Below are 57,671 nucleotides of genomic sequence, written 5' to 3' on the forward strand. Positions count from 1 at the left end.
CCAAATTTTTTTCTTCTATTTGTTTTTTTCAAAAACACCTCAATAAAATATTTTTTGTATAGGTTTTTATATTAATTTAATATTTTAGATAAAAAAAAAAAAAAAAAAGAAAGAGGCTCAAAATTAGGAAATTTTTAAATATTACAAGCTAAAATGGGCTTAAAAAAATAATATTAAATATAATTAATAATATCTGCCTAAAATTTGTTTATGTTTAAGGAGTAAAAATGGAAAAAGACAACAAAATTTATTTATTTTCATATGGAACTATTCAAGATGAATTGTTCTATAAAAATTTATTGTCGCCTGATTGCGTAAGAAGACCCGCTTTATTAAATGGCTATGCTAAGTGTGTTGATGAAACTGCATATTTTTTATTAAAAAAAGATATTGCCCATCAAGTTAAAGGCACTCTTTTTGAAATAACAAAGGATGAATTATTTATGATTGATAGATGAGAAATGTTTCCGCAATATCAAAGATTTCAGGCCAATGTTATTGCCACTGATACAAACGAAATTATCGAAAACGTATATGTGTATACTAAATTAGAATTTGGTAAATATTATCTAGCAACCGATGACATGGGATTTTCGACTTCGCCTAATGAAAATGAGCAAAATTTAAAAGCTTTTATCACGTTAGAACAACAAACAGAATTATTTCCGTTGGTTGATAATGCTATTTTGTATGAAATTTCCGATGAAGAATTTGAAAAAATAATTCATCTTTCGCATCCGTATGTTGCATTGATATTGGATGACCAAAAATTTAAGAATTATTTGGTTGACCCTTATGCAGTTTTAGGTATTAAAATTCATGATAAAAAATATGCTTTGTTAATTTCGTTTGGTAGAAAAAATTCATTAAATAGTATTTTTTATTATCATGCTATAGAAAATAAAATTGAAGGGGTAGAAATTATTAAAGATATTAAACCACTTTATAAATTTAATATTGATTTCTTATTAGATAAAAAGCCAATTAAGTACATTAATTTAAAGTTAGATAAAACAATCGAAAAACCTAAGTTTGGTGTATTTGAAGATATTGCCTATGAAATAACCCTTAATGATTTTGATATCGATCCATTTAGAAGATTAGATATTATTATTCATACTCTTGAAGAAAATATGAAATAACTAATGATTGATAAAGAATTAATTAAAGACGTTTCAACAAAACCTGGTGTTTATTTTTGAAAAGATAAAGATGGCAATGTTATTTATGTGGGCAAAGCCAAAAACCTAAAATCACGGATGTCACAATATTTTGACAAAAATGTTCATAATTCATTTAAAACTAGTGCAATGTTAAAACATATTGCTTCTTTTGATACAACCGTTTTTGATAAGGAATCGGAGGCCTTGATGTTTGAACGAGCTAGTATTAATAGATATAAACCTAAATATAATGTAATGCTCCCCTCTCATAATAATTATCCTTATATTTGTATTATAAAAAAAACCAATAGTATTGATATACAACTTAAAAATGAATATAAAAAACGTGATGATATTATTTATTATGGTCCGGTTGTAGATGGTGAAAAAACACGTCTATTAATTAAATATTTAGTCCATTTATTAAAAACGCAAGAAGGATTAATTATTAAAAAAATGACTCCGGTAGAGGTAGATAAGAGATTCGCAAAAGCAAAGGAAATAATAAAATTTAATAAAGAATTTAAACAAGAATTAATTAGTAAAATTAGAAGTGCCTCCTTACAACTTGATTTTAGAAGGGCGGAAGAACTTAAAAAAATTCTTGATTTTATAAACGAAAAGAATAATATCCAAAACATTAGATTAAAGACAAAAAAATCTATTGATGTATGGGGCGTATATTTATATGATAATATTTTGTTTGCTTCTATTTTACAATATCGTTATTCATTGTTAAATAATCGCCAAGACTTTCAATTTTGTTTTGAAAAAAATGAAGAAGAATTGGTATTTGAATTTATAGAAAATTTTTATAAAAACAATCTTATTCCTGATCAAATAATTATTGATGATAAATATAAAAATCAGCCTTTTAATAAAGAAATTAGAAATTCGATTATTAAAAAGAATTATAGTATAAATTCTAAATTACTTGATTTAGCTAATGCTAATGCTAAGAATGATTTAAGCAATAAAATAAAGAAAATAAAAGATAAAACAAAAACCAATGATATTCTCCAATCTTTAAAAAATATATTAAATATTGATTGTTCAAGGTTTGCAATATTCGATAATTCGTTTCAATCAGCAACTAAAGAAGTCGTTGGCAGAGGCATGATTTTTGTTGATGGAATTAATGTTAAGAAATTTAATCGTTCTTATATACTTTGCAAAAATGAAGATGCTAATTCTGATTACCATTATATGTATCAAAATATTAGTAAGTTTTTTTGTGACCATTCTATTGATGAAGATATTAATTTGATTTTTGTTGATGGCGGCGAGATTCAAATTAATGCCGCAATTAAGGCCTTGAAAAAATTTCATAAAAATGTGCCTATTTTCGGACTTGTAAAAAATAATCACCACGAGTTTGCAAGATTAATTAATGATAGTGGCGTAGAAATTAAAATTTCAGATGCTAAGGTGTTTAATTTTTTATCGCAAATTCAATATGATGTCGATAAGAGTGCTAAGGCCGTTTATAATAAAAGACACAATAAAATAATTACAGATAGTCTCTTAACAAAAATAAAAGGTGTTGGGCCTAAGATAGAACAAAAATTATTGGAAAAGTTTGGCTCATATCAGGCAATAATTGACGCAGATATTTTAGAATTATCTAAAATTATTAATACAAAAATCGCTAGTGAAATTAAGAAAATAAAAATCTAAAAGTAGGAATTTTAAATTCCTACTTTATTGTTTAAAGAAAAAAAATTCAATTTAAATTTAGATTTATTTAGGCAAAATTTTAGTTAGATAGTCTATATCATAAAAGTTGTTATATGGAATTTCAATGTCTGGTTTTACACCATCTTCTAGATTTATTTCTGATCCGTGATGTTTATATAAATAATTTAATGGTGAACTAGTTGATATTGATGTTCCATCATTTAAAACCAAGGGCAATACAGGCGCGGTCCCTCCTCCAGATTTTTGACCTATAATTTTGGCTACTTTTAGTTCCTTTATGATTCCTGAAAATGTGTTAGCAGCACTAAAAGTATTTTTGCTAGTTAATATATAGTAATTAAAGTTTTCAAATGCATCATTATCATAATAATTGCCGTCCTTGTTAGCATCGATTTTATATTTTTGTGTTTCTATAATACCAGAAAGTAGTGATTTACTATGCACAACAATGTCCTTATTTGTTAATAAACCAACAGCACGATACATTGCTCCAATATTTCCACCACCATTTCTAGAAATATCAATCACAACATTTTTAATATTTTTTTGTTTTAATATTTTTTGTAATGTATTTCTTAAAAATTCAAATGTGTCACTTTTGATATTTTTTGCATAAATTTCATTATTAGATGCTGTTTCAAAATTGTCGATAATAATATATGCTAAGTTACCATTTATAATAAAGCCATCTTGTTTAATTTTTTGCTCAAGGTATTCATTAACTTTGGCATATTCACTTCGTTCAGTTCCATATAATTTAGATGCATAATCATTGATTTTTTTACTATTGTTTGTGAATATATTTAACATATTAATTCTAGTATGCAAGTCATTTAATTTGTTAAAGAATAATTTTGCATATGCCTTGTTATATATATCGGGATTATTGTTTAATAATTCTTTTTTTATATCGCTTATATACTGTTGAAAGTTTGATATATTTTTATATGATTTAAGTCCATAAAAATTATCAAGGGTAAATAAGAGATTATCAAGATTATAAATTCGATCCTGTGTTGTTTCTTTATCCGCCGACCATGAACCTTGTTGATATGAGTAAGCGTCATTTTCATCTTCCATTAGTGAAAAAAATTTACCATAAACCGCATCGCCATTATAGTAGAGATTGTAATAGTTTTGACTACAAAATAAGGTATTAAAAATACTTAAAGGAATAAAAGTTCTTCTCCCCTCTTTAAAAATATCGATGTGATAACTTCTTAGATCAAATTTGATAGGTCCGTTTAAGTCGTCAATATTTTCAATTTTTGAGCCTTCATAACTTATGAAGCGTGAGTAATTAGTTGAATTGCTTTGCTTAACAAAATTAAAAAATGCTTCGTTGCTAACACTAATAATATCACGATCTGCGTCAATATACATTAATTGATTATTTGAAACTAGTTGTGTTGCATTGATGTCATAAGTCGGTATTTTTCTAATTAGGGAAGTATCAACGAAGCCATTTAAAACACCTAACATTTCCTCAATAGCAACATATGGTTGATGAATTTTATTGTCAAGAAAATATAAGTTTAGATTTTTATTTTTTATTGAATAATCTTTTGATGATAAATTTATAAATTTTGTTTTCTTGATATTAAAAATTTTAGAAGGACCATTGTCTAAATAATCAAAATCACTATAACATGAAACAGCACTCAATGATATTAGTGGTAATGGTGTACCTAATATAAATAAGAACTTTTTCTTCATATTTTAATTCCCTCTTAATTCCCTATAATATTGAAATTTTACGCTTTTATTAAGGTTCATTATCAAAATTATTGATTTACTTATACAAAGATGTGAAATAGATTAATTTAATTAGTTTCTTTATAAAAACTTATTGATTTTGAAAAATTTATAAGTTTGTGTTGCTCTATACAAGAACAAAATTTTTTGATATTTGAAATTAAATATTTATTTTCCCAATTTTATGATTTAAAAATAAAAACTCAACTTAAATTAAGATAGATTTATGATTTTATTTAATTGTTTAACTACAATTTTATCAAAATTTTGCATCTTTTATTATAGGATAATAGCCTATATAAAAAGCTCATATTTTGATATCAAAATTCATTTTATATGTATTGTGATAATTAATGCAAAAATAAATTTTATAAAAAGCGTTCTTAAATTTATTTTAGTGCTAAAATATTATATGCAACGGTCGTGTAGCTCAGGGGATAGAGTACGTGCCTTCTAAGCATGTGGTCGCAGGTTCGAATCCTGCTACGATCGCCATTTTTTTTATTCTTTTTTTATACTAAATTATTAATAAAACTTAATTTAATTGTTTTTAATACAAAATAAGAAAAGACCCAAATCTTTTTATTTAAATTTGAGTCTGATGTTTTTTTGATATTTTTATTTTTTAGTTATTAGTATAGGTTTGAGGTTTATTGATTAGTTGTTCAAGTTTCTTTGATTTTTCAACTAATTCTTGACTTGTTTTTTCTAATTCTTTTTTAGCATTTGTATTTGCTAAATTTGCTTCTTCTTTTTCCTTTGTTTTACTTACTAAAGTTTGGTTTAGGTTTGTAATATCTTTATTTATAGTTTCTAGTTTTTCTTCTTGTTCACTTATATCTTGTGTTGTTTCCTTTAAGACACTTTGAGATTCGCTAAGTTGTTGTTTGGTTTTTTGCAACTCGTTATCTTTATTTTTTAATTGCTCAATTGTGTTATCTAGATTTTGTTGTGCAATATCCAATAATGATATTGTATTATCTTTATTATTTTGAATTTTTTGTTGCTCTAATCTTGTGAATTCGAGATTTTTGTTTATTTTATTTATTTCTGCAATTTTTTTATCCTTTGATTGTGTCAGAGTTTTTAACTCAGCTTCCTTTTCTTCTTTTTTGTTTAAAAACATTTGAATATCACTATTTATTTTTTCTAATTTTGAATCATCATTAGCTTTAGTATCTTTGATTTTTTTAATTTCTTTATTTGCTGCTTGTAATTTTAAGTTTATATTTTCTATATTTTGAGCTTTATTTGCTACCTTCTTATTTGCTTCTTCTAAATCCTTTTGTGCTTGTGCATTTGTGTTTTCAGTTATGGTTTTTGATTGATTTGAGTTATTGATAGCATGTTCTATATTTTTAATATTTTCATTAACAATGCTAATTTGATTTGCTAATTTGTCAGCTTCTTGTTGTGTATTTTGTTTTGTAGTTTTAGAATCTTGCAATGCTTGTTGTTCATCATTTAATTGCTTTGATATGTTGTTTAATTCTTGATTTTTATTATTTAGTTTTTGGGTTGCTAATTTATGTTCAAAATCTGCTTTTTCCTTATTAGCTCGGGCTTTTTGTTCTTCTAGTTTTGCTATTTCATGTGCATTATTTTTTTTGTTTACTTCTTTTTGTTTTTCATCTATTGTTTGTATCGTGGTTTGAAGTTGGGTTTCGAGATCACTTTTATTTTTTAGAGTTTCCTTTAAATTATTATCGGCTTCTAGTTTGGCTAAGGTTGATTCTTCTTTATTTTTCTTAATTTCCTGAATTCTAGCGTTTGTTTCTTTTAATTTAGCGTTCGCTAATTCAAGAGCACTGGTTTTTTGTGTTACATTTTTATTAGTTTGACTCAATTCGCTTTCAGCTCCGTTATTTTCTGTTTGCAATGTTTTGCTTGAATTAGTTAATGGAGCTAATGAAAGGTTGATTTTAGCAATTTCATTATCTATTTGATTTATTTTTGTTTCAGTTTCTTGTATTTTTTGTTGTAATAAATTTTTATTTGTTTCTACATTATTTAAGGTATCTATAGCTTTTTGTTCTTCTGCAATTTTTGTATTTAAGTTTTTTATATTACTTTCATATTCTTTTTTAGCTTCTTGTAATTCTGCTATATTTGATTGTTTTGTAGCATTAGCATTCTGAAGTTCTTGCTTCGCAGCATTTAACTCTCTTTTTATCCTATCTATCTCATTATTTTTTGCTTGAATAGAAGATTTTGTTTGCTCAAGTTCACGCGTTGCGTTATTTTTTTCACGTTCAGCATTGTTGTATTCTTGTTGAACATTATCTTTTTCTTTAGTTTTTTCGGCAAGTATTTTTGTTTTTTCTTCTAATACCTTTTGGGCATCGTTATATTTTTGCTCATAGGATTCTAACTTAGAATTAAGGCGCAATATGTCATCATTATAATAATCGTTTTTCTCCTCTTCTAATTCTCTTATTTCTTTTTCTATTTTTTTTATAATTGACGCACCACCATATGTTATTGGCTCATCATGTTTGCGTTCAGATTCTAAATTTCCTTCTGTTTCTTTCGTTAGCGCCTCAAATATTTGGGCATATTGTTTTTCTATTTCTTTTTCAAGTTTTTTTATTTCATTATCAAAGTCTATCTGGTATTTTTTATTTTGTTCTATTAACTTATCATATTCATTTTTTACATTTTCGTAATTATTATTTTCTACTTTTGCGGTTTCAAATGCTGATTTTTTTCTTTTTTCCGCTTTTCTAAATTCATTAGTTGCCTGAGCTAAAATTTGACTAATTCCGTCTAATTCGGTGTTTTTTTCTTGCAACACTTGCATATTATATTGTTCTAAACGTTGTAGATTTGATAAATTAGTTTCTTCTATTTCTAATTCTTTTTCTTTTTTAGATACAGCAACTGATTTATCTTTAATTGAGTTGTTAGTTTCATCTAATTTATTTTCAGTTTCTGTGACTTTTTGTTTACTTGTATCTAATGCACTTGAAGCTTTGCTTTTTTCTTGTGATTTGGTAGTTTTGGAAGCGGTTTTTTGTTTTATTTCTTCCGTGTATTTTTGTAGGTCTTGTTCTAGTTTTGCTTTTTCTTGTTGTAGTGAACTCTTTAGATTATTTTGTTGTTGCAATTCTTTATTTTTTAGAGCAATATCATTTTGATTTTGCGAAAGTTTTTGCTTAGCTTGTTTTGCTTTTTCTATTGCACTCTTTTGAGACTCATTTGCCTTTTTTAATGCATCAATCGCACTTTGTAAATCATTTGCTAATTGCAAAATTTTGATTGATTCCTCTTGTAAATTATTGTTGATATTTAAAAGGTTTGTATCAGCCTCTTCTTTTTTAGTTTCTAGTTCTTTTATTTGTCTGTTTGTGTTTTCTAGGCTTTGCTTTGTTGCTTTTTGTGCTTCCTGAGCTTGTACTAGTTCTTTATTTGCCTCTATTAATTCATTATTTTTAGTTGAAATTTCACTTGCTTTTTGATTTAGTGATTGTGTTGCTTGTGTTAGCTTTTCATTTGCTTTTGTAACTTCTTGTTGTGCTTTATTTTGTTCAACCATTAATTGTTTTTTTACATCGGTTTTATCTAGAATTTCTTTTTCTTTTTTGCCTATATCTAAACTAATTTTATCAAGAAGTTGTTGCACACTTTGTTTCTGAGTTTCGAGAGTTTCTTTTTGTTTTTGTGTAAGTTCTAATTCCTTGTTTTTTAGTGAAATTTCGCCTTGCTTTTCTAGCAGGTTTTGCTTTGCTTGTTCAGCTTTTTCTACTTTATTTTTTTGATTCTCATTCTCTTTTTTTAATTCATCAATAGCAGAGTGCAGTTGCATTGTTATTTGATCGATTTTGTTGGTTTGTTCTTGAAAACTGTTGTTATTTTGTGATAAATTTGCTTCAAGATTTTTTCTTTGTTTTTCGAGGTCTATGATTGTTTGATTAATATTATCTAAATTTTGCATTGAATTATTTAGGGTTTCCTGAGCTTGTGCTAGTTCTTTATTTGCCTCTATTAATTCATTGTTTTTAGTTGAAATTTCACTTTGTTTTTGTGCTAAAAGATGATCGGTTTGTTTGATCTTTTCTTGTAGTTTATTTATTTTCTCTTGATTGTCATTTTTTTGTGCTTCTAGTTGATTTCTAACATTAGTTTGTGCCTGAATTTCAGATTCTTTTTGGCTAATTATGTTGTTAATTCTTTCTAGATTTTTATCGGCATTTTGTTTTTGGTTATTTATTAGTTCTTTTTTATTTTTTGCTTCTTCAAGCTCTTTGTTTATTAAAGAAATTTCGTTTTGTTTTTGGACTAAATTTTGGTTAGCCTCATATGATTTTTGTGTTGCATTTTTTTGGTTATGGTCAGCTTGCTTTAATTCAATAATTGCCATTTGAAGTTCTTTGATTATTGCACTTAGTTTTTTTGAATCAATAGAAGGATTTGTTTTTGGCGAGTCTTTATCTTTTTTTAGATTTTCATTCTGTTTTTTTAATTCCTGGTTTCTTGTAAGTGAATCTAAGAGTTTTCTTTCTAAATCTTCTTTAATTTTTTGTGCTTCTTTTAATAGTTTATTTGTTTTTTCTTGTTCTATTGCTTTCTTATTAAGTTCAGTTATATTGTTTAATGTCTTGAATTTATGGCTTAAAATAGGTTTATTTTTAAAAATTATTTGAAATTCATAATCAGTGCTAGATTCTAAAGGAGCTTCGTTTCTTTTCTCACCCCAAGAAATGGTTTCATTATTTTTGTTTATAATGTATTTCTTTTCAAGAAAAGCTTTTGGATTATTTTCGGGAAAGATTCTTGCTGTAAATTCGGTGTTTTCATAATTTTTATAGTTTTTTAGTATAAATGAAGCTGAGTTACTAGTTATTTTTTGTTTGTTTATTTCTAACTTATTTTGGTTATTGCTAACTAGGTATGCTGTTATTATGGCACCAGTTGCTAATGTTGCTGCTATTGCTAGTTCTGCTCCTAGTAAAACTCTAGGTGTTTTTTTCTTTTTTGTTTTAATTTCATGTTTGTTTTCAGTCATATTTAAACCTTTTCTTATGTTTTGGTATTTAATTTTTTTACTAATATAATAATGTTTTTTTTTTTTTTTTGAATTTCGGGTTATGAACATTGGGCAGGGTTATAAATTGGGCATCAAATTTGAATTTATTTTGCTATTGAAATGTGAAATTTACTAGCTTTTTTAAAATTTAGCCTGGTTAATTTTGCTTTTTTTTTTTAAAAAAAAAAAAAAAAAAATAGAGTTTTAATAATTGCGTAACAATTTATTATTAAAAACTCTATTTTGAATTAGATTATTGACATTACAATAGAAAGAACAAGAACAAACAAGATTATGCCGATTACTGAAATTGAAAGTTTTTTTAATTTTATAGTACCGAGTTTTTTGCTTTTTATAGCAATAAAGGTAATTGCAATTATTGTTAATAATGCACTAATTGCAAATATTGCATAACCAGCTTGGTTTAAAGCTTTTTTTCCTTCTAGATTATTATCTTTAATTTGAATTTCTGCTTTTAGATATGAATTTGTAAATTTTTCTTTGTCTTCTTTTTTATCTGGTTTTTTATTATCGATTAAAGCAGCAAGAATATCAAATCTTTCAATAATGTTTTTGACTTGTTTAGTGTAATTATCATATCAGCTAAAAATATTAATAGTTCTTGAACCAGTTGAAGAAATTAAACGAGATATTTGTTTATTTATAAGGTCATAATATTGATTTATTAAATTTAAATCAAATCCATTTTGAGCAAAGTTTTTCTTAATAATGTCTTTATTTATCTTAATTATTTCTTCAAATTGTATTAAAACAGCTTTAAGAGAGTTAGCAAGACTACTAAAATAATCTACACCATTGATTGTTGAAGAAAATAAACTAGTTAATAATAGATAATTTGAGTTTTTAATGTCGGCTTCGATAACAGATTTGTTATTTTCGTTTTTTAAGAGATTTTCAGCAGCTTTTGTGATTATATCGTTAGCAGCATTTACATACGATTCTTTATTAGTGATTAAAACCCCTGTACCAACCATATTATATAAAACGCTACGTAGCGTATCATTTCTTAAATCATTATAGTTTATTTTGTCATCAATTCCCAAAGCGGTAAATATTTTGCTAAATAGTTGTTTATTTTCTTTAATTATTTCTTCATATGCGTAATTGAGTGATTCTTGTTCCGGAGAAGTATCAATATTTATTTTAATTACATAATCACGACTCTTTTTAGGATCTACTCTATCACTAATTCTCACTGTTGCTGATAATGAATTTCCACCTTCACTTTTTAGATTAATTACGCTATATTTAAATCTAGTGTTAATGGCATTATCAAAAAAGAATATCTTTTCTTTTTCTTCTGCTTTTGAACTATCAAAAAACGTTTTTAGATTGTTTGCTGTTTTAGATGTGTAAATTGAAGAAACATTAGGTATTAGCGAAGGAAGAGCTTGAATTTGCTCTTGGGTATCAATTTCTTTTTGTTGTTTATCCCCAGGAATTATTGGCGGTTTTCTTATTGGTTCATCTTCTTTTTTATTTTTTTGTTCATCAAGAATGAATTTTTTATTCTGTTCAAGATCAAATTTAACAAATTTCTTATGCAATTTCGAAACAATGTAATCTTCTCATGATGCAAAGTCTTTGGGCTGAGTAAAACTAAAACCATTAATTGTATTTTCTTTTTCTTTGAAGGTGCCGAATTTAATATTAATTTGTTCTCCTATTTTAGGAATGTCTACCTTGTCAAAAAGCATGTTTGGAAGTTGCTTTTGCAACGCACCAAAGTAATCCTTTATTAATTTATCAAGTCTTTGTTTGGTAATTGTATTAAGTTGTTCTTTATCTTTTGTAATTTTTCCATTTGGCTTAATTTGTTCTTCATAGTTAGTTTCTTTAGTTTTTCCGACCTTTATGTTATCAAATTTTTGCCCTTCGTATTCAACTACAGATGGAATGTAATTTTTATTAGTTGACATTACATATGGAAAAACAATTGTGAAACCAAGGTTATTCATATGCTTAGTTTTTAATGCATCTTTGTTTTTTTCAAGATACTGTTGTAGGACTTGGATGTAGATGAGTTTTTCTAAATTAGGTTTAAAATCCTTGTCTAAATCTTTCAACAATTTTCCTTTTTCATTATCAAGATATTTAATGGTAAAGTCAATTATTTTTTCAACATTTTTTTCCACATTATCTTTTGTAAATTTGGCAAAGGTATCAAAGTCGAGAGCTAGGCTAGGTTTTTCTGGAGCTTTTGGTTTTTGCTTGTTTGGATCAGCGGGTTTTTGAGGCGCATCTTGTTTGAGTTCTTTTGTTTCGTCTTGACGATTGTAGGCAGAAATAAGAGCTAACGAGGGAAGCGGGATCACACTGATTAAACTTAAAGAGAATAATTTATTTTTTAATTTCATAATTTTCCTCCTTGACTAATTTTAGTTTTTGCTCCATTTTTAGCATATATAGCCTTTGTTTTAAATGCTTTTCTTCAAGAAATTGGTCAAGACTTAGTCCAATTTTTTGCAATGATTCATAGTAATTAATTTTAGTTGTTATTTCTTTGATTTGCAAATTATCAAATTTTATCTTATTGTTTTGTTTGTATAATTCTAACTTACTAAATGAATTAATGTTAATTTCGTTTTCTTTGATGATTATATTTGCGTTAATTAAAAATAAAAATAATTCTTTTTCTTGATCAAGGTCTCTAATTTTAATAACTGTGTTTTCAAATGCCATCATTGAATTCGAATTAGCAAGACCCCACTCATCCTCTTCATCAATATTGATAAATAATATGGCATTTCTGATTGATAGATGTTTATTACCAATGAAGTGAATATTAATTTTAAATGAATTATTATTAATCATTATTTAATACCCCCAAAACCTTCGTTTGCTTTTGTTAATAAAACAATTTCTTCAATTTCCTTTTCGCGTTTAGTACGAATTATTTTTTTCTTAACCTTTGCAATATCTTCTTCAATTTGATTAATAATTTTATTGGTTGTAACAAGGTCATTTTTGGCATTGTAGAAAAATGACTCAATTAACAATGAATATATAGCATTTTCTAAAATGATGTTTATTTCATTTTCAACAAAATCCTCAATACCGGGATAAATTTTATAACCAGAAATATCACCAACTGAATTTTGTTTATCAACTTCATTTACTAGTTTATTAATGTTGAATTCATCGATAGGAAGAACTGTAAAGTGCCCGTTATAATTTTTGTTGGTATTAAGAACAAAATTAACTTTTGAATAGTTATTATCTATATATAAGGTCTTAACTAATTGACTAACTCTTCAAGCAAGATTGGTAGCCTGTTTTTCTTCTTCACCAAAGGATTTTATTACGTTAAACTTGTTTTGATTGCAAAATTCACTAGCTCTTTGGCCAATTGTTATAAAATCATCGTGTTTAGGATTTACATTTGTAAGTAGCTTTTTTTCATATCTACTATATGAATCTGTTGAGTATTTTTGGTTCTCGGTCAAATAAATCCAAAGTACTGATCGTTTTTTAAATATATTACGTAATTTTTGAATAGTTTTATTATTATTTTCAGAATCATTAATTAACTTATTTTTTATTGTGTATTTTTCCTTAATAGCATTGATTAAGTTGATATTTAGCAATGCATTAGAAATATTGAATTTTAGCTTTCTCGTAAGCTTCATTATCTCAATCAAAAGAATATTTTTGGAATTATTTACCTTTGTCAATATTCCTTCAAGGTTTTGTAATTTTTCTTCTCATTTTTTTAAATGCATACTATCATCCTATAATACTTTTTTCGTTGTAAAATATGTTTAATAAATTAGATTCATTATCTGTTTTAACAATAATATTTTCAATAATTTCAACAAAGAAATTCTTATTTAATAATTGCTTTATCTCTTCATTGAAGTAAAGTGCTATTTTTGATTTAAATAGGTTAGTTTCAGTTCTTAGATTAATTGATTCAATATTTGTTGATGGAAATTGCTTTATAAATGGTACTAGGTAGTAATTATTCAATCTTTCGTCCAATTTATAGGATAAAACAAATTCATCCAAAATAATTTCATATTTTTTATTTTGAGCCTGTTTTAGATAATTAAACAATTTTTTAACATCTATATCCTTTGATTTTGTTTGAGCTTTTAATTGAATTGTTGACATTAATTTATCAAAGGAGATAAAGTTAGGTTGTTTCTTTAGTTGCATGAAATCATAATTAAATACTTCTAAATCATTTTGTACAGCTTTTAAAATATTTTGTTCTTTCCTACTTAACTTCATTTGAAACTCCTTGGTTTATGACATTATTTTTCTTTGTAATTACTGTTAGAGTTCAAATTAGATTTATAACAGTTGATATGTTAAATAAAACAGCAAAACTTAAAGTAGTGATTACAAAAATTTGGTCCAGCGAAAGTTTTGAAGGAATATTATAGAATGATTGGTTATTATTTGAAAGTAGTAATGCATTTAAACCGTTAATTATTAGGGTAAATATTACTAATAAAACTAAGCTCTTCAATATTATTGAAACATATATAGGTTCATTTGAAGTTTTGTATTTATAAAGCATTAATATTATAATGCTGAATATTGAAGAAAATAAAAGAGTAATATTTGTGACAATAATTTCTTGATTTTTTAAACTTACAATTGCGGTTATTATTCAAATTAGTGTAAAAATAAAGCCGGTAAAAATTGTATTTAATAAAACTCCTTTAATTTTTAGTGGTTTTAGAAAACTTACTAGGACATAACTAATAAAAAATAGGACAATAAATATTAAGCCAATAAGATAAATATAATTTCTTGATGGTTTTTCAGCATCAATGACATTTGAACTTGTTTTATAAAATAGTGCACGAATAAATCAAATTACAGTAGTAAAGGCAAAACCAATATAAAGAAGTAGTCTTTCTCTAGATTCATTATTTTTTTGTTGTTTTGATGCAGTTCATAAAATTCTTTCGATATTAATCCCAAATATTAGCACTCCTAATGTGACAAAAATTAGAATTAAGTAAAATAGATTAATTCCACTTTTTTGTGAAAATAAACTTATAAAGAATTGATGTACAGGGTTATTATCTAGAAAATCAAATTTTTGCTCATCTTTTTCGATGGTGAATATTCATGCTGATATCGTAGCCATAAATCCTATGACTAAAATTGATCGAGAAATAATTGAAATAATAAGAGTTTTTTTGTTTTTATAAAATAAAGGATTTGTTTTTTTCTTTAATTTGTATGTATAAATTGCATAGGCAACATCGACAATTAATAATATAACTGATAAGAATGATAAATAGTAGTAACTTAGTGTTTTTTCATTAAACATCGTAAATAACAATATTACAGAAATAATTGATAGGGTTGAATATATGACAAATCAAGGTATATATTTTTTAGCCGATTCTTTATGGGTGAAGATATTAGAAAAGTTTTTGCTAATTGTGTATAAAAAGATACTAATTAATAGTGAAATTCTGAATATAGCGAGGTAATTAATACGTTCCAATGATAAACTTGAAAAGTTTAGGAAGTATTCAGGGGTATTTGTAAAAGGAGCGAAAAGTTTTGTTGAAAAAATTGTTATGGGGGCAAAAAATAAGATTAATCCTGATAAAAAAATAAACAAGGAAATGATAGTAATTTTCAAGATTGATACTAACAGATTTTTTCGTTTATTATTGAATAATGACTCAAAGTCATCATATATGCGATTTTCTTTGACTGTGGAATTTTGCATTATCTTGTGGTTCCTTTCTTAAATTTAAATTGCTCTGGAATATTCTCATCACCTAATCCGTTTGCAAATAGGTTAGTTTTTTGTAGATTTGGATAAAGATTTTTTAGAGCTTGTCTATATGATTTTGTTTGATCCTTGCCACCACCATAAATTAAGTCATATTCTGGAAGATTATATGTCCCGAATAAACCTTGATAATTAAAACCTTCTGATCTAAACGCAAGAGCAAGCCCAGTTCTTGCGAATTGATTGGTTGTATGGTGAATAGCAACTAATTCATTATTTTGGTTTCTAATTGATGAACCAGATGATCCGCCAGCTGGTGCTCATCTTCTTGGTAGATAGTTAAGGCTCATGCTGATATATTTCTTATTTTCATATTCAAATAATTTATCACCATTGATTGGCGCACTAATAAAAGAATCTAGAACCCCAGGTTTGTCAGCGAATGAACGATAACCAATTTGATATGATAAATAATTTCCTCTATTTAGCACATCGCTAGGGAATGAAGATGGCCCGTTTTCAGAATTGGTTAATTTTGCATCATAAAAGTCATAATTAGCATTAAATCATAAACTAAATGAATAACCAAACTTTGCCCTTTCTCTTTGATCATCATCGATGTATGCTTTTAAATAGAAATCTTCACGGGCGCTTGGCCATCCAACGGCAAATAAATGATCAAGACTAGGTGGAATCTTTCCACTTAACGGATAATCTATTGCTTGATAATCCACAAGATATGATTTGCTTCTAAATTTGATATGAGATTTTTTATCATTGGCATAATCATTTGTAACTTCTTTAGCTAGATTGAAATCTTTTTTAGCCTTTAAAACTTCAGTTAAGGTTGTTGAATTAGAGGATGCTGAAAAATCTTTAATTTTTTCAAAGTCAATTTCAATAACAGCAAAATCAGCAAATTCTTCAACACCTTCATAAATTTTCTTTTGACGTTCTGATAAAAAATCAGTTGGATGAGTGCTTAGGTAGTCAGTTGCATTAAAAATGGTTCTAATTGCATCTTTATTTTGAGTTCCAAAAGTTGTGATATTGTCATCCATATCTGATATTCTTAGTTTTGCTCCGCTATGAATGTCTTTATTAATTCTTGTTAATGAAAATCCACTTAAATCCTTAGTTATAGCCCTTGCAACGTGGGCATTTGTTCCAAAATATCATTTAGTTGGATATTTTCCTGTGTTATCTGGTTGAAAGTCTAGAATTCACATAGTACCAGATTCAACATTATTTTCCTTCTTTGATTCAGCACGTTTTTTATATTCATTAATTTTTTGCTCTAATTCCTTAATTTCTGCCGGTCTTGTATGTTTTTCAAAATGAGTTATTCTATCATCATATTCTTTAAGACTTTGTGTTTTTTGCTTGTTAAGACTTTCCACAAGATGTTCATCAGTATTTTCTTTTATTTTTTTATCTCAATCTGCTTCAACTTGTTTTTTATCTTCTTTTAGCTGAGCAATTTTTTCTTGAATTTTTTTCTTGAAGGTTTCTTCATTTTTTTCATCTTTTCAGAATTTAATTAAATCATTAGATTCAGAAATTTCTTTTTCATAAGTTTTGTAATTACTTATTGAAATCGAAAATGTTTGTTTAGCTATTTTTAGATACTGTTCGTTAATGATTGTTCTTGCGACACCGATGGTTTTAAAGATATCTGGTTTTCCTAATGAATCAATTAAACTAGGTTGCTTACCAACCTCAACACCATTTAATTCCAATCCATCTAATGTGCCATCTTGTTTGTATGTAGGGACACTGAAACCTTTGTAGGCGGAATTTTCATAGGTATCTAATTTTAATTCTTGCGCTTTTTGATCAAATTCTTTTTTCTTTGCATCGCTTATATTTAGGAAAGCTCTGAAATCTTTTAAATTATTAATACCGTTTTTCTTATAATTATCTTTCAGTCTTTCTACATATTCATTGTTATCTTTTTTATAACGATCATATTGACTTAATTTTTGATATTTTTGAATTTCACTTTCTTCAATTTTTTCATCAGAAACTCTTCCATTAGGTCTATTACCTTCACTATCAACATTGAAATTATTTTTGTTTAAACCTGATAGTTTAAATTTGTAATTTTTTTGCGTGTTAGTTGCTTTGTTTCTAAATACAAGTCTAATTTCAGCTTCGCCAGTGGTGTTGGCCTTATCTGCCAAATCAATATTAAAGACACTAAATTCAATTTTTTTGTTTATCGCATCATCTTTGGCTTTTATAACCAGTGATGCATATTGTTTTTGAAGTTGACTAGGAAAGATTTGTTTTTTTTCATGATAAGGGAAGAGATTTTCAAAAGATAAAACAAAATTAGTCTCAATATCTTGGGAACTAGTTAATCTATTAAAATCAGCTAAAAATTGTTCATCAGAATATTTAAGAGTGCTATCAATTTTTGGTTTACCATCGTTTTCTTCGTTAATTTTGCGAATATTTTCTAGTTCACTAGAAATTTGATTGTTTAGTTGAGATAATTTAGTTTTTGCTTTTTTTAGTTCAATGTTACTAATGTTATTATCTTCAAGCAATTCATTAATTTTTTTAATTTCATTTTTTGATTCGATATAGGCCTTGCTTTTGAAATTTGTTTTATTTTCATTTTCAACATTTTTTAATAAACCTTCTAATTTAGTAAGGGCTTCTTTAACTAAACGCTTTTCTTTATCTTGCTCATTTTCACATGAAATTAAGCCTAGAGTAGGCAGAAAACTTAATACCGATGATGATATTAAAATATTTAGCAAAGTGCGTTTTTTCTTTGTATTCATAATCTTTACTTTCAAATGCTATATTTTTATAATTTATAGTTTAAGGTTTTAATTTATAAATTAAACTTGTATTCAATTATTAGGAATTATATACTACTTTTATTTAAAAAACGAGTTTTTTACTCGTTGTTTAAACCTAATTATTTTTTTAGTAATGAGTCGAATTTTTTTTGGGTTTCATTATCTATAGAAACTATCGAAACTGCTACGGCCCCAATTCCTGTATGAATAGAAACATCGGCTGGTAACTTGTATGTATAAATTGGAATCTGATCATTTATGATGTTTTTAAATTTTGTCAAAAGCTCCTCAATCATTTCATTATCTGAGTGAAGAACAAAAAGCACTTTTCCATCAGGAGTGTCTTTGTTTTTATTTCACATATCTGTAACAGTTTTTTCAAGTGATTTAGTAAATACGCGCCCAATTGAATCCTTTTCTAATACACCATTGTCAAAAGCGATTAGTGGAACTATTTTTAATAATTTAGCTATTGCAGCAGCACCTTTTGAAAGCCTTCCACCTTTGACAAGAGCGTCGTTAAATTGTGGAATTAAGATTAATCTTTCATTATTTATTTCAAAATGTTTTATAGCATCTTTAAAAGAAACACCTGAATTAATTTGAGATTCAAATTTAAATAAATCTTTTAGAATCAAGAAGGAAATTCTTTTTGATTCAACAATATATACTTTGTTGTTATCTTGAAATTGTGTTTTAAGAAATGATGTTTGTGATGATAAAAATTTAGAGATAGGATAAACTAAAATTAAATCATACTCATTTAAGTATTTGTTTATCTCGATATCATTAATCGCTGGCGAAGAAGCTGCAGTGGTGGCATTAATTTTTTTATTTTCTCTTCACATTTTAGCATAATCATCAACAACAATGTCTCTTCCAATTTGATATGTTTTACCGTCTATTTCGCATTGCAATGGTATAAATCCTCAACCAAGCTCATTGGCCTGCTTTTCCGTTAATCCAGATGAAGAATCAACAATAATTTTTATTTTCATACATTCCTCCTAAAAAATGGTTGTAGCAAAATAATTTAGTATTATATATAAATAATTTAAAAAAAAATTATAAAAACCCACAAAATAAGTTGATTTATTAAATTTTTTATATTTATATTTATGTTTGCCATTAGTACTTTTTCGTTTTTTAATTAGTATAAAAAGTTTTAAAAATTAAAAGTTAGCTATAATTTTAAAAATATTAAACAATAGAGTTTTAAAATAATCATAACCAAACTAGTTGGTCTTAACTTAAGGAGTTATTTACATTATGAATTTTTTAGAAGAGCTTAAAAACAGAAAAATACTAAATAATATTTCTAACGAAGAAAAGTTTTCTCAAATTTCTCATGATTCAGGAATTTATATTGGTTTTGACCCCACCGCCAAAAGTCTTCATTTAGGAAATTATTTGCAAATTGCTACCTTATTAAGATTTAAGAAACAAGGCTATAAGGCTTATGCAATTCTAGGGGGGATTACTGGGATGATCGGTGATCCAAGTTTTAGAAAGAGTGAAAGAAGCTTCCTTGATCAAAAAACCCTTATCAACAATAAGGAATCAATAAAAAAACAACTAGAAAATTTTGGTTTATCAGTGATTGATAATATCGAATTTTATAAAAATATGACGTTATTTGATTTTCTTTCACAAATAGGAAAAATGATAAATGTAAATTATTTATTAGAAAAAGAAAGTATTGCAACTCGATTGGATAATGGATTAACATTTACTGAATTTAGTTATCAGCTTATTCAAGGTTGAGACTTTAAGAACATGTTCGAAAAGTATGATGTGAAGATTCAGGCTGGCGGTTCAGATCAATGGGGTAATATTACAACTGGTCTTGAGTTTATTAGAAAAATTTATGGAGAAGCTGCTTGTGCGATTGCTTTAACAATTAATTTATTAACTGATGAAAATGGAAATAAATTTGGTAAGTCAACTGGCGGCGGCTCCTTGTGGTTAGATAAAAATATGACAACTCCTTATTCTCTATATCAATTTTTATTAAATCAATCAGATTCCAAAGTGGATGAATATTTAAAGACATTAACTTTTCTTAAATTAGATGAAATTCAAAATATTATGAGAGAGCATGAGCAAGCTAAATTTAAAAGAGTAGCGCAAAGAATTTTAGCATTTGAAGTGGTTAAGGATATTCATGGAATACAATATGCAAATCAGGCAAAAAAAATAAGTGAAATTTTATTTGCAAATAGTAAAGAGGAATTATTAATTAGCGATATTGAAATAATTAAAGAATCCCTTAAAACTTTTAGTGTTAAACACGGTACTAAATTTATTGATTTTATAAAGGAAAATAAAATCACTTCTTCAAATAGGGAAACTCGAGAATTTATAGCTAAAAAATCCTTTATGCTTGATAACGAGATTGTTGAAAATGAAAATATTGTAATTAATTTTGATAGATATGATAATAAGTATGCAGTCCTTAAAAAAGGAAAAAAAGAGTTTTTTATTTTAATAAATGCAAATTAGAAGAAAAAATATTCTACCCTTAAATTTAATTAATGAAATAAAATAGAGGATGATTATAACATAAGATATTTTGGAGATAAAAGACTAGATAATTTTGAAAAATACAAAGAAATCTCGAACCTTAATTTTTTTGTTGTTAACAAAGCCAAGAGTGTATGCTGATTTTAGCTGTGAATAATTTTTTATAATTTAAATATGAAGATAACTGATGTATGCTAGGCAGTAATTTTCCAAACTTATATTATGGTTTGCAAAAAATAGAATGCCTAGCAAAAATTTAGTAATTGCTTTTGTAATAATTTTTATATTAAGAATATGTATTGCACAAGTTAAATAGCAATCCTTAGAAGCAAAATAGAAGTATTGATACTTATTTTAAATTGCTACTTTTTTAATACTTTTGGTAATAAAGCTCCTTATTTTGAAAATATTGATATTAAGAAAATTATTTTAGCTATTGAAAAACTGTGGATACGATGTTTTGCAACTAATTTACTAAGACAGCAAGATTAATTATTTTAAGGGTGATTGTTGAAAAAAATTATTTTTTGTTATAAAAAAGCATGTTAGGTGAAACATGCTTTTTTAAGATACAAGAATAACTATTTTTTAATTTCTTTCAATCTTGCGCTTTTTCCTTTAAGACCTCTCATGTAGTAAAGTTTAGCTCTTCTAACCTTATTTTTTCTAGTTACTTGAATAGCAGAAATTAAAGGAGAGTTAATTTTAAATACACGTTCAACGCCAATACCATATGAATCTTTTCTAACAGTGATAGATTTATTGATACCTTCACCATATGCAGCAATAACTAGCCCTTCAAATACTTGAATTCTTTCTTTATCGCCTTCTTTAATTCTAACGTGAACTCTAACTATGTACCCTTCTCTTATTTCGGGAAGATCTGTTCTAATTTGGTCTTTTTCTACAAGTTCTAATAAGCTACTTCTCATTTTTTATCCTTTCGATAATATCTTTACGATTTTTTAGTGTTTTTAAATAAGCATGTTTCTCACGTCATTCTTTTATTAGTTTATGATTACCAGAAAGTAATATTTCAGGAACCTTTAGTCCTTTATATTCTGCCGGTCTAGTGTATTGGGGATAGTCAAGTAGCCCTTCGTTTTCAAAACTTTCGTTTTGATGGCTCCCCTTGCGCAAAACTCCGGGAACTAATCTAGCAACAGCTTCGCAAACAACCATAGCTGCAGTTTCTCCGCCTGTTAGAATATAATCTCCAATTGATAATTCTTCATCCACAAAATTTAAAACGCGTTCATCAAAACCTTCATAATGGCCACACACGAGTGTTATTTCATTATGCTTAGCAAGTTCGTGTGCTTTCATTTGGTTGAATTTTTGTCCTTGTGGACTAATTAGGATTTTATAACTATTGGGTAGTGTTTCAAGAGCGAGATCGATAGGCTCGACTTGTAGAAGCATTCCATCACCCCCGCCGTATATAGAATCATCAACCTTATTTCTTTTTTCTTTTGAAAATTTTCTAAAATCAATAATATTTAATTCTAGGTGCCCAAGACGTATTGCTTTGCCTATAACACTATAGGTTTTAAATGCTTCAAAATGTTCTGGGAATATTGTGAGAATGTTTATTTTCATAACTATTTGTTTTTTGATTCGATGTATTTTTTGTAGAAATCGTTCTTCTTTAAAAGAGTTCTAACTGTTTCAGTAGGCTTTGCTCCGTTGTTTAAGTATACAGTTGTTAATTCTTCATTTAGATATAAATTTTTTGTATGAGGATCATAGTATCCTAATTCATCAATAAATTTTCCATCACGTGGTGCTCTAGCATCAGAAGCAACAACTTTATATGTAGCATGGAATTTTTTTCCGGTTCTTTTTAGTCTTAATTTAACCATAAGTATTCCTCCTTGAAGTTTTTATATATTTTTAGTATATTTAAATTTTAATAAAAAAATTTTAACATAAAAAAATAAATGTTAAGTAAAAATGCTTAACACTTTAATTTGATTTTTATATTTGATATAAGCAAAGATAATTTGTATTATTTAGTTTTATAGTTTTATAAACTATAAATAGTATAATTATTATTATGAACAAAGAATTATTAAAAGAAAAATTAAACTATTCATTTGCACCATATTCAAAGGTTAAAGTGGCAGCTTTAGCTATTGATAAGTTGGGCAATGAATATTATGGAGTCAATTGTGAAAATGCTGCGTATCCTAGTGGACTTTGCGCTGAAAGATCTGCACTTTTTGGTTCGGTAGCATATGGCGCAGAAGTGGGGACATTTAAGGAAATACATATAATTAGCAATTTGAATAAAATATTATTCCCATGTGGTGCCTGTCTACAAGTAATGTCTCAATTTTTAGATAAAGATTCCAAGGTAGTATTGCATTCTACTGATTTAACTGAGGAAAGACAATTTTCGATGAATCAATTAATACCTAGCGCAGTAAAAAATGAAGACATTATCCACGCTAAAAAATAAAATGGGGATTTTATGGAAACTGAACATGTTTGCGATTTAAAACATCTTGATTTGCATGGAAATAATTTTGGAGAAGAAATTTCTTATTATTTAGAAAAATTTTCAATATCACAAAAAGAATTGGCACAACGTTTAGGGCTTAGTGCTCAATATGTCTACATAATCATTAATAGCAAAACGAATGTTAATTTAAGTATTGCGATTATTGAAGGCTTGGAAAATGTTTTTAATTTGGAATTAGGTACGCTATCCGAGGTTTATTCAATATATGCTAATAAGGAAAAATCTAATCTACAAGATGCTGAAAAACTTTTGGTGCAATATGGAGAGGACTTTATCATTAAGAATCCAAGTTTGCCACTGGTAAGTAATATTAAATTAACAAAAGATATGCCTATTAGCAAAAAATTGATGATTATGAATAGGTTTTATGGCGTTGCTAATTTAGATAATTATACCCAATATTTGCGTGAAAATGCACTAGCAGATGAAAGTATTTATGCCAACCCTAATAGTAAGGTTTGAATTAGATTTTGTGAGTTATCGGTTTTGGAAACAATTAGTACTAAAAAAATTGGTGTTTTTAGAAAAAATAATTTTGAAGTTGTGTATAAAAGAGTTGTTAAATTAATATGCGCTAAAAATTTAAACTTTAAAAATAAAATTGATGAAATACAAAATTATTTATTGACTAAAGGAATTATTTTGATTACAATGCCTTTTATCGAGAATAGCGATATTGCGGCCATTACTTTTCAAAAAGGAGCTAGAAGACTTATATTTGTTTCGGATATTTTTAATTGTGAAGCATTTATTTTTAACTATATTTTGCATGAATTAACACATTGTTTTTTTGTTAATAAAAACGAAAATGAAATTGATGATATTTATATTGAGGCATATCATAAAATTAAGTCTGAATATAATTTTAAATATGAGGGTATTGATGATGCTCTATTGGCTTTCGACAAGTGTAGTGCAGTGCAACATGATGATCGCAAGGGTGAGGTTTGCGATATAACTAAGAAAGTTTTTTATAAATACGAAAAAGTTTCTTTTAGTTAATATTTCTTGTAAAATATTCATTAAATGAAATAATTAAGAAATAAAAATAGGATCTGACTTAATAGATCCTATTTTTATTTAATTGTCTAAATCCAAATAAATATACTCAGTGGCCTCAGTGTTCATTTTCCCATTAACAATTATATCTAGGCATTTTACAGAATATCTGATAGCAGGTTGCTTCTTTTCGAGACCTTCAAGTACAAATTCCATCTCTATAACATGACCAGAAAGATATTTTAAGTTTCCTAATGTTGATGTAAAAGATAAATATTTTTTAAAATTTTCATTTGCTTTAACATTTTCGAACGTTCTTGAAGGGTCATTAGCAACTTTTGATGTAATTCCCTTATCAATTGGATAGGAATCAGCTCTAATTTTTTGCAATATTTTCATTAATTCTTCACGAGGTAACTTTTTACCTTCATTTGTTAGGGTATATGAAAACGAGTTTTTTATTTCGCCTAATTGTGAAGTCGTTAGAAGTTTTGCTTTAGGACGTTTTAAAGGGTTTATTTTGCCTGTTTCATTATTTTGACTTTTGTCAGGCAAAAGCTGATTGTTTTGGCTATTTGTCGGTCCTCCACACGAAACAGCTATTAGCGGAAATACGATTCCACTAAATGAACTAAATATTAGAAATTTTTTTATCTTTTTCATATCTATATTATACCACTCCATTTTTTAATGTTTTAAATTAATCAGTTTGCAATTTGACTATTCCATTAGCTTCTTCTTGATAATTTCTATCGACACATTTTATAGTGTATTTAATTATTGGTGTTTGTCCATCAAATGCCAGTTTGAATTCATATATATGTGCTGAACCTAAACCATTTAATTTATGATATTTAAATGAAAAGTTTTTTTTAAATTCAGCATCTCAATTAATGATTTGAAAAGTATTTATTTTAGTATTATATTTTGATTTTGTAAACTTATCTCATAAGGCATATAATTTTCCTTCTTCATTTAATTTTTTGCCCTCGGGTTTTAATGTGAATTCAAATTTGTCTTTTATTTCTTGGATTTGTGAGTCGGTTAATAATTGTACTTTTGGTTTATTTGGATTTTTTTTATCAAAATTACATGACAATGTAACAATTGGCAGTGCGAGGATAGAACTAGTAGCAATTATTGATAAGAATATTTTCTTCTTATTTTTAATCATTTTTTTCTCCTTATTTAATTTTTATATCTTGTAAATAATTTAAGTTATTTCAACCAAGTGGTTTAATGATGTTATTTTGATAAATAATTTTAGAAAAGCTATTGATGTTAATTTGATTTATAAGATTTATTGAATAACTAATTAGATTATTAATTTCATTAATAAGTTTTAATTGGTTTTCTACTTCTAAATTACTTAGATAAGTGATAAATAATGTTTCTTGTGTTTTGCTCAAACTATTTTTGAGATTTATATTATTATTCACTAAAAAATTATGCAATGAAATAATCTGTTCAAAACTAGTTAAATAATCTTTCTTATTTTTAGATATAAGGTCAATTAATTTATTTAAATTATTTTCAAAATTTGTTAATTGTTTGTATAAATATTCTGGTGTTGTTCCCTGGAATAGTTTAAATGTAGATTTTTTGTATATTGATTTATTTCTCTCAAAAAATTCTTGATATTTTTCAAAGTTATCAATTTTAGTTATATCTATGTTTAGCCGGCGGTCGATAGAATTAAAAATCTTTTTAATCAGCAGTATCCTTTTGTTAATAAATTGATTATCCTTGGTGATCATTATAGGAATATTTACATAAATATTTTCATTTGAATTAGATGTTTTATAAAAATTATCAATTATATTTCTTAGGTTAGTTTCAATAAATTTAAATCATGTTGATTTAATCTTGTCTTCAACAAAAACAATTAATGGATCATTTAGTCTATTTTTATTTTGGTATTGGAATGTATCACTTAATTTTTTATTATTCGCTCCAAAAATAATAGGCTTCGATATTTGATTATATGCATCCTTTAGTTCGCTTATTCCAATAGCTTCATTAGAAGCTAAAATATCAAGATTTTCTGGTGCTTGACTTAATCATAGATTTTTGTCATCCTCAATTAGGCTATACTGGTTTATTAGGTTGTTAAATAATGATTGAAATGTCAAATTATTTTTGCTAAGTTCTAGTGAGTTATTATCTTTTAATCCATAATATAGTTTCATAAAGTTTTTATTCATATATTTCGTTTTTATATCAGGATTTTGGTTGATGATAATATTGTTGTTAATTGAATATCTATTATAATTTTTTTGATATGAAAAATTATATTTCTTATAGTTTTCAAGAATATAGTTTTTTTCATCTAAATTAAGGTCTTCATATTCTATTTTTGAAATAATATTTTGCTTAAAAGCATTTAATGATTGGAGTGAAAACGTAGATTGCGATAAGGGCAACGAGTTGTATTGAATGATTATTTCTTTAAGATTATCATCTTCATTTTTTTGATAGTTTTTATTTATTTTTAAGGTAGTTTCATTGGCATTCATATGCGAAATAAAATAATTACTTGCATAAAATCTGTTTTGGTAGGTTTCACCATAATTAAAAAATCAATCAAGATTTTTTAGGGGATCTTTGTAACTTGATTCTATTATTTCATAAGGAATTGCATCTAGATAATTTTGAATAATAAGGATATTATCAAATATTTGTTTTAGATTTTTAAATGATCCGTCCCTTGTTTTAATAGTAATTTTATTATTATCAAAATTAAGTAGTGCATCAACATCAATATCATTTTGAATTAGGTAGTTATATAAATCGAAACCATCATTTTTTTGTAGTTTTTTATTGTTATATTTTGAAAGATCAATCTTATGCTTTGCAGCAAAAGAGTGGCGATATTCTTTGTTTCGTAACAATTTTGATAATAGCCCCAGTTTAAATGATTTGTGGTTAATATGGTTATTGGTATTTATAATATTGCCTAGGTAATTAATCCAAACATTGTCTCTATTTTTGATGTCTATTATAACTTTATTTGTGTTATTCAAATCTTTAGCAAAGTTTGGGTTATTTATTGATTTGATATCACTCGAAGGAACAAATAGGAAGGGTGAGTTAAAACCATTACCCTTATCCTTTTTAGGCTTAAAAATACCATTTTCTGGTTTGTTTGATTCATTTTCATAATCTACAATATCAGTATTATCATTACTATATTCATTAGTGCCTATTGGTGTTGTGATATTAATTTTGTTGGCCCACTCTAATTTATAATGAAGTTCTGAGGGAGCTAAAACAATATTGTCTCTAAAATCAATTAAGGGCTGTTGGCTTGATTTTATTCGTATTAGTTTTGCTGCTGTTGCTAGGTTAATTTTGTGAATATTTTTACTAGTATAGTTATCATCAAGGTAGCTAAAGCTAGCATAATCATTACCATAATTATTTTTTTCAATGAAACGATATTTATTGGTGTTGAAATTATTTTTTACACATGATATTGTAATTATAGGCATTAAACTGATTAACGGTGTTAATAAAATCATTTTTTTGTTCATTTTATTTCCTCCCTTAGTTTGTTTAAACATGACTATGAAAACTTAAAAGCATTATTGTTGTGACAATAGAAGCAGCAAAAATTATTAATGTTCGATATAAAGTTTTAGTATCTTTGTTTCTTATATGAATAAATTCAGGAACTAGTTCAAAGATAGCGGTAAATATGATAATTGCGCCTCCAAAAATCAATAATGAGGATTGTATTCATTTTAAATCATCGTTTATGAATCGCCCAGTAAATGCTCCTAAAAAAATGAAGGGGATTATAAGTAAAAAAGTTATGAAATTATATAAAACTGCCTTTCCTTTTTTTTCTCCATATTGAATTTGACGGAAGTATATGATTGTGACTTCAATAAGGATGTGGATGGTAAATGTTATTAGTAGAGTAAGTGAACTTGAAAAAGTATTTTGAGTAAATATTATTTTAAATATTGAATATCCAATAAAAAAACCATCAATTATTCTGTGACTTAATAACATAACAATTGCTAATCAAGCTGCTTTGGGGTTATCAATATCTTTAAATGAAATTAGGTGATCTGAGTGGTTATGTTCTTCATGACTTTTATGAGGATCTATTTTAGATTTTCTAATAAATAAATACCTTCCTGCAATAACAACACTAAAGCCTATTAATGCACTTATCCCGAGAATACCGACAGTTACTAGTGTCCTGTTTATTTCTGAACCAAACTTATTTGGGCCATCATGTGTAAAATCGATAGCAATTTTATATCCTTCTCGCAAAAAACCGAATGCTCCAATCATTAAAAACATTCCAGTTGAAAAAGCGTACATATAAATAATTGCATTACCTTTTTTTGCTTTTTCAGATGGCTTTATAAACGAAAGGAGACCTAATAATATGAGTGGTAAAATCATTAATATTGGGATATAAACTAGTATATTTATAAATATGGTTAATTCTATATTATTTTCAAATGCAGTTCCCACGTTATTTATTATCATATATTTACCTCCTTTCACAATGTTTATTAATTCGTAATTTTGTAATAATTATACAATATTTTTATAACTATAATATAAAAAAAAGTGATAAAATTTGTATTATGAAAATAAGAAAAAAGCTATTAAATTTGTTATTAATTTCTCCTATTGTGGCAATTCCTTTTGCAGTTTTAAGTTGTAGTCAAAATATTAAAAAAGAAGTATATTTAGATATTGATAAGGTATCGAGAGTATTTTTGAATAGATTAACTCTTAGCCAAATAGCTTCAATAGAAAAAGATGAACATATATTTTATTGATTCGATAAGAATGGCCGCCATAATTTTGATGCAGTAAAGATAGAAAACAAAAAAATGTACCTACTTAATAAAAATGAATGGGTTGAATATAAACCGGATTTTCCATATAGAAATAATTGAAAGCAGTTTACTACTGGCAATAATAATATTCGTATATTCGATTCAGATGAAAAGAGTGATATTAATAGCTTTTTGAATGAATATTCGTTTGATGATGTTGACTCAGCAGGTTCTTTTAATGACGAATGATTTACAACTTTATCATTGATATTTGGGAAAGATTTTAATAGAAATAGGGACCCCTATTTTGAGGACATACAGACAGTAATTTTTAGATTGAACCAAGATATTGATTTGAATTATTCTATAATGAATCGTAAATATCTTATTAATGCTAAAAAACATAGGGTATTGTTTTCAAATTGAATTCAACCTCAATATATACAAGCAAAATCTTTTTTGTCAAATGAACATAATGAGATGAGATCAACATTTGTAAAACTATTAAAACTTTATTTAAATAAGTTTAACGTTGATGTGGCATCAATCGATATTGATTGAAGCAATAGCGAAATAAAACATTCATACTCTGGAGCTACAGATTATATTTCCTTTGAGATAAGTAGTATTAAGGATTGAAACGGTCAAGAATTAATAAAATCTAAAAATAAGAATAAAAAGTATTATTTAAATGGCTTCAGAAATTATGCCACAAATGGAAAATTCGGGGTCGGAACTAAAGGAATAAAAGAAGAATATCCATTATTTACTGATTACGTCGAAAATCCCCTTTTATTCATGGATGGAAAGAGATATCTAACAATTATTGATAATATTAATCACTTCATAAAGTCATCAGGTTCAAAAGATTATTGAAATGCCAAAGGTTTGATGAATTTATTTTGAAATCTAAAAGATGAGATCTTTGTAATAAAGATTCCAGAATATAGAAAAAAAGAAGATCTTGAATATAAAATAGTTGATTTTGAATTTACTGATTATTTTGACACTAATCAGGTTTTCAGAGCAATTGTTGAGGTTACTAAGAAAGATGGCACAAAAAAGAAATATTCCTGGTTAAGTTCTAACTTTGATGATCATGGACACAGGTTAAAGGGGTTGATTACTAAAAATAAAAATAACGCAAATATTTTACCTGAGGATATTTATTCATTTAAACCAAGTAATAATGGGATAAAAGCTGGCATAAAACTTTCGGATTTTGTTAACAGTAACAAGGATTCAGCGTTTATGGAAGGGCTTAACGAAGCATCAAATAAGATGGATAAATTGTTTAATTATTGAAATAACGATAGTAGACAAAATTTTGATGTTTCGCTTTTAGATAATAATTCATATCAAGTCAAGGTGCTTGAAGCATATATTAATAACTATTTATTAGCTTATGCTCTAGAAAATAAACAAGGCAAAACATTAGATGGTATAAAGAGAATTGAACTTAATTTAAAACCAGAAAAAAATAAATTAGGTCAATTATATATTGAATTAAATTTTATTTCATTTAATAATCCGTCTGATTTTAAGTATAAATCAAAAAATGATAAAGTTATAGCAAAGGCTTCTGTTTATTGAAATTATTTTAAGGGCTATGATGTTCAAAAATCTAATGATATATTTACACTTATTAATTTTGAAAGGTTGGTATAACTAATGAGGATCAAAAAAATTTTGACTAGTTTTTTGGGATTATCTTTATTTGGATTGCCTGCTATTTCAATCTCATGTATAAGATATCCAAATGATTCAGAAAATGTATCATTAAATGAATCGATAGAAAATAAGAGTAACATTGTTGAGATAAAACTTGAAAATAAACCAACACTTGAAATAAAAAAAATATACGATAATGAACTCTTGAAATTATTTTTAGAAGTTAAACAGACGTATCGAAATTATCGTAAGCGATATATTAGAATTATAAGAAGAATAGATGCTTTTAGAAACAAGGTTGCTGCATTAATTATCGACCAAGGAAAACCTGAGAATTCAAAAAAAATTAATGATTTTTTTGTTAAATGATTAGAAGAAGCAGGTAAACAAAAAACAAGTTTAGCTAAACTTTTAGATAAATATCAACTAATTTTTCAAGATGTTGATGCCGTTTTGAACGATGTTAATTTAGTTTTTGATAATCAACAGTTTATTAAATTTATCGAAATTATTGATAAGAGATTGAGTGGAAAGGATATTAATCTTGGTGAGCTGCAAAAGTCCATTATCGATGCCTGAGATTTTTTAAGAAAGAATGTATTTAATGAAAAAAAAGTTTCGAAAATAGAAGATCTTGACAAGATAAATATCGAGAGTGACAAGAATTCTCATACTCATTCACATGCCATTGTTAATCTTACCTTTGAAATGGGGTTATGGCATTTATTGTTAAAAAAGAGTGTAAAGGATCAAAAAATAATAGGTGAATTAAAAAAAGATTTTAAAGTTTTAAAAGAAAATGTTATTGACAACATTGGCCAAAAAAACTATGAATCAGATTATAATTTTTTAATTAAACTATTTAGTGAAAATATGGATTTTAACAAATCTAATAATCTAATTAATGATAAATATCAAGCCAAAGCTAAACAAATTATGGAAAGTATTAAGAAAATATTGATTGATGTTGCTAAAAAGGAAGGTATATCTGATAAATTAAATCTTAATTAATTGAATTTTTTAAAAAAATAGGCCTAAGTTGAATTTCTTTGTGAAGTATGCTTGGCCTATTTTATTTTGTTTTTGGGTTAAATGTATTAGCTAAACCTGATGATAGTAGCTTTAAATTTATTGAAAAAGCAATTATAAATATTGATGCGGTTAAGAGATATCCAGGATTATTGGATACCAAACTAATTGCTTCTTTTAAAATGAAACCTATATTTATGCTATTTGAATCATTAATAAAATCTAGGAATGCTAATGAAGAAGCAATTAAGATATTAATAGAAAATCTTTCAACTAATATTATTAGAAAGTTTGCAAAAATTCTTTTGAAAATATGATTATAGGCAATTCTTCAATTTGATGCCCCAATAGCCCTAGAAGCAACGATAAATTCTTGTGTTAGCAAGGAATTGATTTCTTCTTTTGCAAATTTGAAATATGAAATTCAGCAAATTATTGATAATGATATAAACAACCCATATAAACTTGTTCCGATAAAAATAGATAATAGAAAAACTCAAATAATTTCTGGGATAACGCTAATAGAGTTGATTACTCTATCAATAAATCGTACAATTATATTTTGTTTATAAATATTTATAATAACCGCAAAATTAAAACCGATAAAAATATTAATAATAATTGCAGCAAGAATTATTAAAATAGTTGACCAAATAGATGTTATCGTTCTGGCGTATATATCAATTCCTTGGTTGTTTGTTCCCAGAAATAAACCATTAGGAATTTTTATGGGCATATCTTTAGATAATTGTAAGAGATTTACTGCTTTGATTAGATTGTAAGGATTGTATGTTAAAGTAACAATATCTGTATAAATAGTTTGCTCTCCACCAATATCTCTCGCTGAGTCAAATTCAATTCAAAATATTAAGTTTCTATGTTCACTAGCCGCTGATTTTGCTTCCAGTTTTGCGATGTTTCTTATAAAATCTAATTCAACACCACGATTAAAGTTTTTTGTTATTTTTTGAGAAATATTTGATGGCAGGTCATTAACTAGTGTTGTATTTTCATTGATTGAGTGAGTAGGAGAGTTTTTAATTAAAAATGTGGCAATTAATAAAGCTAATATTAAAATAACAAAGCATATAAAACAAATAAGATTAAATTTATTGGCAAAAAATCTTTTTCAGTATTGTTTTGCGGAATTTGTATGGATAACATAAGGATTCGAATTCGATTTTTTTTCTCTTGCAAAGTTAAATAGATTATTGTGCATTTTTACCTCGTTTATATTTTTTAAAAAGAAGTAAAGAAGTGAATTCGTTTTTCGGGCTCAACTTTATTATAGCGATTTTATTGATTAATAAAAGAAAACTTAGTAAAATAAAATTAAAGATAAAGTAAAACATAATAATATCTACTTCACCTTTTCTGAAAGCAAATGAAATTAATAAACTTTGGCCTGGGATTGAAAAAATTCTTTCAACTAAAATTGTTATTGTGAATAATAAAACATAGAGAACAAAAAATAAGTTGAGTTCACCAATTAACAATTCTTTTAAAACAACTTTTTTTAGTAAATCACGCTTTTTCATTCCATATGTTTTTGCAAATAGATAATAATCTGATTTAAGAATTTCAAACGTTTTTTTTCTTGATTTAGAAAAGAAGATAGCTACTGTTGGGAGTGAAGAAATTAGTATAGGAACTATTAGCGAAGCAAAGCTAAGTTTACTATTTAAAAACTGCGAGGGATAGCCAAATATGTCTGCACTTGATAAAGCAAGAATGCAAATAATTAAGATTGGTAAGGAACCTAAAAAAGAAATAATAATAGAGGTTATAACATCATATGATTTATTAAATTTATAAGCAGAAAACACTCCTAATATGTTGCCGACAATAAAGCTAATAATAAATACTGATAGACTTATTAAAAAGGTCCAACGAAATTGCCGTAGGTAGAGAAATAAAATGTTATTTTCAACACTTGCTAATTCATGAGAGTATATTTTTCCGGGATTAAATGTAAATAAATTTGTTAAAAAGGTCTTAAATCTAGCTCCATAGTTATGTGAAATTTGTGAATAAATAGCTATATTTTTTTTAATTTGAGGTTCAATTAAAACATTTATTGCAAAGAATATAATAACAATTGAAATAAAGAAAATAAAAAAATAGAAAGCAATATTTTTGAACAAGTTTATCTTAATTTTAGTTGTCATAATTTACCCCCTATTTTTAACTCTATCTATCATTGGCGTATTTTGAATGCGTTATTCTTCGTGATGGTCATCGATGTTTTCTATTTGAATTGATTCTGTTTGAACTATTTTTTTGTCTGCGGTGTTATAGAAATTTATATTTAATATTAAGAAGTTATCTACAAATTTAGTTTTTGAATCATCAAAATTGATACTAAATTCAATATCATTTTTATTCTTATCAACTTTTTCGATTGGTAGTGTTTTTTGTAATTCTTCTAATAAATTTTTAAAGCCTTTTTCCTGCTCTGCTTTTAGTTTATTCAAGAAATTAGTTTGTGCTTCTTTTTCTTCAATTTTATTTTTTAATTTTGTTGTAAATTTTCAATTTGAAATCGTTTTTACAGGTTCGATTTTTTTGAAACCAATTAATGTAAATCTAATTGTAGTATTTAAAACCTTGAATTTAATATCTAGGTGGATTTCACCCTCATCATCATGCGAATGAGTTGAAGCGGAGATACTTAATTCTTCTTTTTCTCTTAATTCATTTTCGATAAAAATAATTGAATATTTTGAAAAAACTTTTTTAACATCTTCTCATTTTTTTGCTGATTTTAATTCCTTAACTACATCAGAAGCAATAACTTCTTCTTGATTTTCGGCTATTTTTTGAACAATTAATCCTGATTTTTCTTGTGTGTTTCTTTTATTGAAACTTGATATTGCTAATTTTATTTTTTCTAATAATGATTTAACCTTTTTTTCGTCTTTTTCATCTTTTTTAAGTTTATTTATCTCTTCTAGTATTTTTTGAGCATTCTCTTTTTCATTTAAATCTTCCTCATATTTAATAATTTTTTGAATTTGGTCTTTTTTTGAAATAATTTGGTTGATTTCCGCAGTTGAATCGCCATTTTTATTACTACATGATGCAACTACTAATGGAGTGCTTAAAACTGCTATTAAAGGTGATAGTGATAAAAATAACTTTATGTTTTTTTTCATATATTTACCTCATTTAAAATTAAATTACTTTAATAAATTATAACAAAAATAGTTTAACTATATTTTTATTTTTTTTGCATTTTTGTCTTATTTATGCGATTTTTATTAAAATAATGTGAAAAATTAAATAAAATTTAAATTAACAAAGTAATTAATTAAAATTAATTATAAAATTGTTTCCAATTGGTATTATAAACTTGTTGCTGAAAGGTTAAGATGTTATATGAGTAAAAAAGATTTATTGATGTTAGAGAATCGAATAAATTCATGTACAACCTTTGGAGAATTTTTAAGAAATATTTTCACAATTGCCAATATTAAGACAAATGATGTTTGCAAAAAGATTAAAGCCGATCGAAGAAAAATATTTAACTTGTTAAACGATTTAAGAGATGATGTTAGTCTTAATTTAATTCAAGATTTAGAAAAAATGCTAGACCTAAAAATTGGCTATTTAACAAATAAATGATATTTTTTTAGAAATAATCTTAATGTTGGCCCATTAGATAAGGCAGAAATAATTAAAAGACTAGGCTGGGAGATACTTGAAAAAAATCGTTATCTTACTAATATCTTAGGTGATAATAAGCTTAGCCAGTCGCCAAGTGAAGAAGAAATAATTGAATTTCTTGAAAAATATTATGGAACATTGAACATTGAGGAATATTCAAAGTATATTTCAAAACATTTGTATATTAATCATTGCAAAATTACAAAACATAATAGAATCCCTTTTATTCGTTTTTGTGAATTGTTCATTAGAGAAAATTTTAAAGGAAAAGACATTGCTTCAAGATCAAGATTTAAGGAATATTTACCAAAATTTGTTATTGTTAGATTAATTGATACACTGTTTAATGAAATTGATTCTTTTGATGAAAAAATTAGCAAAGTTTCTTTGCTTCTTAAAGATAGAAATATTGAGTTAATAAAACTACCCTATATTGAAAAAACGATGACAAGATCGATAACCTTTTCATTTGGTCCTAAAAAATATATTATTATAACTGATATGTATAATTCCGAAATATTGATTTTATTTTCACTATTTAGAGAAATTATGATTTGCTTTAATCCTTGATTATCAAGAGAAGAGTATTATGAAGAATTTAGAAAAAAATATGATATTTGAAGAGGATACAATAAGGCTAGAAATTTAAGAATGATTGATGATATTTTAGAAGGAATTAAGCAAATTTCTTTGCTGGATAAGAATAATGCTAATTTTTATGAAAATATTCTTGAAATTTATAAGAGCATTGCTAAAAAATATAAAAAAATAAAATTTTAGATGCTAAATATTTTAAAAACTACTAAAAATAAGTTGATTTAAAACAAAATAAAAAAAACATAAAATAAAGGCTGATATCTTTTTTTATTTTTAATGTATTATATTTAAAATAAACTAATAATAATTTAAATTATGAATACCTAATAGAAATTAAGATATATTTATCTTGGTTTTTAAGTATTATATTAACTTAAAATTAAATTAAATAAGGAGGAAAATTATGAAAAAAACTATCTATCTAGCTGGCGGATGCTTTTGGGGTGTACAAGCCTATTTTTCGCGTTTAAAAGGTGTTATAGAAACTAAGACTGGTTATGCAAACGGTAATACTGATGTAACCTCATATTATCAAATTAAATCAACCTTACATGCTGAGACAGTGAGAGTCATTTATGATAATGAGAAAATTTCTTTAGAGGAACTTGTTTTACACTTATTTAGAATTATTAATCCAGGATCCTTAAATAAGCAGGGAGGTGATATTGGTATCCAATATCGAACCGGTGTATACTATGATAATGAAAGTGATTTTACTAAATTAGAAAAGTTATTCAATATTTTAAAGGGAAATTATAGTGAATTTTATGTAGAACTTTTACCTCTCACAAATTTTGTAATCGCAGAAGAATATCATCAAGATTATTTGCAAAGAAATCCATCTGGTTATTGTCACGTAAGACTTGATATTGAACCTGAATTAAATGAGAGTGAGAAAAAAATTATTAATTTATTAAAATAATATCATTATATTAAGATAGGTAACGAGAAAAAAACATAGCAAGAAAAGCTATGTTTTTAGTTAAATCTATATTATTTCGTTTATTTTTTTAAAAAAATTCAAATATGGTTAACATAATACTTAGTAAAATTAATAAAAGATAACCTAAATCTATTTATTTTTATTTTTTTAAGTATAAGTGAGGTAAATAAATGAATGAAGAAAAGAAAATAATTATTCCCAACCGCTCGCATTATAATGGCAATCAATATGTAGTTGATCATGAAACAAAAACAGTTAAATTAACTGCTGAATACCATAAAAACTTATTATCAAAAAAACCTGGTGAATTTGGCGGTTTTAGAAAAATAACTGGTTCAGCTCTTGGAGATATTTTAAAACTAACTCAGTTTAATAGCCCTTTTGCTGCATTTGCGAGAATAGCTAATTTTAGATTTCCAGTATTGGACCCGAAATATGTAAATGCTGGAGTTATTCTAGAACCTAAAATTCTTGAAAAAATTGAAAAATCATTCAATTTACCTATTCAACGGTTCCCTGCCGAAAAGTTTAACTATGATTATTTCAAAAATAATGTTTTCTTTGGCGGATTACCAGATGGCTATATTGCTGAAAAGAAGATGATTATTGAGATAAAAACCGTCGGAAGTAAAAAACTTGAATCTTGGAAACAAGGTATGATTAATGTTGCTTATTTAAAACAAGCACAATTATATTCATATTTGATGGGGGCCAAACATTTTGCAATTATTGCTTGTTTTTTAGAAGAAGAAGATTACAAAGACCCTAATTTAGTTGACATAAATAATCGAGTTGTTAAGGGTTGACCTTTTGAGGTAAATGAAGAACAAGTCTTGGATGATATGGCAGCATGCAAAAAATGATATGATAAATACACAAAATTAGGTATTAGTCCCACTTGAAATAATAGTATAGATGTTGATATTGTAAAATATTTAGAATGTAAGAATTATGATGAATGAAAAAAATTATATCTAGAGTGAGTTAATGAAGGCAAGGCTGTGGCAGAGTATGAAAAATAAGGTAAGATATTCATTTAGCGATTTTTTAGTTGCTAATACTACACACCCATGGTTAGTATTTAATAGCATTGATGGCAATTTAGATTCAAGCCATGAAATTTTTGCAGGTAATTTTAATTTTGATTTAGAGGACGATAATGATTCTAGTGTCAATCATGAACTTATTAACTTTTATTTTGATAAAATAGACAATATTTCAAACGAGTTTGCGTCTAAATATTTAGATAAGGAAAAGCAAGACTATATTCAAGAACTCGACACCTTGGAAAAAATAGATTTTTTAAAGGAAACAGTTCGTAATAATCATGAATTAATTAATAACACAGTTGATGAAGATGTATATAAAAATTTAAATTTTCTTTTTTCCATTTTTACGACAGTTAATATTCTTTCCTCGGGCTTAGATACCGTTTATGATCAGGCAATAGATTTTTTAGTTGATTTTTATAAAGAAAGATATCATATAAAGGACGAAGAAATCAAATATATATCATTGAAGCAAAAGCAGGATGATGTATTGGCCGATACAATTAAATCAATAAATGAAAATTATCGCTTGATTATAAACCCAGCCTTTGAATATCAATCTTGTTATGCAAAAGTTGCTTTTTATGATACAAAATTAAAACATTTTGGTGATTTAATTTATTCGCAAAAAACGAATAGAAAAAATCTATTAAAGGCATATTGAAATTATAATATCATCACCAAATCACTAAATAGTGATATTAATGAGATATTTTTGTTAAAACCTAGATATCAAAAGAAAAAGAATGTAAGAAAAAATATCCTAAAGTTCAATCTGTCAAAATATTGTTCTCCAAATAAAGGCGGCGTAGATATTAAACCTAATGATAAAGTCTTATTATCTGAGGATGAAGTTGAAGCTAAATATATTTGTGATCCTAATTTTGCATATACAAAATCAGTAAGATCAAAAAAAACAAATAATTTATCAATCATTGACCATGTTAAAGGTGAATTGATTTCCGCTGGATACGATTTTAATGAGAAAAGATTGGCAAATATTGAAGAGCACACAAAAAATATAAGTGATTATACGTGTTCATTTAAAGAGTTTATTTATTTGATTAATAATAGAGATTCGCTACAAATGGATTGAACTTTAACTAAGGATGATTTCATTGACAATTTTAATTCGAATATTTTCTTTTATAAATTAGTTGAAAAACAGTTCCCTAAATATAAATTTGGAAGCAAAAAAATATTAAAGCTAATTTCCGGTTTAAATAATGATGTTGATTTACTAACAAAAAGAACTGTTAGTGAATTTTATGATAATAATCTTATTTCTATAAATCCAGAAATACAAAGCATTTATGAGTATAATGTAATAACGGATAAGAATGCCAATATTGCTTGGTTTGATTTTGAAGGTGTAACATTGCCTACCCCAATGCTCGATTATTTGCCAGCATGAAATCAAGTAATATCTCAAACATCAATTGTAAAGACGCAGAATGATGAAATTTATGAAAGTAATGATTATGTTTATGATCCTTTAACCTTTGATATCAATACATATAAAAAAATTATCGATGATTTATATGACCAAGAAATTTCATATTATATTATTTACAATATAAATTATGAGAAGAGCAGATTACTTGAAATAAAAGAGTCGCTTCATATTTATTGTTTACAAAATAAATTAGACGAGATTCAATTTAATGAATATGCAAAAAAAATCGATTTTATTGTAAACCGTCTTGTTGACATATGCAATTTTTTTTCTGGGCGAAAACAGAAAATTTTTGTTGTAGATAGAATGATAAATCTAGGATATATTAATGGATCATATTCAATAAAAAAGATTGAATATTTTGTAACAAATAATAATTTAAATAAACATTTAAAATATAATATCACTCCATATTCAAAACTTAATGTTAAAAATGGTTCGGAGGCGCTAACAATTGCTACGACAAGAGCCCTAAATCTTATTAAGGATAATGAATGAAACCGAAAAATTAAAGATCTAAAAATTTATTGTCATAATGATGTTATGGCAATGTTAATGGCTGCAGAACTGGTTAAGTATTTGTTAAAAAATAAGGACGAATATTTTGAGAATTTTTATAAATACAATAAATAATTAGAGAAAAAACAAGGAAAAATTTTATTGTTTTTTTGTTGTAATTCTAACATGAAAGCTAATTTCAAAAATCGCGGTATGTTATTAGAAACAATCATCAATCAAACGAGAGAGTTTTATTTTAAGAATAGCATTTGTATTATCCATAAGAAGAATCTTGATATTACTTTTAAATCTGTTCAATTGCATGATAAAAAGTTGAAACTAGATAATGCAATAATCAGCAGCAAAAGCTCTGTTGATTATTATGGAATATATAAAGGAAGGTTTTTGGCATTTGAGGCCAAAAGTACTGAATCGGATGTTTTACCTTTTAATAATATTAAACAGCATCAAATTGAATACCTTGATCTTATTAAAAAGCATAATGGTATTGCTTTTTGAATAATTTATTTTAAGCCTAAAAATTTATTTTTGTTAATTGAACATCATATTTTTCAGGAAAAATTTAAAACAAAAAAAGCCCTTCACTATGAAGAAGCCTTGTGTTGAGGAAAAAAATTATCATTATCTTTTCCTGGAATATTGAACATAGTTGAGAATATTACTTTTTAATTTTTTGATATATTTCATCAACTTTTGATTTTAAAACATCTGAAAACTTAAATCTTGGGTCCATTTTTGAAGGAACTTCAATTTCCTCTTTTGTAATGTTATGCTGTTGGGTTTTTGCAGCTACATATTTGGAGGAAAAAACGCCGAAACCTGAAATAGTTATTTGTCTTGAATTAGCTAACTCTTCAATAATGATATCGACAACTTGATCAAAAATTGATTCAACCATTGCTTGTTGAAAGCCCGTTTCTTCCGATGTTTTTTTAATTAATTCTCTCTTTGTCATTATTCAGACTCCTTAATTTAATAAATAGTTTAAACCCTTTTAATTAAGCTATTAATAATAATTTGGGGATTTTCTTTATTATATACTATTTTGTAAATTCCTTCTATTAATGGTAAATTTAGTTTATTTTTAGATATATTTTGATGATAAATATATTTTAGGGCATATAACCCTTCGACGGTTGTTTGGCTATCATCTATTTTATTTTTTAGGAAGTTTAAACCATATTGGTAGTTTCTTGATTTTTCTGATAATCCTGTAAGAATTAAGTCGCCCAAGCCACATAAATCATATATTGTTTCGGTTTTAGCGCCTAAAAATTTTCCATATTTTACCATTTCTTTTAATCCCATAGTTAATAGCGCTGCCTGTGTATTGGTCGAATATCCCAATGATGCGATTATGCCCGATGCTATTGCTAGTATATTTTTATATATTGAGCCTATTTCAGCGCCAATAACATCATCAATAGCCGAAACTGCAAATCAGTCATTTGTGAATATCGTTTTAACTTCATTAGCTTTATTTATATCCTTTGAAACAACATTGACAATTGTTATGTGTTTATTTATTATATCAGTAGCAAAGGAAGGACCGATTAATGAAGTTATGCCTTTGATGTTTGTGTTATCTTTTGCCATTTCAGCCATTTTGTTATGTACAAAACTGTTTGTATTAGGCCAAAAACCTTTTATTACATTAATAATTGTTACGTCGTTTTTGATTAATTTTATTAATTCTTCAAAAACAGGTGGAATAAATCTTGAAGGTATTGCTATGATGATAAATTCAACATTTTCTATTGCCTTTTCAAGGATTTTTGTTGTTTTGAAATTGGTAATTAATTTATTATCAAAATATTTTTTATTAAAGCCCTTTTCAAGGTCCTGCAATTCATTATCATTGATGCCATAAAATATAACGTCATGTCCGTTTTCAGCTAAAACATTTCCACATGCAGTACCCATTGCCCCGCTACCAAGAATAGCTATTCTTTTTTTCATAATTATTTGTCCTCTTTTTTATTTTTATTTTTTAGTATAAGGGTAATAGGTGTTCCACTGAAATCAAAATTTTGTCTTATTTGGTTTTCTATATATCTTAAATACGTAAAGTGCGCACATTTTTCATCATTTACAAATAATAAAAAAGTTGGAATTTTTCCATCAATTTGTCTTGCAAAGGTTATTGATAATCTTTTACCCTTAATGGGTGAAGCGGGTTTTATCATTTGTGCAGTCATCATTACTGAATTCAATTGATTGGTAACTATTTTTCTAGAAATATTGTTTTTAATTTTAATTATTTCATCTTTTAGTTTGCTTATTCTGACTCTGTTCTTAGCAGATATAAAAACAATAGGTGCTCAATCTACAAATTTTAATTTCTTAGAAAGATTTTTTTTGTAAATATCCATTGTATTGGTATCTTTTTCAATTAAATCTCATTTATTTACAATAATAATTAATGGTTTTTTTAAATCATAGGCAATCCCAATAATATTTTGGCTAAAATGACTAACTTCTTCTGTGGCGTCTAACATTAATAAACATAAATCAGCTTCTTGTATTGAATCTGTGGCTCGCATTAATGCATAGTGCTCGATGCTATTGGATAATTTACTTTTTCTTTTAATACCTGCTGTATCAATAATTTCAAATTCCTCATTTTCAATTTTTATTATTGAAGAGACAGAATCTCTAGTTGTTCCAGCAATATTCGATACAATAGAACGTTCCTCATTGGTAAGGGTGTTAAGTAGCGTGGATTTTCCGACATTAGGCGAGCCTAATATGGTAAGTTTAAAATGATTTGTTTGTTTATCATCATTAAAATTTAGATTTTTAACTATTTCATCTAGCAAATCGCCAACTCCATCGCCATGAATAGCGCTTATTGGAAAAATGCTTTGAAACCCCAATTTATATATTTGATTATCAAAAAATGTTTTTATATTTGATTCTAGTTTATTCAAAACAAGCAAAACTTTTTTGTTTGATTTTCTTAATAAACTAGCGACAAAAAAATCTTCTGATGTGATCGGTTCTCTACCATCAACTATGAAAACGATAATTTCAGATTCATTGATTGCTACTTCTGCTTGTTTTTTAATTTGCTCTTTAAAGTCTTCGTTTTCTTGTGTTATTCCTCCGGTATCAATAATATTAAAATCATATCCAGACCATTTTGCGCTATGATAAATTCTATCTCTAGTAACTCCAGGAGTATCATAAACAATTGATTTTCTTTTATCAATTATTTTGTTAAAAAGAGTTGATTTTCCGACATTAGGCTTTCCTATTAACGCTATTGTATTTTTCATTAGTTTAACCTCTTCTTGACCTCTTTTAGCATTACTAAAAAGTTTTCATCCACACTCATATTTGTCGAGTCAATCCTTATACTGCCTTCACTTTCTATTAATGGATCTATATCACGGTTTGTATCATTTTCATCTCTTATTTTAATTGATTCTAAAATCTCATCATATTTGGACTCTATACCAAGTAAATTATTTTGCTTTAAACGGCGATGAGCTCTAACTTCTGGTGTGGCTCATAAGAAGAATTTTGCTTCTGCATCTGGAAGAATACGGTAAGTAGCATCTCTTCCATCGACAATTATTCCCTTTTCTTGTGCGCCTTTTTTTTGAATGAATGTATTAACTTTTAAACGTACAGATTGATATTTGGCAATTTCTGATGCATACAAAGAAACTCTATCCTCACGAATTTTTAGAGTAATATCTTCTCCTCTTAGAAAAATTTTTTCATCTTTTGTTATGAATAAGTCCTCAAAATTTCATGCTTTATTAATTTCTGATTCGTTATTAGAATCAATGCCATTTAATATAGCATTATATGCAATAGCACGATATAAATTTCCGCTACTTATAAAAATGTAATTTAACTCACTAGCCAGCATTCTGGCCATTACAGTTTTGCCTACGCCGCTAGGTCCATCTATTGCGATATTAATTTTATTTTTCATTACTTATTTTCCTTCCTAAAGTCTTTTATGAGTTCTTCTAGTTGTTTATCAGTTTTTAGTTTGATAGGTTTAAATTTTTCTTGAATTGGTTGTTTTTTTAGCAAATAGATTAAATTTTTGATTAATAGTGTGATATCATCAGATTGATTATTATTTAATTTATTAAGCAAATCGTTTTGGTCGATGTCAAGGTTGTATTTTTGTGCTACTTTAATTAGTTTTATTGCGACTTGATGATCGCTTTTGATGATTGCCTTTAAATTGTTATAATTTTCCTTATCCTTACTCATATTTTAAACATCCAAGGTGAAAATTTTTATTTCATTATTGCTTTTAATTTTTTTGTTATTAATATTAACAAACTGATATTTGATGGTCAATTCATTAACACCTTTTTTTGGATTTCATAAAACATATTGGTCATTATCTTTTTCTTTAAACGGAACAATTTCAAAAGTTTTCTTTGGATATATGTCTTGTGCAGCATTAGTTTCATTTATCGCCTTAACAAATCATGAAAAAATTTCTTCTTGAAAATTATTGGCCTTGAAGATTTTATCTACTTCCTGTTTTAAGTTATTAATTTTAATTTTTAAATCTTCTAATTCCTGCATTTCTAAAGGAGTTTTTGATTCTTTTTCATTAATGTCTTTTCGTTTTTCTTCATATTTCAGAATTTTTTCTTTAATTTTTTTGTTTATCTCGTCATATTTGCTTACAATCTTTTCGGCTTCTTTTTTAATTTTTGGTCATTCTTTTGAAAATTCTGTGCCTTGATGTGTTTTTAAGGTATTTGATAAAAAAGTTACAACTTGGCTTGATTTATAATAGTATTTTGATTCATGGGTGGATTTTATTTTATTTGTTTCAAAAACTCCACTTGCATATTCATAATTTAAAAAAACTTCATAATGAATTCTAAGGTCAAAAGGGTTATTTTGAATTCTTTCAACATCTGTAAAATGAAAATCTAAAAACTTTGATTTTTCAAAATCGAGGATAATATTAATTTTGTTTTTTAAAAATTTATCCGCGTCAAATGGTTTTGGCCGATTATTGAGGATTTTTCTTTGTTCAAAAGTAAGTTTGCTCTTGTTCATTTTAATAATATCTTTATAAGTATTATCAAAATCTTTGGTTCGGATTTCTGCAAGTTTTTGTTGATTTTTAAAATCTTCATACAAATTCTTAGCTTGCAACGATCCTATGATATTTTTTTCTAAGAGAATTTCTTTGGCTTTATTATTGAATTTATCAATTGACCAAAATTCTTTTTGAATTGTTTGACTATTTTTAACAATATAATATATAGCACCCGCTACTGCAGATAGAGTGACAGTTGGTATTACAAAAAGTGTTCAAAAGTCTGATTTTCCCCTAGCTTTCTTTTGCCTATTTTTCATGATTAATATTTTACATATTAATATTTTTTTTAAATAAAATAAAAATAAAATACATAGTATTTTACGAACTTATGTATTTTATTATTTTTTTGCTTTTTTTCTTCTGTAGAATTTTTTTACAGGATTATCAATGTTCTTAATAAAATTGCATTTAGGGAAAGCAGAGCAACCAATAAATTTTTGCTTAGTTAGTTTTGTATAGCGATAAACGAGTTCTGCATTGCATAAAGGGCAGCTTTCATTAGGTTTGGCTGGCTCCAAAATGGTAACATTTAATTGATCCTTTATATCTTCATAGCGTTCATTGAAACTATCTCAGAATTTTTTCATTAAAGTTTTGTATTCTTCTTTTCCTTCTGAAATTAAGTCTAATTTTTCCTCAACTTTAGCTGTATATTCTTCATTAATAGTTCTTGGGAAACTTGTTAAAAGTTTTTCAAGAACAACCTTTCCGAATTCTGTGGGTACTAGATGTCCGTCAATTGGTTCAACAAATATTCTTTGTTTTAATACTTTTATTGTTGAAGCAAATGTTGAAGGCCTTCCAACTTTAATATCATCAAGTTTTTTAATTAATGAACCTTCACTATAACGTGCAGGCGGTAATGTTTTTTTGTCCTCTTTAATAAAATCTTTTGCCTTGATGATATCGCCAATTTTAATATTTGGAATATTAATTAATGACTCTTTGCCTGAATAAATATAATAACCGTCAAAAAGTATTCTACTATACGACATTCTAAAATTATTGTTCCCGTTATGTAAATTAAATCTTACAATTTCTTTTTCAGGACAGCTCATTAGTGACATTATTGTTTTATCATAAATCATCTTATATATTTCAAAATCGATATTGTTAAGATTATACTTTTGTAATGCTAATTCTGGTGTTAATTCAATGTATGTGGGTCTAATTGCTTCGTGAGCATCTTGAGCGCCAGAAAAACCTTTTATTTCTTTAGCTACATATTGGCTACCATATTGTTCAGTTATGTATTTACGAGCTTTTTTAACAAATGTTTCACTTAATCTAGTTGAATCAGTTCTGGGGTATGAAATTAACCCGTTTTCAAAAAGTTTTTGGGCTGATGATTGCACTGCCTGGGAATTGTGTTTTGCTTCCTTGTATAAAACTGATTGTTTAAAAGGTGTATAAGCTGATTCCTTGCGTTTAGAAACATTGATGTCATCAACAATTAGTTCATAGTTGCTATTTAATAATTCAAAAAGTATTTTTTCACCTTGTTCATTGGTTAACCAAGTATTATCTTCATATTTTTTGTCTTTTTTTAAGTACAAAGGAATGTTGACATCATTATCTATAATTGCTTCAATTTTTGAATAAATTATTGGATCAAATGTTTCAATTTCGCGCTCACGATCACAAACTAGTTTTAAAGCAATGGATTGCACTCTTCCTGCCGAAGGGTTAGTAGGAGCATTTTTTACTTTTTGCATCATTAATTGTGATAGTCTAAAGCCTATAATTCTATCTAGCATCCTTCTTGACTTTTGTGCTCTTACAAGGTTTTCGTCTATTTCAGAAGGATTTTCAACTGCTAATTTTATTGCTTCATCTGTAATTTCATTATATCTTATTCTTTTGTATTTATCTTTTAATTTTAAGGTTGAAATTAGATTACTTGCTATTGCTTCGCCTTCGCGATCGGGGTCAGTTGCAATTAGAACTTCGCTAGCATTTTTAGTTGCTTTTTTTAAATCTGAAATGGTTGACTTTTTCATTGGATCAGGAATCATCTCTGGTTCTCAATTTTCGAAATCTATTCCAAGATTATTTGTGCCCGATGTTGCCATTTTTAAAATATGCCCTGAACTAGCAATAACTTTAATTTGATCACCAACAATTTTTTGAATTGTTTTAATTTTATTTGGTGATTCGACAATCATTATTTTTTCTGACATAAGCTAAGCCTCTCTTCTGAGTAAAATATTTTAAAATGTTATCAAAAATAATAGCACAATTTTATTTTAAAAAACGAATTAAAAAAACGATTAGAATTTTTTTAATCATTCTTCTCGTTTTGTATCACTTGTATTTTTAAATATTTCCTTAATTTGAGAATTATCGCTCTTGCTTAATTTAGGAACATATAAATCAAATTTAATGAATAAATCGCCCTTGGAACTAGAATTTTTATATGGGTATCCGCAATTTTTGATTTTAAATGGTTCATTTATTTTAATGCTATGGTCTAACTTAATTTTTTTTGTTCCGTATGGTGTTGGAACATTAATTTCCTCTTCGAGTAATAAGCTCTTAATTGATAAAGGCATTTCAATGTAAAGATCATTATTTATTTTTTTGTATTTTTTGCTAGGTTTAATAGCGAATACTATATATAAATCTCCAATATTATTTCCGTTTGATGAAGGTTTCCCAAAGCCAACAATTCTAATTGTATCCCCATCCTCAATCCCTACCGGAATATTTATCTTTTGAATAGTCTTTGAATTTACTGTTTTTTTGCCGTGGCATTGATGGCATATCTTATTTATTTTCTTGCCCAATCCTAAACATACTGGACATGGCTTTATGGTAGTAAATATTGCAACTCTTTGTTGTATTTTTCCAGAACCATGGCAATTATTACATAAAATTACATCAGAAGGGGTGTCTGCACCGCTGCCCTTACAATGACCGCAAACATCATATTTATCTAGGTTAAGATCAATTGTTTTTCCATATAGTGCATCTTCAAAATCAATGTTTAATATTAGTTGTAGATCTTGACCTCTTTGATGGTTTGATTCATCAAAATTTGAAAATGATCCAAAAATATCCCCAAAGATATCAGCACCAGAAAAACCTCCGCCAAAACCCTCAAAAAAACTACGGAAAATATCCTCCGAATCCCCGAATTGATATCCATTAGCATCAAATGCGTTATGACCAAATTTATCATATTTTGCTCTTTTATTTGTGTCTGATAAAATTTCATATGCTTCTGATATTTCTTTAAATTTTTCTTCAGCATCAGCATTTTTGTTTTTGTCTGGATGATATTGCATTGCCAATTTACGGTAGGCAGCTTTGATTTCCTTTTCGGTCGCACTTTTATTTATGCCTAAAACTTCATAATAGTCTCTTTTATTCATCATAATAATAAAATTTTAGCACATTTTTAATTAGAGTGCTATTTTTTAAGGTCATCATATTTTAGAATTGCAATTCTAAAATTTTTATTAATATCTTTTTTAAATGTAACATTAGAATATTCCTTTTCAATTCATTCTTTAGCATAATCATCAATTTCAAGAATTAAGTAACCATTATTTTTTAAGAAATTCGGTGCCTCTTTTGTAATTTTTTTATAAAAAAATAATCCATTATCCTTGGCAAATAGCGCTTGCTTTGGTTCTCATTTTAAAGAAGAAGAAAATAAATGTTTCTTATTTAAATAGGGTGGATTGGAGATAATTAAATCAAATTTTTTGTTTATTTTTTTAAATAAATTACTTCTTATAATATTGTATTTTGATAGATTATTAATTTTTGCATTTAATTTAGTTTGTTTGATTGCTTGTCTTGAAATATCTGATAATGTTACATTACATCCTATATTTTTGCAAATAGCAAGACCAATAAAACCTGAACCGCAGCATAAATCTAGGACATCAGAATATTTGCTAATATAATTATATGATTCGATGATAACCTCTTCTGTTTCGTATCGTGGAATTAATACATTATATCTAATATCGATATGGATATTTTGCATTGTTTGATATCCGATAATTTTTTGTACCGGATAGTCCTTTTTTAATAATTTTTCTTCCTTTTTTGAAACAAAAAGAGGTAGCTCATATCTTCTTTTTTCTTGTAGCAATACCTCTTTTTTAATCATTATAAACCTGCTTCTTTTATTTTGTGAGCTTTTTCATCGGCAATTAACGCCTCAATAATTTTTTTCAAATCACCTTCCATAACTATTTTTAAGGAAGTTGAAAACCCGATTCTATGATCTGTAACCCGATCTTGTGGATAGTTGTAAGTTCTAATTTTTTCACTTCTTTCCCCAGTACCCGCAAGTTTTCGAAGTCCACTTTCTTCTTCTTCGCGCTTTTGAACTTCTAGTTCATAAAGTCTACTTTTTAATACTTTTAAAGCAGTTTCTTTATTTTGGATTTGACTTCTTTCATCCTGTGATGTAACTACTATTCCAGATGGTTTGTGTGTAATTCTAACTGCAGAGTCCGTTGTGTTAACTGACTGGCCTCCTGCTCCTGAAGATCTAAACACATCAATCTCGATTTCATCAGGCTTAATTTCGATATGAACGTCATCATCTACTTCAGGTAAAACCGTAACTGTCGCTGTTGAAGTATGAACTCTTCCCTGTGTTTCAGTTAATGGTACTCTTTGGACTCGATGAACTCCTCTTTCAAATTTCATTTTTGAAAACACTTTTTCACCCTTTATACTAAAAACTATCTGACTATATCCACCTGCTGAACCGTATGTGTAATCAATAATTTTTATTTTAAATCCCATTTCTTCACAAAATTTTTGGTACATTCTAAACAAATCGCCTGAAAAAATATTGGCCTCATCGCCGCCAGCAGCCCCGCGAATTTCCACAATAACATCTCTTTCATCGTTTTCATCGACGGGCAATAGTAATTCTTTTATTGTTTCTTCGAGTTCATGCATCTGTTCTATTTGTCTATTAATATCATTTCTTGCTAATTCAATCAATTCAGCATCTTTTTCATTGTTAATAATATCTTTTGATAATAAGTATAGTTCTTCAATATCTTGGTATTTTTTGAATGATACATAGATATCTTCAATGCTTGCTTTTTCTTTAGATATTTTTGTGTATTGTTTGATGTTGTTATAGATTTCAGGATCGTTTAGTTTTTGCTCTAATTCCAGGAATTGCTTCTTTATTGAGCATAGAGATTCATACATTGTTTTTTCCATAGTAATAAAAGTATATTTTAAATTACTATAATTTGCGTCAAATTTATTAAAAATAATATGCATTTTTTTATATAATTATTAGCGTATTAAATATTGCCGTCATAGCTCAGGGGCAGAGCACTTCCATGGTAAGGAAGGGGTCGCTGGTTCAATTCCAGTTGACGGCACCATATGTTTAATTGCCAAAAGCCAATTCAATTGGCTTTTATTTTGCTTTTTGTAGAAAAATAGAACAACTTTAGTTGTTCTATTAAAACATTTATTAATGATATGGCACGGGTAGCAAGACTCGAACTCACAACACACGGGGTTGAAGCCCGTTGTTCTACCATTGAACTATACCCGTATAAGAAACGCTCATAGAATATTATACATTTTTTTTCTATTTTGTATATTTTTGCTCTATTATGTAAATAATATCACCAATGGTTTTTAATTTTATTAGTTCTTCGTCTTTTATTTCTATTTTTAGTTTTAGTTCAATATCTGAAACTAATAGAACCAGATCTAAACTATCGATATCAAGATCCTTAATTAATGTTTCGTTATTAAAAATTTTTTTTGTATATTTTTTAAGTTCGTTAAATACTAATTCTTTAAAATTCATAAATATTATTATAACTTATTTGTATTTATCTTGTATGTTACAACACTTTTTTCTTTTTCACTGCTCCATTTAAAAGTTATTAACAAATTTTGGTCATCAATTTGTTTGTAAGCATATTCAACTTCGCCTTCAGTTACAAGCATTCTATTTATGATGTCTTTTATGATATAAACTATCATGTCTTCATCAATTCAAGCCTGCCCGTTTCTATAGTTTAATTTGTCATAATAGTCACTGCTCTTTATATTAGGGAAAACATCATTTCAATTAATATTTTTCTTTTCCTGTGGTTCTATGTATGAATCTTCTTTATGGTCATTTTGTTCTAATTCATTCTCTTTATTTTTTAAATCTTTTTGTTGCTGGCTTTTTTTAATTGATAGTTTATTAGTTTTGTCGTTTAATTTTTCTTTTTGAATAGTATCGACTTGGCTACTTTCTTTTTCTTTGTTTTTTTGTTGTAATACTACAAATGCTGTCGCCAACCCAGCACAACCACCAATTGCTATGGTTAATGATGTTCATAATAATAATTTTTTACTTTTTTCACTCATTATTTACCTCCTATTTGTTCTATTGATTGCAAAGAGTTTGCCATTTTGATTACGTCCGCAAAATTATCATATTTAATTTTGTGCCATTTTTCATCTGTAAGTCAACCTTTAATTGATCTTGTATTCATTCTTATTAATCCATTGTTGATATCAAAAAAAGGTTTTTCAATTTCCTGTGAATAACTCATTTTAAAGGACTTTAAATTTTTGCCTATATCAAGGTTAATTTCATAACCATATGTTCCCTTGTATTTTAATGGTATTAGAATCCCCAATTTTGCATTAAGGTTTTGATTATTTACCATAACAGTATCTGAAAATTTATCATAATAAGAATATGTATCTATAACTAAGTCTGCATTATTAAAATTATGATAGCTAAGCTTAGTATCATACTTATTTTTTGCGTAGTCATAAATGTTTGCAGATGAAAATGTTAAATCATAAATATCGCTATTATCTAGAATGTATTCTTCATTAGTCTCTTGATCGCTTTTGGCAATTTTTAGCGATAATAGTTTGATGTTATGAATTCCTTGTTTTAAATTGTTGGTATTAAAGAATAAATTCAAATATTTTGTTTTGAATTTATGGTTAATTATGTTCTTATTAATGCGGTCTGGTAGTGATTTTATTTCAATCTCGCTTAATACATTTATGGCCTTCGTATTATTTAGATTTATATTTTTAGATCTTGGATTGTTTTTAATTCAATAGGTAAATGCTTTTGCTTGATATCATAAATTTTTCACCTTATATTCAATTTCAAAATTGATATTTGCTATGTCATTAAATTCCAATTTATTTTTAGAATCATTATCACTATTATAAGTTAGTATAAAATGACCACTATTATATTCATATTTTGGCTTGAATTCTATTATTTTATTATTAATTAGTCCATTAACTCTTATGGCCTCTATTTCTTTTAATGGATTTTTATGCTCAAATGTAATAATGAATTTATCGCTTCTTATAATGCGTCTGATTTTAATTGTGGTTAATTCATTGAAACTATTTCAGTTTTCTAAATATTTTCTTTGTTTTGCATTTATGATATATTCTTCCATTCACTGTTCTTGCTTATTTTCTAATGAATGAAGTTTGGGGGTTTCATTAAAAGCAATAAACATAATCTATAAATAGGTCTACTAAATAATTTAATTTCTTATAATAAGCATTTTTAGATCAGTTTTCAAGATATCACGACGAATCACTATCTATTGTAATGAAATCATTAATGAAGATTTTTTTATAGTCCTCACTTAGCGAACTTATGAAAAAATCTAACAATCCTACATTCCTAGTATCTTTCATGTTGTTTTGTATTCTTTTAAGTTTTTGATTTAGGCAAAAATCAATTATAAAAGCTCGTTTTCTTTGTAAACTCATACTTTTAAGATTTTTAATTTTGTTTTCCAACATTTTTCCTCCTGCTTTAATTAAATTAGATAAATCAAAAAGATAAATAAAAAAGAAACTATGAACGCAAAATATTTATAATATAAATATATTTTTTTTAACGTGTTATTTGAAGGGTTTGTTAATTATGGAAAACAAGGTTAAATTGCAAAAAATGATTTCGGATTTTGGTTTTTGTTCGCGACGCGAGGCCGAAAAAATGATTATGCAAAAAAGAGTATTAGTTGATGGTCAAGTTGCAAAAATTGGTCAGAGAGTTGATGCTGAGGCTGTTATTAAAATAGATGGCGAGATCATCGAAAAAAGTGATAAAAAATTTTATATATTACTTAATAAACCTCGAAACACCATTTGCACTTTAAGAGATCCGCAGGGTAGAAAAACTATTTATGAGTGAATGGGAATGGATAAATATTGCTATTCAATTGGAAGGCTTGATTTTAATACAACAGGAGTAATAATTATTTCTAACGATGGCAATTTTGCTAATATTTTGACCCATCCTTCATCTAATATAGAAAGAGAATACATTGCAACATTGGAAAAGCCAATGAGTGAAAAAGATTTAAATTTTTTAAACTCTAATTTTGTAAAACTTAATGGTGTTTTTTCTAAACAAACAATAAAACATATCAAAGATTTAACCTACTCTATCGTTCTTAAAGAAGGTAGAAATCATCATGTGAAAAATCTCTTTTTATTAGTTAATAATTTTGTTAAAAAATTACATAGAAAAAGATATGGAGTTATTACAGATGATGGTTTAAGAGTTGGAGAACATAGGCATATTACGGCCTCTGAGTTGGAATGGTTTAAAAAAATTAAAAAAAGCTAGGTAGATATATAAGAACCTAGCTTTTGTTATTAATGATTAATTTTATATTTTTTTCAATATAATTAAAATCTGATTTAATTTTGTTGTTTGAGTTATTTATGTTGAGGTTATATTTAGCATATTTCATTCAACCTTCAGAAATATCTTTTGTGAATGTTATAGCCGTTTTTTTATCATAATTTAATTTTGCAATATTTTCATCATTTGATATTGAAATTAAATTCAAGTTATGTTTATTAGCAATTTTGAATGCAATCTGGAGATCGTTGCCTTTGGCTAAAAGGCTATATTTTGAATCATTTTTTAGTACATGATAAGACCCTGATAGAAATTTGTATTTTGAAGTTTTTTCACAATTTCAATTGCTATGAAAATTGGCTATAATGATTACGGGACCATTAAATTTATTAAGGTAATATTCAATAGAGCCCATCAATTCATTAAGATCGCCAGGATATAAAATTTTTATATTAGGAATTTGCAATAAAATACCTATTTGTTCCTCATTTTGGTAATAAATATTAGAGTTTTCAACAGAATTTAAGTCATTTTTTAGAATATATAATACTTTTAGGTTATCACTAACAGATTTTTTGATTCCTTGAATTAACTTGTCTGTATTTGATAAGGAATCAATTATTATTGGTTTAAAATTTGAGTGTCCAAATATACCATTTGCAATTAAACTCATTGCCTCGTTTTTTAATCCTAATAGTAAAGAACGGCCATCTTTGTTGTTAAAATCAAAAACTCCGTTAGTTGATTTAATTCTTGTTATTGGATCTAGCGAAGAAGAAAGTAGGAAAGCGTTTTTGTATTTATCAAATATATTATTTAAGATAACAACCATATTAGAGTAGATATCGCCTAAATTTGATATAAAATTATCATTTACATTTTCTTTTAGATCTTCTCCCAAGAATTCAATTAATTTATCTGAAGCAGTTCATTTATTAAATAAATCGTTATTATAATTAATAACTTTCTTATACTCATCTACCACTTCTTGATATTTCTCAAAAAAGTCACCACGCTTGAAGTTAGTTGTTTCTTTGAATTCCTCAATTTCATCTACTGTTAAATAATATTTATTATTGTAGTAGTTGTTAAAATTATTAACTGCTAATTCAACAATTGAACCTTTGATTTCGATAAGTGTTGGTTTTTTTGCTTTCTTAGCTTTCGATATTGCGTTTGCAATAGATTTGTAATTAGCATCCTTTAAAATAATATAATTAAATCCATATGATTCATATGTTTTTCTAATGTCATTACTATTCTTTTTAGAATTAAAGTTATTTAATAATGTGTTTGAATCATATAGCACAATTAGTTTATTTAGTTTGATTGATCCTGCATATTGTAAAGCCTCAGTCGCAATGCTTGTTTCTAGATCTTTGCTTGAAGCAAAAACATATGTAAAGTGATTTATTTCAGAAAAATTACTTGATAGAAAGGCCTCAGCAACCGCAATACCAACAGCCTCTGCAATACCGCAACCATGTTTGCCTGATGAAAAGTCAATACCAAGTTTGTTATTGCGTTTTAAATAGTTATGATATTTGCAACTTGGTTTATTAATGCTTTCAATTTCTTCCTTCGTAATAAGATTCATTAAATATAAAATTGTGTAATAGGTGGTATTTACATCCGGGCACGAAAGAATGAATCTATCTCTAGATATTCACTGGGGATTATTTATATCAAATTTATAATGAAAAGCAAAGAGTGCATGAAAAATCTTTGCAGCGCTAATATTAATTGCTACATTTGGATTTTTAGTATTTGCTATCTGGGCTAATGAATTAATTTTGATATTATCAATAGCTAAATTATTAATTCTTCTATTTTTAAACATTTTCAATTCCTTCAAAAACAATGTTAATATTGTTTGGTCTAACATTGATTAATGAATAAATTCTTTGTTCAAGCATGAATATTGCGTTCTTAGTTTCGAATGATAATATAGCTTCTTTTTTTAACTTGTAAGAAATAAAAATCTCAATATTATTTGTGCTATTTTTTATATTAATAATAGGTTTTTTTGTAAGAATTATTGAGTCTTGAGACTCAAAAAATTGATTTATTGCTTGATAAATAACATGTTCTTCAACCTTGAAGTCAAAATTCATTCTTGTGTTGACTGAGATAAAATTGCTCATTATGCTCTTCCTACATATTTACCAGTTTCAGTTGAAACCAAAATTGTTTCTCCTTCTTTGATGAATAGAGGAGTTTCGACTACATAACCGGTTTCCAAAGTAACTTTCTTTTGGGCGGCTTGAGCCGTGTTTCCTTTAACTGCATCTGGTGCTTCTGTTACTACTAATCCAACATTAGCTGGTAATTCAATATCCAAAACTTCTGATTCATATTTTCTAACAATAACTTTCATACCTTCTTTTAAAAAATTGACTTCTCATTTTATTGTTGATACAGGTATTTCTATTTGTTCGAATGTTTCTTGGTCCATTAGCACAATGTTATCTCCTGCATTGTATAGATAGTCCATTGAGACCTTATCAATCATTGCTTTTTCTACTTTTTCACCACCAGTAAAAGATTTTACAGTTATTGATCCGGTTCTTAGATCTTTTGCCTTTGCTTTAACATTGGCTTGGCCTCTTCCTTGTTTTGAGTGTTGTGCTTCTAAAACAACATAAATATTACCGTCTAATTTAAAGGTTACACCCGGTTTTAGGTCATTAACATTTATCATAATTTAACTCCTTAAAATATTGTTTATTAATTATATTTGCTTTATATTGTTATAATAAAAATATCTAAATTATAAATTAATAAATTAATATTAATTTAAAAACATTTATAAAATCTAAATTAATAATAGAATAATTACTATGAAAAAAAATGAATTAAATAATTATAAAGATAAAAAAAACTTCAACAATAAATACTTGATAATGATTAAAAAAATTCAAAATTGGATAAGAAATAAGGTGAAAAAAGCTAATGCTAGTGGGGTTGTCCTTGGGATTTCTGGCGGCATTGATAGTTCAACCTTGGCAATTATTAGTTATCAAGTTTTTAAAAAAGATGCTCATTTTTATTATTTAAAAACAAAGGTAGATGATATTAATGAAATACACATCAAGAAGTTAAATTTAGTTGTTGAAAATAAGATTGAAACGATTGATTTAACAAAAGAATTTAACGATTTTTCTGATAAGTTTAATTTAAAGGAGGATTGAATAAAAGCTAATACTAAATCACGATATTTTATGAATGTTTTATATACCAAAGCACAACAAAATAACTCATTGGTATTGGGTACAGACAATTTTGATGAATATTATTTAGGATATTTTACCAAATGAGGTGATGGTGGTTGCGATTTATTACCATTTGCAAATATATTTAAATCTGATATTTATGAGATGGCTAAACTATTAAATGCACCAACAGAAATTTTGGATAAGAGACCTTCTGCTAATTTGCTTAATGATCAATATGATGAAGATGAACTTGGCTTTTCATATGATGATTTCGAAAAATATATTATGGATAATACTTTAATAAGTAGTGATATTTCAACTAAAATTGAGTATTTTCATAAAAAAACAAGCCATAAAAGAAAGTTAATTCCAAGAGGCCCAAAGTTTAAATAAAATTTATTTTTTTATAACTACATTGAAATTATTAATTTTTAATTAATGAATGTTATATATAAATTTTTTTTAAATTTAGTTAATATATAGGCATAATGTTAAATTAAAATTTAGGCCTTTATTAATTCGAACCTAAATTTTAAAAAATTTATGAAGTTTTTATGTGTTTTTTTCAATTTGAATAATATAAATTTTGATATTCATCAGTTGTCTTTACAACTTGACAAAAAAGCTTGATTAATCCCTCGTTGGAATCAAAAAGTTTTTTGTCAAAATGGTCATAATATTTAATTTTGCTAACATTATTTATGATGTTTTGATTTAGTTGAAATTCTAATTTAACATTACCTTTAAATGTTGGCGAAATAT

At 26.5% G+C, this 57,671-nt stretch carries 51 protein-coding genes and 3 tRNA genes (1 of these 54 running past the window's edge); 16 read left to right on the forward strand and 38 right to left on the reverse strand.

All coding sequences use genetic code 4. From position 1 onward, the window contains the following. Positions 1-227: 227 nt before the first annotated feature. Together ACWXVU_RS00290 and uvrC are read left to right on the forward strand one after the other, a co-directional pair. The gene (locus ACWXVU_RS00290) at positions 228-1,142 is read left to right on the forward strand and encodes a gamma-glutamylcyclotransferase (RefSeq protein WP_438340751.1); all 915 of its coding nucleotides are present in this window, start codon (positions 228-230) and stop codon (positions 1,140-1,142) included. A gap of 3 nt (positions 1,143-1,145) precedes the next feature. Continuing rightward, on the forward strand, positions 1,146-2,840 hold the full coding sequence (gene uvrC / locus ACWXVU_RS00295) for an excinuclease ABC subunit UvrC (protein WP_456011877.1): 1,695 nt from the start codon (positions 1,146-1,148) through the stop codon (positions 2,838-2,840). Positions 2,841-2,903: 63 nt separating this feature from the next. Here uvrC and ACWXVU_RS00300 read toward each other — a convergent pair whose 3' ends face one another. Next, positions 2,904-4,577 (reverse strand): S41 family peptidase, encoded by a 1,674-nt coding sequence (locus ACWXVU_RS00300; protein ID WP_456011879.1) that lies wholly within the window; start codon positions 4,575-4,577, stop codon positions 2,904-2,906. Between the two features lie 458 nt (positions 4,578-5,035). Between ACWXVU_RS00300 and ACWXVU_RS00305 the strand changes: the two genes are divergently transcribed. Further along, positions 5,036-5,111: transfer RNA gene (locus ACWXVU_RS00305), tRNA-Arg, on the forward strand. 130 nt (positions 5,112-5,241) lie between these two features. Here the strand turns inward: ACWXVU_RS00305 and ACWXVU_RS00310 are convergent. The 8 genes from ACWXVU_RS00310 to ACWXVU_RS00345 form a co-directional block, all read right to left on the reverse strand. Then, a complete protein-coding gene (locus tag ACWXVU_RS00310) occupies positions 5,242-9,621 on the reverse strand; it encodes a hypothetical protein (RefSeq protein WP_456011881.1) in 4,380 nt (1,459 codons plus the stop codon). 269 nt (positions 9,622-9,890) lie between these two features. Then, positions 9,891-12,020, reverse strand: a complete 2,130-nt coding sequence (locus ACWXVU_RS00315; RefSeq protein ID WP_456011883.1) for an MSC_0620 family F1-like ATPase-associated subunit — start codon at positions 12,018-12,020, stop codon at positions 9,891-9,893. Beyond that, on the reverse strand, positions 12,004-12,477 hold the full coding sequence (locus ACWXVU_RS00320) for an MSC_0621 family F1-like ATPase epsilon subunit (protein WP_438340756.1): 474 nt from the start codon (positions 12,475-12,477) through the stop codon (positions 12,004-12,006). The genes ACWXVU_RS00315 and ACWXVU_RS00320 overlap by 17 nt, the downstream gene beginning before the upstream one ends. Beyond that, on the reverse strand, positions 12,477-13,385 hold the full coding sequence (locus ACWXVU_RS00325; protein ID WP_455966328.1) for an MSC_0622 family F1-like ATPase gamma subunit: 909 nt from the start codon (positions 13,383-13,385) through the stop codon (positions 12,477-12,479). Before ACWXVU_RS00325 ends, ACWXVU_RS00320 begins: the two co-directional genes overlap by 1 nt. A 1-nt stretch (position 13,386) precedes the next feature. Next, positions 13,387-13,896, reverse strand: a complete 510-nt coding sequence (locus ACWXVU_RS00330) for an MSC_0623 family F1-like ATPase-associated protein (protein ID WP_438340758.1) — start codon at positions 13,894-13,896, stop codon at positions 13,387-13,389. Then, positions 13,883-15,364, reverse strand: coding sequence for an MSC_0624 family F1-like ATPase-associated membrane protein (locus ACWXVU_RS00335; RefSeq protein ID WP_438340759.1), 1,482 nt, complete (start codon positions 15,362-15,364; stop codon positions 13,883-13,885). Before ACWXVU_RS00335 ends, ACWXVU_RS00330 begins: the two co-directional genes overlap by 14 nt. Continuing rightward, positions 15,364-18,162, reverse strand: a complete 2,799-nt coding sequence (gene mip / locus ACWXVU_RS00340) for an Ig-specific serine endopeptidase MIP (protein ID WP_438340760.1) — start codon at positions 18,160-18,162, stop codon at positions 15,364-15,366. Before mip ends, ACWXVU_RS00335 begins: the two co-directional genes overlap by 1 nt. 140 nt (positions 18,163-18,302) lie before the next feature. Beyond that, entirely contained in the window at positions 18,303-19,181 is an 879-nt protein-coding gene (locus ACWXVU_RS00345; protein ID WP_438340761.1) for a DegV family protein, read from the reverse strand. A gap of 271 nt (positions 19,182-19,452) precedes the next feature. On the opposite strand from ACWXVU_RS00345, the gene tyrS reads away from it, so the two are divergent. Next, positions 19,453-20,685, forward strand: coding sequence for a tyrosine--tRNA ligase (gene tyrS / locus ACWXVU_RS00350; RefSeq protein ID WP_456011885.1), 1,233 nt, complete (start codon positions 19,453-19,455; stop codon positions 20,683-20,685). A 602-nt stretch (positions 20,686-21,287) separates the two neighbouring features. Here tyrS and rplS read toward each other — a convergent pair. From rplS to rpsP, 3 genes are read right to left on the reverse strand one after another with little or no spacing between them, the layout of a single operon-like run. Continuing rightward, positions 21,288-21,638, reverse strand: a complete 351-nt coding sequence (gene rplS / locus ACWXVU_RS00355; protein ID WP_438340763.1) for a 50S ribosomal protein L19 — start codon at positions 21,636-21,638, stop codon at positions 21,288-21,290. Next, the gene (trmD, locus tag ACWXVU_RS00360; RefSeq protein ID WP_438340764.1) at positions 21,628-22,305 is read right to left on the reverse strand and encodes a tRNA (guanosine(37)-N1)-methyltransferase TrmD; all 678 of its coding nucleotides are present in this window, start codon (positions 22,303-22,305) and stop codon (positions 21,628-21,630) included. The genes rplS and trmD overlap by 11 nt, the downstream gene beginning before the upstream one ends. A gap of 2 nt (positions 22,306-22,307) precedes the next feature. Then, positions 22,308-22,568 (reverse strand): 30S ribosomal protein S16, encoded by a 261-nt coding sequence (gene rpsP / locus ACWXVU_RS00365; protein ID WP_438340765.1) that lies wholly within the window; start codon positions 22,566-22,568, stop codon positions 22,308-22,310. A gap of 194 nt (positions 22,569-22,762) precedes the next feature. Here rpsP and ACWXVU_RS00370 point away from each other — a divergent pair, with 194 nt between their 5' ends. After that, positions 22,763-23,167 carry a cytidine deaminase gene (locus tag ACWXVU_RS00370; protein WP_456011887.1) on the forward strand — a complete coding sequence of 135 codons (405 nt, stop codon included), beginning with the start codon at positions 22,763-22,765 and terminating at the stop codon, positions 23,165-23,167. A 12-nt stretch (positions 23,168-23,179) separates the two neighbouring features. Next, positions 23,180-24,232 (forward strand): helix-turn-helix transcriptional regulator, encoded by a 1,053-nt coding sequence (locus ACWXVU_RS00375; RefSeq protein WP_455966316.1) that lies wholly within the window; start codon positions 23,180-23,182, stop codon positions 24,230-24,232. A 78-nt stretch (positions 24,233-24,310) separates the two neighbouring features. On the opposite strand, the gene ACWXVU_RS00380 is transcribed toward ACWXVU_RS00375, so the two are convergent. Genes ACWXVU_RS00380 through ACWXVU_RS00395 form a run of 4 tightly spaced genes read right to left on the reverse strand, consistent with a single transcriptional unit; the run spans position 24,311 to position 28,735 of the window. After that, on the reverse strand, positions 24,311-24,892 hold the full coding sequence (locus ACWXVU_RS00380; RefSeq protein WP_456011888.1) for a hypothetical protein: 582 nt from the start codon (positions 24,890-24,892) through the stop codon (positions 24,311-24,313). Positions 24,893-24,929: 37 nt separating this feature from the next. Further along, entirely contained in the window at positions 24,930-25,403 is a 474-nt protein-coding gene (locus tag ACWXVU_RS00385; protein WP_444705090.1) for a hypothetical protein, read from the reverse strand. Positions 25,404-25,413: 10 nt separating this feature from the next. Further along, complete coding sequence (locus ACWXVU_RS00390; RefSeq protein WP_456011890.1) at positions 25,414-27,762, reverse strand: OppA family ABC transporter substrate-binding lipoprotein; 2,349 nt, start codon at positions 27,760-27,762, stop codon at positions 25,414-25,416. Between the two features lie 22 nt (positions 27,763-27,784). Then, entirely contained in the window at positions 27,785-28,735 is a 951-nt protein-coding gene (locus ACWXVU_RS00395) for a hypothetical protein (protein ID WP_444705092.1), read from the reverse strand. Positions 28,736-28,836: 101 nt separating this feature from the next. Here ACWXVU_RS00395 and ACWXVU_RS00400 point away from each other — a divergent pair, with 101 nt between their 5' ends. Beyond that, the gene (locus ACWXVU_RS00400; RefSeq protein ID WP_456011892.1) at positions 28,837-30,702 is read left to right on the forward strand and encodes an MAG3240 family lipoprotein; all 1,866 of its coding nucleotides are present in this window, start codon (positions 28,837-28,839) and stop codon (positions 30,700-30,702) included. Positions 30,703-30,705: 3 nt separating this feature from the next. Further along, on the forward strand, positions 30,706-31,716 hold the full coding sequence (locus ACWXVU_RS00405; protein ID WP_444705094.1) for an HxHSH motif-containing lipoprotein: 1,011 nt from the start codon (positions 30,706-30,708) through the stop codon (positions 31,714-31,716). A 61-nt stretch (positions 31,717-31,777) separates the two neighbouring features. Here the strand turns inward: ACWXVU_RS00405 and ACWXVU_RS00410 are convergent, their stop codons facing one another. Genes ACWXVU_RS00410 through ACWXVU_RS00420 form a run of 3 tightly spaced genes read right to left on the reverse strand, consistent with a single transcriptional unit; the run spans position 31,778 to position 34,889 of the window. Continuing rightward, positions 31,778-32,953: an ABC transporter permease subunit gene (locus ACWXVU_RS00410; protein WP_456011894.1), complete on the reverse strand. Its 1,176-nt coding sequence runs from the start codon at positions 32,951-32,953 to the stop codon at positions 31,778-31,780. Further along, positions 32,943-33,902 (reverse strand): ABC transporter permease subunit, encoded by a 960-nt coding sequence (locus ACWXVU_RS00415; protein WP_438340775.1) that lies wholly within the window; start codon positions 33,900-33,902, stop codon positions 32,943-32,945. The genes ACWXVU_RS00410 and ACWXVU_RS00415 overlap by 11 nt, the downstream gene beginning before the upstream one ends. 51 nt (positions 33,903-33,953) lie before the next feature. Continuing rightward, complete coding sequence (locus ACWXVU_RS00420) at positions 33,954-34,889, reverse strand: Vmc-like lipoprotein signal peptide domain-containing protein (RefSeq protein ID WP_456011896.1); 936 nt, start codon at positions 34,887-34,889, stop codon at positions 33,954-33,956. A 223-nt stretch (positions 34,890-35,112) separates the two neighbouring features. On the opposite strand from ACWXVU_RS00420, the gene ACWXVU_RS00425 reads away from it, so the two are divergent. The 5 genes from ACWXVU_RS00425 to recU all read left to right on the forward strand — a co-directional run bounded on the left by ACWXVU_RS00425 (position 35,113) and on the right by recU (position 40,633). Beyond that, entirely contained in the window at positions 35,113-36,180 is a 1,068-nt protein-coding gene (locus ACWXVU_RS00425; RefSeq protein ID WP_456011899.1) for a hypothetical protein, read from the forward strand. 220 nt (positions 36,181-36,400) lie between these two features. Further along, positions 36,401-36,919, forward strand: a complete 519-nt coding sequence (msrA, locus tag ACWXVU_RS00430) for a peptide-methionine (S)-S-oxide reductase MsrA (RefSeq protein WP_438340778.1) — start codon at positions 36,401-36,403, stop codon at positions 36,917-36,919. A 191-nt stretch (positions 36,920-37,110) separates the two neighbouring features. Beyond that, positions 37,111-37,962 (forward strand): MAGa7180 family putative nuclease, encoded by an 852-nt coding sequence (locus tag ACWXVU_RS00435; RefSeq protein WP_456011901.1) that lies wholly within the window; start codon positions 37,111-37,113, stop codon positions 37,960-37,962. Beyond that, positions 37,952-40,078: a UU173 family protein gene (locus ACWXVU_RS00440; RefSeq protein WP_456011903.1), complete on the forward strand. Its 2,127-nt coding sequence runs from the start codon at positions 37,952-37,954 to the stop codon at positions 40,076-40,078. Before ACWXVU_RS00435 ends, ACWXVU_RS00440 begins: the two co-directional genes overlap by 11 nt. A 51-nt stretch (positions 40,079-40,129) precedes the next feature. Next, entirely contained in the window at positions 40,130-40,633 is a 504-nt protein-coding gene (gene recU, locus ACWXVU_RS00445) for a Holliday junction resolvase RecU (protein WP_456011904.1), read from the forward strand. On the opposite strand, the gene ACWXVU_RS00450 is transcribed toward recU, so the two are convergent. The 10 genes from ACWXVU_RS00450 to prfA form a co-directional block, all read right to left on the reverse strand. After that, on the reverse strand, positions 40,623-40,919 hold the full coding sequence (locus tag ACWXVU_RS00450; protein WP_438340782.1) for an HU family DNA-binding protein: 297 nt from the start codon (positions 40,917-40,919) through the stop codon (positions 40,623-40,625). The genes recU and ACWXVU_RS00450 overlap by 11 nt on opposite strands. 29 nt (positions 40,920-40,948) lie before the next feature. Next, complete coding sequence (locus ACWXVU_RS00455) at positions 40,949-41,923, reverse strand: NAD(P)H-dependent glycerol-3-phosphate dehydrogenase (protein ID WP_456011906.1); 975 nt, start codon at positions 41,921-41,923, stop codon at positions 40,949-40,951. A gap of 2 nt (positions 41,924-41,925) precedes the next feature. Continuing rightward, positions 41,926-43,242, reverse strand: a complete 1,317-nt coding sequence (der, locus tag ACWXVU_RS00460) for a ribosome biogenesis GTPase Der (protein ID WP_438340784.1) — start codon at positions 43,240-43,242, stop codon at positions 41,926-41,928. Then, the gene (gene cmk / locus ACWXVU_RS00465) at positions 43,242-43,910 is read right to left on the reverse strand and encodes a (d)CMP kinase (protein WP_455994567.1); all 669 of its coding nucleotides are present in this window, start codon (positions 43,908-43,910) and stop codon (positions 43,242-43,244) included. Before cmk ends, der begins: the two co-directional genes overlap by 1 nt. Beyond that, complete coding sequence (locus ACWXVU_RS00470) at positions 43,910-44,200, reverse strand: hypothetical protein (protein ID WP_456011907.1); 291 nt, start codon at positions 44,198-44,200, stop codon at positions 43,910-43,912. Before ACWXVU_RS00470 ends, cmk begins: the two co-directional genes overlap by 1 nt. A gap of 3 nt (positions 44,201-44,203) precedes the next feature. Continuing rightward, positions 44,204-45,313 (reverse strand): hypothetical protein, encoded by a 1,110-nt coding sequence (locus tag ACWXVU_RS00475; RefSeq protein ID WP_456011909.1) that lies wholly within the window; start codon positions 45,311-45,313, stop codon positions 44,204-44,206. 81 nt (positions 45,314-45,394) lie between these two features. Next, on the reverse strand, positions 45,395-47,236 hold the full coding sequence (topA, locus tag ACWXVU_RS00480; protein ID WP_438340788.1) for a type I DNA topoisomerase: 1,842 nt from the start codon (positions 47,234-47,236) through the stop codon (positions 45,395-45,397). Between the two features lie 90 nt (positions 47,237-47,326). Continuing rightward, a complete protein-coding gene (gene dnaJ, locus ACWXVU_RS00485) occupies positions 47,327-48,433 on the reverse strand; it encodes a molecular chaperone DnaJ (RefSeq protein ID WP_455993996.1) in 1,107 nt (368 codons plus the stop codon). Positions 48,434-48,468: 35 nt separating this feature from the next. Continuing rightward, complete coding sequence (locus ACWXVU_RS00490) at positions 48,469-49,179, reverse strand: peptide chain release factor N(5)-glutamine methyltransferase (RefSeq protein WP_438340790.1); 711 nt, start codon at positions 49,177-49,179, stop codon at positions 48,469-48,471. Further along, entirely contained in the window at positions 49,179-50,258 is a 1,080-nt protein-coding gene (gene prfA / locus ACWXVU_RS00495) for a peptide chain release factor 1 (RefSeq protein ID WP_444705103.1), read from the reverse strand. The genes ACWXVU_RS00490 and prfA overlap by 1 nt, the downstream gene beginning before the upstream one ends. 95 nt (positions 50,259-50,353) lie before the next feature. Here prfA and ACWXVU_RS00500 point away from each other — a divergent pair. Then, a tRNA-Thr gene (locus ACWXVU_RS00500) sits at positions 50,354-50,428 on the forward strand. A gap of 101 nt (positions 50,429-50,529) precedes the next feature. Here the strand turns inward: ACWXVU_RS00500 and ACWXVU_RS00505 are convergent. The 5 genes from ACWXVU_RS00505 to ACWXVU_RS00525 form a co-directional block, all read right to left on the reverse strand. After that, positions 50,530-50,604, reverse strand: a tRNA-Trp gene (locus tag ACWXVU_RS00505). Between the two features lie 36 nt (positions 50,605-50,640). After that, positions 50,641-50,865 carry a phosphopantetheine-binding protein gene (locus tag ACWXVU_RS00510; protein WP_456011910.1) on the reverse strand — a complete coding sequence of 75 codons (225 nt, stop codon included), beginning with the start codon at positions 50,863-50,865 and terminating at the stop codon, positions 50,641-50,643. Between the two features lie 8 nt (positions 50,866-50,873). Continuing rightward, a complete protein-coding gene (locus tag ACWXVU_RS00515; RefSeq protein ID WP_438340793.1) occupies positions 50,874-51,419 on the reverse strand; it encodes an MHO_1590 family protein in 546 nt (181 codons plus the stop codon). Beyond that, positions 51,419-52,552: an MHO_1580 family protein gene (locus ACWXVU_RS00520; RefSeq protein WP_444705105.1), complete on the reverse strand. Its 1,134-nt coding sequence runs from the start codon at positions 52,550-52,552 to the stop codon at positions 51,419-51,421. Before ACWXVU_RS00520 ends, ACWXVU_RS00515 begins: the two co-directional genes overlap by 1 nt. Then, entirely contained in the window at positions 52,536-52,844 is a 309-nt protein-coding gene (locus ACWXVU_RS00525) for an MG284/MPN403 family protein (RefSeq protein ID WP_456011912.1), read from the reverse strand. Before ACWXVU_RS00525 ends, ACWXVU_RS00520 begins: the two co-directional genes overlap by 17 nt. A gap of 124 nt (positions 52,845-52,968) precedes the next feature. Here ACWXVU_RS00525 and ACWXVU_RS00530 point away from each other — a divergent pair, with 124 nt between their 5' ends. After that, on the forward strand, positions 52,969-53,676 hold the full coding sequence (locus tag ACWXVU_RS00530; protein WP_456011914.1) for a pseudouridine synthase: 708 nt from the start codon (positions 52,969-52,971) through the stop codon (positions 53,674-53,676). Between the two features lie 16 nt (positions 53,677-53,692). On the opposite strand, the gene ACWXVU_RS00535 is transcribed toward ACWXVU_RS00530, so the two are convergent. From ACWXVU_RS00535 to efp, 3 genes are read right to left on the reverse strand one after another with little or no spacing between them, the layout of a single operon-like run. After that, positions 53,693-55,534: a hypothetical protein gene (locus tag ACWXVU_RS00535; protein ID WP_456011916.1), complete on the reverse strand. Its 1,842-nt coding sequence runs from the start codon at positions 55,532-55,534 to the stop codon at positions 53,693-53,695. Continuing rightward, positions 55,527-55,838, reverse strand: coding sequence for an MMB_0454 family protein (locus ACWXVU_RS00540; RefSeq protein WP_438340798.1), 312 nt, complete (start codon positions 55,836-55,838; stop codon positions 55,527-55,529). The genes ACWXVU_RS00535 and ACWXVU_RS00540 overlap by 8 nt, the downstream gene beginning before the upstream one ends. Next, entirely contained in the window at positions 55,838-56,395 is a 558-nt protein-coding gene (gene efp, locus ACWXVU_RS00545) for an elongation factor P (protein ID WP_438340799.1), read from the reverse strand. The genes ACWXVU_RS00540 and efp overlap by 1 nt, the downstream gene beginning before the upstream one ends. A 139-nt stretch (positions 56,396-56,534) precedes the next feature. Between efp and nadE the strand changes: the two genes are divergently transcribed. Then, a complete protein-coding gene (gene nadE, locus ACWXVU_RS00550) occupies positions 56,535-57,302 on the forward strand; it encodes an NAD(+) synthase (protein ID WP_456011917.1) in 768 nt (255 codons plus the stop codon). Positions 57,303-57,450: 148 nt separating this feature from the next. Here the strand turns inward: nadE and ACWXVU_RS00555 are convergent, their stop codons facing one another. Further along, positions 57,451-57,671, reverse strand: partial view of an MHO_1580 family protein gene (locus ACWXVU_RS00555; protein ID WP_456011920.1) — the final stretch only. It continues 889 nt past the right edge of the window; only the last 221 of its 1,110 coding nucleotides appear in the window; its start codon lies beyond the right edge, outside the window; the stop codon is at positions 57,451-57,453.

Source organism: Mycoplasma sp. 2575, from assembly GCF_053851635.1.